At 41.4% G+C, this 57,671-nt stretch carries 48 protein-coding genes (2 of these 48 cut by a window edge); 27 read left to right on the forward strand and 21 right to left on the reverse strand.

The genetic code is table 11. The annotated features are described in order from the left end of the window. Both F0361_RS05600 and F0361_RS05605 read left to right on the forward strand, forming a co-directional pair. Positions 1 to 1,672 carry the 3' portion of a GMC oxidoreductase gene (locus F0361_RS05600; protein ID WP_154917562.1) on the forward strand. 32 nt of this gene lie to the left of the window's left edge, so 1,672 of the gene's 1,704 nt are visible here — the last part of the coding sequence; its start codon lies off the left edge, out of view; it ends in the stop codon at positions 1,670 to 1,672. 108 nt (positions 1,673 to 1,780) lie between these two features. After that, positions 1,781 to 2,239 (forward strand): ASCH domain-containing protein, encoded by a 459-nt coding sequence (locus tag F0361_RS05605; RefSeq protein WP_154917563.1) that lies wholly within the window; start codon positions 1,781 to 1,783, stop codon positions 2,237 to 2,239. Between the two features lie 50 nt (positions 2,240 to 2,289). Here F0361_RS05605 and F0361_RS05610 read toward each other — a convergent pair whose 3' ends face one another. From F0361_RS05610 to F0361_RS05625, 4 genes are read right to left on the reverse strand one after another with little or no spacing between them, the layout of a single operon-like run. After that, on the reverse strand, positions 2,290 to 3,429 hold the full coding sequence (locus F0361_RS05610) for a Gfo/Idh/MocA family protein (RefSeq protein WP_154917564.1): 1,140 nt from the start codon (positions 3,427 to 3,429) through the stop codon (positions 2,290 to 2,292). A gap of 48 nt (positions 3,430 to 3,477) precedes the next feature. Continuing rightward, on the reverse strand, positions 3,478 to 4,710 hold the full coding sequence (locus F0361_RS05615; RefSeq protein ID WP_154917565.1) for a nucleoside permease: 1,233 nt from the start codon (positions 4,708 to 4,710) through the stop codon (positions 3,478 to 3,480). Between the two features lie 6 nt (positions 4,711 to 4,716). Beyond that, the gene (locus F0361_RS05620; protein ID WP_154917566.1) at positions 4,717 to 5,160 is read right to left on the reverse strand and encodes a DinB family protein; all 444 of its coding nucleotides are present in this window, start codon (positions 5,158 to 5,160) and stop codon (positions 4,717 to 4,719) included. A 17-nt stretch (positions 5,161 to 5,177) separates the two neighbouring features. Next, positions 5,178 to 6,167: a sugar phosphate isomerase/epimerase family protein gene (locus tag F0361_RS05625; RefSeq protein ID WP_154917567.1), complete on the reverse strand. Its 990-nt coding sequence runs from the start codon at positions 6,165 to 6,167 to the stop codon at positions 5,178 to 5,180. A gap of 173 nt (positions 6,168 to 6,340) precedes the next feature. Here F0361_RS05625 and F0361_RS05630 point away from each other — a divergent pair, with 173 nt between their 5' ends. The 3 genes from F0361_RS05630 to F0361_RS05640 all read left to right on the forward strand — a co-directional run bounded on the left by F0361_RS05630 (position 6,341) and on the right by F0361_RS05640 (position 9,853). Further along, on the forward strand, positions 6,341 to 8,059 hold the full coding sequence (locus F0361_RS05630; protein ID WP_154917568.1) for a GMC oxidoreductase: 1,719 nt from the start codon (positions 6,341 to 6,343) through the stop codon (positions 8,057 to 8,059). After that, positions 8,059 to 8,706, forward strand: a complete 648-nt coding sequence (locus F0361_RS05635; RefSeq protein ID WP_154917569.1) for a gluconate 2-dehydrogenase subunit 3 family protein — start codon at positions 8,059 to 8,061, stop codon at positions 8,704 to 8,706. Before F0361_RS05630 ends, F0361_RS05635 begins: the two co-directional genes overlap by 1 nt. A gap of 229 nt (positions 8,707 to 8,935) precedes the next feature. Further along, the gene (locus F0361_RS05640) at positions 8,936 to 9,853 is read left to right on the forward strand and encodes a hydroxypyruvate isomerase family protein (protein WP_154917570.1); all 918 of its coding nucleotides are present in this window, start codon (positions 8,936 to 8,938) and stop codon (positions 9,851 to 9,853) included. Between the two features lie 483 nt (positions 9,854 to 10,336). On the opposite strand, the gene F0361_RS05645 is transcribed toward F0361_RS05640, so the two are convergent. Both F0361_RS05645 and F0361_RS18675 read right to left on the reverse strand, forming a co-directional pair. Further along, positions 10,337 to 10,813: a hypothetical protein gene (locus F0361_RS05645; RefSeq protein ID WP_154917571.1), complete on the reverse strand. Its 477-nt coding sequence runs from the start codon at positions 10,811 to 10,813 to the stop codon at positions 10,337 to 10,339. A 38-nt stretch (positions 10,814 to 10,851) separates the two neighbouring features. Then, positions 10,852 to 11,001: a hypothetical protein gene (locus tag F0361_RS18675; protein WP_161598207.1), complete on the reverse strand. Its 150-nt coding sequence runs from the start codon at positions 10,999 to 11,001 to the stop codon at positions 10,852 to 10,854. Between the two features lie 307 nt (positions 11,002 to 11,308). Between F0361_RS18675 and F0361_RS05650 the strand changes: the two genes are divergently transcribed. Together F0361_RS05650 and F0361_RS05655 are read left to right on the forward strand one after the other, a co-directional pair. Further along, complete coding sequence (locus F0361_RS05650) at positions 11,309 to 12,043, forward strand: LytR/AlgR family response regulator transcription factor (RefSeq protein ID WP_154917572.1); 735 nt, start codon at positions 11,309 to 11,311, stop codon at positions 12,041 to 12,043. Positions 12,044 to 12,136: 93 nt separating this feature from the next. Beyond that, entirely contained in the window at positions 12,137 to 14,038 is a 1,902-nt protein-coding gene (locus F0361_RS05655; protein ID WP_246160814.1) for a tetratricopeptide repeat protein, read from the forward strand. On the opposite strand, the gene F0361_RS05660 is transcribed toward F0361_RS05655, so the two are convergent. Further along, positions 14,031 to 14,600: a DUF3109 family protein gene (locus F0361_RS05660; RefSeq protein ID WP_154917573.1), complete on the reverse strand. Its 570-nt coding sequence runs from the start codon at positions 14,598 to 14,600 to the stop codon at positions 14,031 to 14,033. The two genes, F0361_RS05655 and F0361_RS05660, sit on opposite strands and share 8 nt — an antisense overlap. A 112-nt stretch (positions 14,601 to 14,712) precedes the next feature. Here F0361_RS05660 and F0361_RS05665 point away from each other — a divergent pair, with 112 nt between their 5' ends. Then, positions 14,713 to 15,297: a MarC family protein gene (locus F0361_RS05665; RefSeq protein ID WP_138256473.1), complete on the forward strand. Its 585-nt coding sequence runs from the start codon at positions 14,713 to 14,715 to the stop codon at positions 15,295 to 15,297. Between the two features lie 35 nt (positions 15,298 to 15,332). Next, positions 15,333 to 15,536 carry a hypothetical protein gene (locus F0361_RS05670; RefSeq protein WP_154917574.1) on the forward strand — a complete coding sequence of 68 codons (204 nt, stop codon included), beginning with the start codon at positions 15,333 to 15,335 and terminating at the stop codon, positions 15,534 to 15,536. On the opposite strand, the gene F0361_RS05675 is transcribed toward F0361_RS05670, so the two are convergent. The 4 genes from F0361_RS05675 to F0361_RS05690 form a co-directional block, all read right to left on the reverse strand. Then, positions 15,533 to 17,158, reverse strand: a complete 1,626-nt coding sequence (locus F0361_RS05675) for a S41 family peptidase (protein WP_154917575.1) — start codon at positions 17,156 to 17,158, stop codon at positions 15,533 to 15,535. The genes F0361_RS05670 and F0361_RS05675 overlap by 4 nt on opposite strands. 5 nt (positions 17,159 to 17,163) lie before the next feature. Beyond that, the gene (locus tag F0361_RS05680; RefSeq protein ID WP_154917576.1) at positions 17,164 to 17,595 is read right to left on the reverse strand and encodes a deoxycytidylate deaminase; all 432 of its coding nucleotides are present in this window, start codon (positions 17,593 to 17,595) and stop codon (positions 17,164 to 17,166) included. Positions 17,596 to 17,751: 156 nt separating this feature from the next. Further along, positions 17,752 to 18,336 carry a HupE/UreJ family protein gene (locus F0361_RS05685; RefSeq protein WP_154917577.1) on the reverse strand — a complete coding sequence of 195 codons (585 nt, stop codon included), beginning with the start codon at positions 18,334 to 18,336 and terminating at the stop codon, positions 17,752 to 17,754. A gap of 11 nt (positions 18,337 to 18,347) precedes the next feature. Continuing rightward, a complete protein-coding gene (locus tag F0361_RS05690; protein WP_154917578.1) occupies positions 18,348 to 19,088 on the reverse strand; it encodes a TerB family tellurite resistance protein in 741 nt (246 codons plus the stop codon). Between the two features lie 131 nt (positions 19,089 to 19,219). Between F0361_RS05690 and F0361_RS05695 the strand changes: the two genes are divergently transcribed. The 3 genes from F0361_RS05695 to F0361_RS05705 all read left to right on the forward strand — a co-directional run bounded on the left by F0361_RS05695 (position 19,220) and on the right by F0361_RS05705 (position 21,154). Then, positions 19,220 to 19,630 (forward strand): BrxA/BrxB family bacilliredoxin, encoded by a 411-nt coding sequence (locus F0361_RS05695; protein WP_138256479.1) that lies wholly within the window; start codon positions 19,220 to 19,222, stop codon positions 19,628 to 19,630. 76 nt (positions 19,631 to 19,706) lie between these two features. Then, complete coding sequence (locus tag F0361_RS05700) at positions 19,707 to 20,453, forward strand: lysophospholipid acyltransferase family protein (protein ID WP_154917579.1); 747 nt, start codon at positions 19,707 to 19,709, stop codon at positions 20,451 to 20,453. 23 nt (positions 20,454 to 20,476) lie between these two features. Continuing rightward, positions 20,477 to 21,154 (forward strand): HD domain-containing protein, encoded by a 678-nt coding sequence (locus tag F0361_RS05705; RefSeq protein ID WP_154917580.1) that lies wholly within the window; start codon positions 20,477 to 20,479, stop codon positions 21,152 to 21,154. 55 nt (positions 21,155 to 21,209) lie between these two features. Here the strand turns inward: F0361_RS05705 and F0361_RS05710 are convergent, their stop codons facing one another. Continuing rightward, entirely contained in the window at positions 21,210 to 22,655 is a 1,446-nt protein-coding gene (locus tag F0361_RS05710) for a glycosyltransferase (RefSeq protein WP_154917581.1), read from the reverse strand. A gap of 282 nt (positions 22,656 to 22,937) precedes the next feature. Here F0361_RS05710 and F0361_RS05715 point away from each other — a divergent pair, with 282 nt between their 5' ends. The 7 genes from F0361_RS05715 (at position 22,938) to F0361_RS05745 (ending at position 31,027) form a co-directional block, all read left to right on the forward strand. Next, positions 22,938 to 24,362, forward strand: coding sequence for a Gfo/Idh/MocA family protein (locus tag F0361_RS05715; protein WP_154917582.1), 1,425 nt, complete (start codon positions 22,938 to 22,940; stop codon positions 24,360 to 24,362). Positions 24,363 to 24,479: 117 nt separating this feature from the next. Further along, on the forward strand, positions 24,480 to 25,763 hold the full coding sequence (locus F0361_RS05720; protein ID WP_154917583.1) for a CitMHS family transporter: 1,284 nt from the start codon (positions 24,480 to 24,482) through the stop codon (positions 25,761 to 25,763). Between the two features lies 1 nt (position 25,764). Next, positions 25,765 to 27,102, forward strand: coding sequence for an acyclic terpene utilization AtuA family protein (locus F0361_RS05725; protein WP_154917584.1), 1,338 nt, complete (start codon positions 25,765 to 25,767; stop codon positions 27,100 to 27,102). Between the two features lie 2 nt (positions 27,103 to 27,104). Then, positions 27,105 to 27,404: an AtuA-related protein gene (locus tag F0361_RS05730; RefSeq protein WP_154917585.1), complete on the forward strand. Its 300-nt coding sequence runs from the start codon at positions 27,105 to 27,107 to the stop codon at positions 27,402 to 27,404. Positions 27,405 to 27,414: 10 nt separating this feature from the next. Further along, positions 27,415 to 28,443 carry an alpha/beta hydrolase gene (locus F0361_RS05735; protein ID WP_154917586.1) on the forward strand — a complete coding sequence of 343 codons (1,029 nt, stop codon included), beginning with the start codon at positions 27,415 to 27,417 and terminating at the stop codon, positions 28,441 to 28,443. A 43-nt stretch (positions 28,444 to 28,486) separates the two neighbouring features. Then, on the forward strand, positions 28,487 to 30,238 hold the full coding sequence (locus tag F0361_RS05740) for an amidohydrolase (RefSeq protein WP_154917587.1): 1,752 nt from the start codon (positions 28,487 to 28,489) through the stop codon (positions 30,236 to 30,238). A 123-nt stretch (positions 30,239 to 30,361) separates the two neighbouring features. Further along, positions 30,362 to 31,027, forward strand: a complete 666-nt coding sequence (locus tag F0361_RS05745) for a hypothetical protein (protein ID WP_154917588.1) — start codon at positions 30,362 to 30,364, stop codon at positions 31,025 to 31,027. A 92-nt stretch (positions 31,028 to 31,119) separates the two neighbouring features. Here F0361_RS05745 and F0361_RS05750 read toward each other — a convergent pair whose 3' ends face one another. From F0361_RS05750 to F0361_RS05765, 4 genes are read right to left on the reverse strand one after another with little or no spacing between them, the layout of a single operon-like run. Continuing rightward, complete coding sequence (locus F0361_RS05750; protein WP_154917589.1) at positions 31,120 to 32,190, reverse strand: PA0069 family radical SAM protein; 1,071 nt, start codon at positions 32,188 to 32,190, stop codon at positions 31,120 to 31,122. A 47-nt stretch (positions 32,191 to 32,237) separates the two neighbouring features. Then, positions 32,238 to 33,788 (reverse strand): hypothetical protein, encoded by a 1,551-nt coding sequence (locus tag F0361_RS05755; protein WP_154917590.1) that lies wholly within the window; start codon positions 33,786 to 33,788, stop codon positions 32,238 to 32,240. A 16-nt stretch (positions 33,789 to 33,804) separates the two neighbouring features. Then, positions 33,805 to 34,587, reverse strand: coding sequence for an enoyl-CoA hydratase/isomerase family protein (locus F0361_RS05760; RefSeq protein ID WP_154917591.1), 783 nt, complete (start codon positions 34,585 to 34,587; stop codon positions 33,805 to 33,807). Between the two features lie 12 nt (positions 34,588 to 34,599). Continuing rightward, entirely contained in the window at positions 34,600 to 36,030 is a 1,431-nt protein-coding gene (locus F0361_RS05765; RefSeq protein ID WP_154917592.1) for a sensor histidine kinase, read from the reverse strand. Positions 36,031 to 36,416: 386 nt separating this feature from the next. Between F0361_RS05765 and F0361_RS05770 the strand changes: the two genes are divergently transcribed. Continuing rightward, complete coding sequence (locus tag F0361_RS05770) at positions 36,417 to 36,902, forward strand: YybH family protein (protein WP_154917593.1); 486 nt, start codon at positions 36,417 to 36,419, stop codon at positions 36,900 to 36,902. Positions 36,903 to 37,004: 102 nt separating this feature from the next. Here the strand turns inward: F0361_RS05770 and F0361_RS05775 are convergent, their stop codons facing one another. From F0361_RS05775 to F0361_RS05795, 5 genes are all read right to left on the reverse strand, one after another. Then, positions 37,005 to 37,544, reverse strand: a complete 540-nt coding sequence (locus tag F0361_RS05775; RefSeq protein ID WP_154917594.1) for a CopD family protein — start codon at positions 37,542 to 37,544, stop codon at positions 37,005 to 37,007. A 194-nt stretch (positions 37,545 to 37,738) separates the two neighbouring features. After that, positions 37,739 to 40,864 carry a WD40/YVTN/BNR-like repeat-containing protein gene (locus F0361_RS05780; protein ID WP_154917595.1) on the reverse strand — a complete coding sequence of 1,042 codons (3,126 nt, stop codon included), beginning with the start codon at positions 40,862 to 40,864 and terminating at the stop codon, positions 37,739 to 37,741. Positions 40,865 to 40,967: 103 nt separating this feature from the next. Continuing rightward, a complete protein-coding gene (locus F0361_RS05785; protein WP_154917596.1) occupies positions 40,968 to 44,102 on the reverse strand; it encodes a WD40/YVTN/BNR-like repeat-containing protein in 3,135 nt (1,044 codons plus the stop codon). A gap of 163 nt (positions 44,103 to 44,265) precedes the next feature. Further along, complete coding sequence (locus F0361_RS05790) at positions 44,266 to 45,309, reverse strand: lactonase family protein (RefSeq protein WP_161598208.1); 1,044 nt, start codon at positions 45,307 to 45,309, stop codon at positions 44,266 to 44,268. A 259-nt stretch (positions 45,310 to 45,568) separates the two neighbouring features. Further along, positions 45,569 to 45,757, reverse strand: coding sequence for a hypothetical protein (locus F0361_RS05795; protein WP_154917598.1), 189 nt, complete (start codon positions 45,755 to 45,757; stop codon positions 45,569 to 45,571). Between the two features lie 177 nt (positions 45,758 to 45,934). On the opposite strand from F0361_RS05795, the gene F0361_RS05800 reads away from it, so the two are divergent. The 7 genes from F0361_RS05800 to F0361_RS05830 form a co-directional block, all read left to right on the forward strand. Then, the gene (locus tag F0361_RS05800) at positions 45,935 to 46,666 is read left to right on the forward strand and encodes a hypothetical protein (protein WP_154917599.1); all 732 of its coding nucleotides are present in this window, start codon (positions 45,935 to 45,937) and stop codon (positions 46,664 to 46,666) included. Between the two features lie 351 nt (positions 46,667 to 47,017). Then, entirely contained in the window at positions 47,018 to 48,517 is a 1,500-nt protein-coding gene (locus tag F0361_RS05805) for a sensor histidine kinase (protein ID WP_161598209.1), read from the forward strand. Next, complete coding sequence (locus F0361_RS05810; protein WP_154917601.1) at positions 48,514 to 49,137, forward strand: response regulator; 624 nt, start codon at positions 48,514 to 48,516, stop codon at positions 49,135 to 49,137. Before F0361_RS05805 ends, F0361_RS05810 begins: the two co-directional genes overlap by 4 nt. A 43-nt stretch (positions 49,138 to 49,180) precedes the next feature. Further along, a complete protein-coding gene (locus F0361_RS05815; RefSeq protein ID WP_154917602.1) occupies positions 49,181 to 49,975 on the forward strand; it encodes a hypothetical protein in 795 nt (264 codons plus the stop codon). A 59-nt stretch (positions 49,976 to 50,034) separates the two neighbouring features. After that, the gene (locus tag F0361_RS05820) at positions 50,035 to 51,426 is read left to right on the forward strand and encodes a M48 family metalloprotease (protein ID WP_154917603.1); all 1,392 of its coding nucleotides are present in this window, start codon (positions 50,035 to 50,037) and stop codon (positions 51,424 to 51,426) included. Positions 51,427 to 51,699: 273 nt separating this feature from the next. Further along, positions 51,700 to 53,100, forward strand: coding sequence for a DUF5723 family protein (locus F0361_RS05825; protein WP_154917604.1), 1,401 nt, complete (start codon positions 51,700 to 51,702; stop codon positions 53,098 to 53,100). A 100-nt stretch (positions 53,101 to 53,200) separates the two neighbouring features. Beyond that, positions 53,201 to 57,671: the 5' portion of a T9SS type A sorting domain-containing protein gene (locus F0361_RS05830; protein WP_161598210.1), read on the forward strand. Its footprint extends 935 nt past the window's final position; only the first 4,471 of its 5,406 coding nucleotides appear in the window; its start codon is at positions 53,201 to 53,203; its stop codon lies beyond the right edge, outside the window.

Here is a 57,671-nt window from a genome sequence, read left to right on the forward strand (position 1 = left end):
GGTTGGCACAGGAATTAGCGGCGGCTGGGCAGCAAAGGAACTTACCGAAAATGGCCTAAAGACCTTGGTCCTGGAAAGGGGACGCATGGTGGAACACATTAAGGACTATTCGACCATGAACGACGACCCTTGGGATTTTCCTTATAAAGGGGAGCTTTCCGCGGACGATCAAAAAAAGTACCACGTGCAAAGTAGGGTTAATTGGGCGCCAAAGGATGATAACAAGCATTTTTTTGTAAACGATTTGGAACATCCCTATGTAGAGACCAAACGGTTCGATTGGATACGGGGCTATCAGGTAGGTGGAAGATCTCTTACATGGGGTAGACAGAGCTATCGCTGGAGTGATATCGATTTTGAAGCCAATAAAAAAGAGAATATTGGCGTGGATTGGCCGGTGCGATACAACGACATTGCGCCTTGGTATGATAAAGTGGAAAAATATATTGGGGTAAGTGGTCAAAATTTAGGCCTCAAGCAATTGCCGGACGGCATCTACCAACCTGCCATGAAACTGAATTGTGTAGAGGAGGCCTTTCAAAAAGCAACGGCAGAAAAATTTGAGGATGGACGACTAGTTACCATAGGTAGGGCGGCTCATATTACGGATCCGGAGGCCAAATTTGAAGGACGTAATACCTGTCAAAACAGAGACCGCTGTTCTAGGGGATGCCCCTTTGGCGGATATTTTAGCAGTAACTCCTCCACATTACCTGCTGCGGAAAGGACAGGAAATATGACATTGAGACCTAACTCAATTGTATATGAGGTCGTATATGATGATACAACAAAGTTGGCCACCGGCGTGAAGGTTATAGATTCCGAAACCCATGAAAAACTGGAGTTTAAGGCAAAGGTCATCTTTTTATGTGCCTCGGCCATGGCCTCCGTAGGAATATTGCTTCAATCGAAATCCGAACGTTTTCCCAACGGATTGGGCAATGATTCCGATGCTTTGGGAAGAGGCATCATGGACCACCATTATAAATTAGGGGCGATCGCAAAAGTGGATGGTTATTTGGATAGGTATTATAAAGGAAGACAGCCTTCTGGATTTTATATTCCAAGGTTTGTAAACTTGGACGAAAGTACCGGGAAAAATGAATATCTAAGGGGTTTTGGTTATCAAGGTAGGGCCAGCAGGGGAGATTGGACGGAAGCCATCGCTGAACTCAACTATGGAAAAGAGCTCAAGGACCAAGTCCTAAAACCAGGTAAATGGACTATAGGGGCTACCGGCTTTGGGGAATTCCTACCCTATGACGATAATAGGGTAACACTAAGCCCCACTGAAAAGGATAAATGGGGCCTGCCACAATTGGCCTTTGACGTTGAGTTCAAGGAAAACGAATACAATATGAGGGAGGATATTAAAAAGCAAATTGTGGCCATGTTCAAGGCCGCCGGTTTTAAGGATGTACAAGCCTATGACGAAGAGACTGGTCCCGGTTTGGGCATACATGAAATGGGTGGTGCCCGAATGGGACATAGTCCAAAAAATTCTATTGTAAACAAGCATAACCAGGTGCACCTTGTTCCAAATGTATATGTAACGGACGGTGCCTTTATGTCGTCCTCCAGCTGTGTAAATCCCAGCTTGACCTATATGGCTTTTACGGCCCGTGCCGCAAACCATGCGGCGAAGGAATTTAAGTCGGGCACTTTTTCATAAGCGGAACAGTAATCGGGAAAGGAATAAAATGTATCGATTTAATTGCACTTTTAAATTTTATGCCAGTTCTTTAGCATTTGTATGCTAACCAACCATTCGCTTTAGATTATGGAAAATGCCTCAGCTAGGAACATGTGGGGAGATTACTTGGACAAGCACTTGGAAGATGCCTTCCACGAAGCCCCACAGGTAATTCATTTTTGCGATAACCAACAAGATGCCGATTTATGTGCGGATCTTGTTAAAAAAGGAATAAAAAAGGCCACTACGGACTCCCTTTTGGGACTTCAGTACAGAAACGAACCCTTGCCAAAAATTGGGGATTTTAAAGTAGTGACCAATTGGGATGGAGAGGCACAATGTATCATAAAGTTAACTTCCGTCAAGTTAAAACCTTATTTCAGTATCGATGCCGCCTATGCCCAGTTGGAGGGAGAAGGGGACAAAAGCCTGGACTATTGGAAAAAAGTTCATTGGGATTACTACACACGGGAACTTGAACCTTATGGACGTGTCCCAAGGGAAAGTATGATCTTGATATGTCAGGAATTCGAAAGAATATTTTAAAGCAAAAAGGACCGGTGAGTAGCCGGTCCTTTTTTAAATGGGTTTATTAATTAATCCTCTAAATTCACCCAAGTATTTCCATTTTTGTTGGATTCCACAGTAGACAGGATGAAATCCATACCACGTACCCCATCGATGATCGTTGGGAATTCACCATCGTTATATTTTTCACCACGGATGGCCCTAGCAGCACCCAGATAGATATTTGCCATGGAATCAAAAATTCCTTCCGGGTGTCCTGGAGGTAATTTAGTGCCATCCAAGGACAGCTCGGTATTATAGGCGTGACCTGGTTTGTAAACCTGTACAGGTTCCGTATCGCTCATCTTGTACAAGAAATTAGGATTTTCCTGTTCCCATACAAATGCGCCTTTTTCACCATAAATGCGAATGGCCAAGCCATTTTCCTCGCCGGTAGCCACCTGGCTTCCTCGAATCACCCCTTTTACATGGTCCCCCATTCTAATCAAGACGGTACCATCCACATCCATTTGGTTATCATCGTATAAATAGTTAAAATCGCACAAAACGGATTTTACCTTAAGCCCTGTAGTGTACTCCACCATATTAAAGGCATGTACCCCAATATCGCCCATGCAAGAGCTGATACCCGCTTTTTTAGGGTCCAAACGCCAAACAGAATTTCGTTTCTCCTTATCATGGATAATTGCATTGATCCATCCCTGATAGTACCTTGCATCGACCTTATGAATTCTTCCTAAGGCCCCTGCCTTGATCATTTCCCTCATTTGGCGTACCATGGGATATCCGGTATAGGTATGTGTTAACGCAAATACCGTTCCCGATTTTTGTTGGGCCTCCAGGAGTATCTTTGCCTCTTCCAAAGTAGTGGTCATTGGCTTTTCACAGATTACGTGAAAACCATTGTCCAATAATTTTTTTGCCATTGGAAAGTGCAGGAAGTTTGGGGTCAATACGGAGCAAACCTGGATACGCTCATCTTCAGGCAGTTTCATTTCCTCTTCCACCAAAGTGTCAAAATCCTTGTAAACTCTGTCCAAGGGAATGTCTATTTCCTTGGCGAACGCCACGTTGTCTTCATAATTCGGATTAAAAACCGCTCCTGTAATCTGATAATTGTCATTGATGTGGGAAGCTACCCTATGCAATACCCCAATAAGAGAATCTCCTCCTCCTCCTAAAATTCCTAATCTAATTTTCTTTGGCATGTTGTAATCGTATTTTAAGTTTTAAGGTTTTCAATTTATGTAAAAAATCTAAGATTGATAGTCGATTTTTTCCGATTTGAACAAAAGAGCGAACAAAATAGACACAACCAGGGCAAAACCGGCCGGGTAGAGCCAAATGCTATCCCAAATATGCATCCCATCACTCAACAAGTATTTATTGGATATTACCCCTGCAATCCAAAATCCTATCAGCATTCCAACCCCATAGGTGGCCAAGGTAATCAATCCTTGGGCGGAGCTTTTATATTTGGGTCCCGCTTTGCCATCCGTATATATTTGTCCAGAAACAAAGAAAAAATCATAACAGATTCCATGTAAGGCAATCCCAAAAAGCAACATGAACTCACGTTCGCCAACATCACCAAAGGCAAAAAGTAAATAGCGAACAAACCAAGCCAACATCGCCACTATAATCGTATTCTTAAATCCGAAGCGGGTAAAGAAAACAGGTAATAACAACAGAAATAGGATTTCCGAAAGTTGTCCCAAGGTCATTTTACCGGTGGGACTCTCCATTCCCACCTCGACCAAAAAGGGATTTGCATTTTGGTAATAGAATGCCAATGGAATACAAATTAGAATAGAGGATATGAAAAAGATCAAAAAATTCCTATCCTTAAAAAGGCCCAAAGCATCCAGACCCAAAATTTCCCTGAGTGATAGTTTATCACCGTTACCCTTCGCCTTTGGGGGTGTTTTGGGCAAAGTAAAACTAAAAACCCCGAGAAAAATCGAGGCTATGGAAGTCATTAAAAAGGTATTTTTTAGCATATCCTGCATAATACCGCCCGTGGAATCCCATTTAAAAAAGTAACTGATCAGTACACCTGCCATGATCCAGCCCATGGTACCAAAAACCCTTATCAATGAGAACTCCTTGGCCGGATTCGACATTTGGTTAAACGAAACGGAATTTACAAGGGCCAGCGTAGGCATATACAAAATCATATAGCCCAATACATAGGGGTAAAAAACCTCAAAAGAGGTAGTTTTATACATTAAGAACAGAAGGCCGGCACCTATTAAATGCAGAAGGCCCAATATTTTTTCGGCATTAAAAAATCTATCGGCGATCAAACCAATGACAAAAGGAGCTATGATCGCGCCCCATGACTGTGTAGAGAACGCCAATGCAATTTCGCTATCGGTCGCATTAACATTATTTCCAAGAAAAGTACCCAAGGTTACGAACCAGCCGCCCCAAATGAAGAATTCAAGGAACATCATTAGACAAAGCTGCATTCTTACTCCCAAGTTCATAGCAACCTATCTTTTATAGAACACATAGTCCAAGACCAAAGGCTCCAAGCCATTGTTCCTGAAATCAACTGCAATCTGTCCCCTATGATTGGTAGAATGGTTGATGATATGGAACAGGATATCCTTTAAGGTATTGGTAAACAATCTTACTTCCGAATTTTCATAGTCGATACGTTTTTCAAAACTGTCGGCATTGGTAACGATCTCAAAGGAATTCCTTTGGTTTTCGTAATGGATATCCCCCCAATCCTTATAATTGTGAACATCCCAGGAATTAAACTCAGGCTTACTACCAAGGATTCTAGCATTCCATCCGTGATGGGCGTTCAAAATATGACTAAAAAGCTTTTGAGTGTTTTCAGGAACCCGCTGCATCGCAATGCACTGTTCTATTATCCTTTTATTACAATAATAGTTGTAATCAAAAAGCTCATTAAAAAATGCCTTCATTTTTGAGAAACATAGAATTAAACAACTTTTTGAGCTGCCTTTATAAGTAAGTCCCTGGTAGCGATAATGCCTTCCTCCTCACTGAGTACGTTCCCCTCATATTCTACCCCAACAAAACCTGTATAGCCATTATCCTTTACCATTTGTAGCATTTTGACATAATCTATGTTTTCCTCATTGCCATCGGCATCAAAAACATTTGATTTTGCGCTTACCGCTTTGGCGTATGGCATCAGTTCCTTTACACCCTTGTATTTATCGTAGGACACTTCGCACTCCCAACTATCCGGTTTTCTGGTCATACAGAAGTTCCCAAAATCGGGCAAGGTACCCACGTTCTTCATGTTCACTTTTTCCATTACCTGTGCGTGAAGCTCTCCATTGGAAGAAAGTCCCCCGTGATTTTCCACCAAAATATTTATATTCTTGTCCTTTGCGTATGTGGCCAATTTGGTCAATCCGTCTACGGAATTCTCTATCCATTCCTCTGGGACATTACTTCCATTGAGATTAACTCGAATGGCGTGGCATCCCATAGCGGCGGCGGCATCCACCCATTTTTTATGTTTCTCCACCGTTTCATTACGTTCGGCCTCGTCATTCACGGCTAAATTGCCCTGACCATCTATCATGATGAGCACGTTTTTCATTCCGTGCTTCTTGGCTTCTGCATTGCTCTTTTCAACGAAGGCGGCCATGGCCTCCTCCGAATAATCGGCATCGGAAAGTTCAGGATTGTACAATTGACTTACATATTCCAAGCCTTTGAAGCCCCAGTTTTTGGCCTTTTCGGCAAAGGTATAGGGGTCTACCCCATTTTCCCTGATCATTCTATGAATGGACCATTGTGCCAAGGAAAGCTCAAAAAATGGTGCTGCCGGTGTTGCCTCCTCCACTTCCGCAGTCTTCCCTTCTTCTTTCTTTGCCTCTTTGCAAGCATATGCCCCAAAGAAAGTGACTCCTACCCCAGCTACCGTGGTCTTGCTAATAAAATTTCTTCTTTTCATGAATCCGTGGATATTTTTTGGTTATGTAATTGATTTTCTTTTAGTTTCGATAGAGCGAGAATTATAATTCCATATATCCTATAACGATGTAGTAAGATATTCTCAATAAGATTAAGTTTTAAATGTATAGAATTAATTTAATATTTAATAAATTTAGGGAATAAACAATTTCTATGAGTAAATTTTATTATAACGAAGAACAGGAATCGTATGATGCGATTGTTGTTGGTACTGGTATCAGCGGTGGTTGGGCCGCAAAGGAGCTTTGTGAAAATGGATTGAAAACCTTGGTTCTTGAGAGGGGTAGAATGGTGAAGCACATTGAGGACTATGAGACCGCAAACATGGATCCCTGGGATTTTCCAAATGGAGGCGTAGCTACCAAAGAGATTATTGCACAGCAACCAAAGCAGCACAGGACGGGCTACACCACTAGCCAGGCAAGCCACATGTGGTTTGTAAATGATCTTGAGCACCCCTACAATGAGACCAAACGATTTGATTGGATGCGCGGTTATCACCTTGGGGGACGCTCCCTTCAATGGGGTAGACAGAGTTATCGCTGGAGCGATATCGACTTTACCGCCAATCAAAGGGAAGGTATTGCGGTAGACTGGCCCGTTCGATATAAGGATATTGCACCTTGGTACTCAAAAGTGGAGAATTTTATAGGAGTAAGTGGGGAAGCCCTTAATCTTCCGCAATTACCGGACAGTGATTTCCTTCCTATGATGGAATTGAACTGTGTGGAACAGCATGTAAGGGAAAAGGTAGCCGAAAATTTTGATGGACGCGTCATAACTTCTGGAAGGGTTGCACACATTACGGGAACTAAAAATTTCGACGGCAGGTCAAAATGCCAATTTAGGAATAGATGTATACGGGGTTGTCCTTTTGGTGCCTATTTCAGTAGCTTATCATCTACCCTGCCAGCTGCCGAAGCCACAGGAAATATGACTTTAAGACCTGATTCCATCGTTCATGAGATTATGTACGACCCGGATACCAAAAGAGCTACGGGTGTAAAAGTAATCGATAGGGTAACCAAAGAGTCCTATGAATTTAAGGCGAAGGTTATTTTCCTTTGTGCTTCAGCGATAGCCTCTACCTCTATTTTAATGCAATCCAAATCGGATAGATTCCCCAATGGTATGGGCAATGACTCAGACCAGCTGGGTAGAAATATCATGGATCACCATCTTGGTGTGGGTGCATCGGGAAAATTCGACGGTTTTGATGATAAATATTATAAAGGCAGAAAACCCAATGGTGTATATATTCCAAGATTCAGAAACTTGGGAGGTGATTCCGATCGTACCGACTACAAGCGCGGTTTTGGATACCAAGGTGGTGCCAGCCGTGGAAACTGGGAAGAAGTGATCGCGGAAATGTCACACGGTAAAAGCTTAAAAGAAGCCATTACCAAACCAGGCGGATGGACTTTTGGCATTGGTGGTTTTGGTGAAATCTTACCCTATGAGGAAAACAGATTCACCTTGGACTACGATAAAAAAGACCAATGGGGACTCCCAACGGTAACTTTCGATGCCGAGTTTAAGGAAAATGAATACAACATGCGTAAGGACATGCAGGAATCTGCCGTAGAAATGTTGGAGAAAGCAGGTCTTAGGGATGTTGTAGGACATGACAATAAGGAATCCCATGCCATAGGGCTCGGTATTCATGAAATGGGTACCGCAAGAATGGGTAGAGACCCAAAAACATCGGTACTTAATGGAAACAATGCCATACATGCCGTACCCAATGTCTATGTAACGGATGGGTCCTTTATGACCTCCGCAAGTTGTGTCAACCCTTCCTTGACCTATATGGCATTTACGGCAAGGGCCGCCAATCATGCCGCCGAAGAACTTAAAAAAGGAAATATATAATGGATAGAAGAAAAGCACTCAAAAATATGGGCCTTGCCATGGGTTATACCGTGGCAACACCCACGCTGTTAAGTATCATGCAAAGTTGTAAAGGGGAACCGGTGGCCACATGGACACCTGAATTTTTTACCCCTGCCGAAGGAGGGACACTTACCAAATTGGTAGATGTCATCCTTCCAAAGACGGATACCCCATCAGCTTCAGAACTTCAAGTGGATGTTTTCATCGACAAGTTTGCTATGGACGTCATGGAAAAAGACCAACAGGATTTCCTTAGAATGTCTATGGGTAAATTTACCGACAAAGCCCTACAGGATTCAGGTAAATCAACAGTGGAAGACCTCACGGCCGAAGACTTGGAACCGGTGTTGGCGAGTTCATTGAAATACAGCAAGGAAGACGAGGCCAAAATGTTCGAGTCCATTACCTCCTATACGGAGGCCGTGGCTGAAGGAAAAGAGGCTACCATAGATGATGAAACCTCAAGATTCGCATTTGCCAATAACTTGCGCGGTCTCGCAATTTGGGGCTATAAAACTTCCGAATATGTTGGTGAGGAAGTAATGGCCTACCTTCCCGTACCCGGGGAGTATATTTCTTGCGGGGAAGTCCAAGAATTGACAGGAGGAAAAGCCTGGTCCCTATAAGATGAAACCCTCATCGAGGGATTTGTTATGATAAGTGAAATACCTCTGCAAGAGTAAATATCTAATAATCAGTCTTTTGAACTAATTTTGAACGTCTGGAATAAGCCAAAAAAATCTTTATAACTAGATTATCATTGGCGAAATCAAAGGTTCATGAACCCATATAAAGACAATAGGAAATGATGTGGATAATTGCATCCGACCTTTTTAAATCAATCAGTACCAACAAATGAAAAGAAGGGATTTTATTAAAAATACGGCCCTTTCCAGTGGAGTTATTACACTGGGAGGGGTCGTTACGTATGCATCCGAAAAGAATAAGAAGACTTCTGCCACTACTTTCAACCTTAAATATGCCCCTCATTTTGGTATGTTCAAACAACATGCCGGCGAAAACCTCATCGATCAATTAAACTTTATGGCCGATCAAGGGTTTACGGCTTTTGAGGATAATGGTCTAATGAGTCGGGATGTAGCCATGCAAACGAGCATTGGAGAAACCCTCGCCAAAAGGGGAATGACCATGGGTGTATTTGTAGTGGATAAAGGCGGTAATATGGCAAATACCTTGGCAGCGGGTAAACAGCAGCATTTGGATATTTTCTTGGATGGTTGCAAACGTGCCGTTGAGGTCGCCAAAAGGGTAAATGCCAAATGGATGACCGTGGTTCCTGGTGCATTTGAAAGAAAACTGCCCATTGGGGTGCAGGATGCGAACGTTATTGAGGCTTTGAAGCGTGCCGCGGAGATTTTTGAACCCCATGGTCTTGTAATGGTATTGGAGCCACTGTCAGATTCCCCAGACCTATATTTACAGAACTCGGATCAAACCTATATGATATGTAAAGCCGTAGATAGCCCCTCTTGCAAAATTCTCTTCGATATTTATCATATGCAAAAAACAGAAGGGAACTTAATTCATAATATGGGCCTTACCTGGGACGAAATAGCCTACATACAAATTGGGGATAATCCAGGTAGAAATGAGCCTACTACGGGTGAAATCAACTATAAAAATGTCTTTAAATTCATATATGAAAAAGGTTTTGACGGGGTATTGGGAATGGAGCACGGAAATTCAATGTCCGGCAAGGAAGGGGAGACAGCGGTAATCGAAGCCTACAAAAGTGTTGATCGATTTCTATGAATTTGTACGCTAGTGGCTTCCTTTTTGACTTCCTGCTTGACCTTTAAAAATCAAGTTAAAATTTCTTTTTTTCGATGAACAACCATAATAAAATGTAAGATTTATATTACATTTTCGTTATAGTTGGTATGCATTCCTATTTGTATTTACTTGTCGTATACTGCGCCTTATTATGTATTTCCAAAATAAGTTGTTCCTATCTTAAAAAAAGGTACAAGCTTTGATTCCAATACTTATGTTTTGGCCTTACTTTTTTACAAAAAGGAAAACCGGGGAATTCATTCCCCGGTCATCTTTAATACAGAATAAAATCTAAAAATACGACCCTCAATGCTTCATAATATGAAAATGCCCACCAAGTGCTAATCTAGGTAGTTCCCCCGAAACCTAATATTAGACCTGTAATGCAACACTTCTGCGTTGCGATTACGATTGGCGCTCAAAACATTGACCGGAATAGAATATTCCTAGGGTCGTATATTGCTAATAATTTCGAAACGTATCCGAAATCCTAATTTCTTTCCCATAATCGTTGACCAAGGTTACATCCATATAACCCTGAATCCGATTATCTTCCAAACTTAAAATCCGTACTATACCGCTATTCGCAAAAAATGGCTTTTCTCCATAATCATTATGAGTAAAGAATCCAAAAATACCCTCGAAACCATTCAGGAAACCATCCACTTTGCCAACTTGATATTCACCGTTATACAATTTAGTGTCGCTATTGGGGATTCTCATAACAAGTTCCATCCTACCGTTATCCCTAGTGTCCGTAAATACAAGATTCAAACTATTAATAACAGTTCCGGCCTCTGATTTTTCACTTTGAAAACCAAAATCTAGTTGGTTAGGAATCAAATCGTGATTTATAACTTCAGTAAAGCCATAGTCAATTTCATCTCCTGCATTGGAAATCAGAACAAAGGGCATTATTCCCAAAGAAACATATTTCACTATTTTAATGATAAAACGATACATCCTTTTCCCAATATCTAATTACGGGCATCAACTATCGTTTTAGCCGCATTTTGTCCTATGGCCAATTTTTCGTTCAAAACCTCTCCAGAATTTTTGTGTTCCAGTATAGATGCTACAATTACGACCACCAATAATATCCCGAACATAAGCAAGCATCTTTTCATAATCAGTTAATTTACAAGTTGCACAATTATCCACTACGAATTTATGACAAGAATAGCCTTGCCGTGGGCAACATGTATAAACTGCATTCTTTTTTGTATAATCGGAAGGCAGGATTTTAGGGGTTCCAAAAAAAATTACTCTTTGTATTTATTTTCTTACAGTTTAACTTGATTTTTAACCCGTAAACGACTGATTTTACAATTTTTACCAGTTATACTGAAAAATTATCCATTGATACAAATTACCAATAAGTGTATACTCTAAGTACTAATTTTGATTAACTTCCCCATAGCGTAAAGTGTAAATATGTTAGAAGCTGTAATCGTCGACGATGAAATAAAGGCGCTCCAAAGTCTTACCTGGGAACTCACGAACTTTAGTGAGGAAATTCATGTAATGGCATCATTTACAAATCCTTTTGAGGCACTGGATTATTTAGAAAAAAATACACCAGACTGTCTTTTCCTAGATATTGAAATGCCAACAATGGATGGTTTTCAATTCATCCAAAAGCTAACGAACAAGAACTTTCCGGTCGTCATCACTACCGCTTACAACCAATATGCCATTAAGGCACTCAAAAACGAGGCTATCGACTATTTACTAAAGCCTATTGATTCGGATGATTTGGAAGACACCATTACCAAAATCAAAAAGTTCAACTCGAAGAATTTAACCGCCGAAAAGTTGGAAAGTATCCTGATCAATTTCAATGCGAGGTCCACGAACAAAAGAATTACCCTAAACACGGATGGCAAGTTACTTTTTTTGGAAAGCGATGAAATATTGTATGCCGAATCCGACGGAAATTACAGCACGATTTTCTTAACCGACGGTCAGAAAATCGTACTTACCAAAAAACTAAAGGAGGTAAACCAATTGCTACCCGAAGAATGCTTTTTCAGAATTCACAACTCCTACATCATCAACCTAAATAAGATTAAGGAATTTCTTAAGACCGATGGTTATGTGGTCTTAAAATCCAATCATAAGATACCTGTTTCCAGACAAAAGAAATCAGATTTTCTTGACTTGTTATAAGTTTACATGATTTTAAACCTTTTTAAAAATCATTGCGATTCCGCATACCTGAAACCTTCTTTGTTTTTAAGAAGGTTTATCCTTTTTTATGGTATGTTACTGTCCTTCCATGTGGTCCGATCGCAGGATGTTCCGGATTCCTTTAGGAAAAAGGTAACCCAAATGATAGCGGCAACGCCAAGGACCTATGCAGAAATAGACAGTTTTTTAAGGGATTCCAGGAAAGATACGCTATCCATGCGATTCGTTGCCCAAGCGTCCAAAAACAACAATTATCCAGAAGCGGAACTATACGCCCTGAATCAAATAGGAAGGGTTTACAGGGACATCTCCAATTATCCAAAGGCACTCACCCTTTTTCAAGAAGCGCTTAAACTTTCGATTCAAGCGGACAATCTCGAATTTAGGGTTTACAGCCTCAATATGATAAGTGTCGTGTATAGGCGTACGGAGGCCATCAAATCTGCACTGGATTACAGCCAAGAAGCCCTTGAACTCGCAGAAACCGTAAAACCGGAGGATAGATCTGTAGGGCTAAAACGAAGTATCAACGTTTCCCTGAACTCCATTGGGAACATCTATCAGCTTTTGGAACAATACGAACTGGCCATTCAAAAGTTCAAGGAATCAATGCAATTGGAGAAGGAGCTGGGAAACAAACTTGGGTTGGCCATAAATCATCAAAATGTTGGGGAGTGCTATGAAGCACAAGGAAAATTGGAACCCGCTTTGGAAAACTTTCAAAAATCACTTTCCTACAATGAAGAAATAAACTCGGAAAAAGGGAAAATCATTTGTAACTATAGCATTGCCCATGTGTATGTTCATATGGATAGAATGGACGAGGCACTTGCACTGCTCCAGTCATCCTTAACGAGGGCAAAGGCCTTGGGAGACCAGGAAATAATAGCTACGATCCTTAATAATTTGGGTTGGGCCAATTTGAATACAGGAGATTACAACCAGGCGGAATCCTATCTACTCGAGGGACTTAAAACTGCCAAGGCGTACAATTTTCCATCGGAAATAGCGGAGGCCAATAAATTTTTATCCGAATTATGGATGAAAATGGACGACTTCAAAAAGGCCATGAATTATTATAAGGAGTCCAAAAAATACGAGGAACAGGTTACCAATAACTTGAACGTTAGGTATGTGAACGACATGATCGTACGATATGAGGCGGAAAAGCAAAATGACCAGCTAAAATCCTTGGAGGAAGAAGTAAAAAACCAAGCCATTACCTTACGGAAAAACAGGACCATGTTGCTCATCACCTTTATTGGTTTGGCGCTTGCTGCCGGAATTCTTTATATCCTGTATAGACAATACCAATTGAGTAGTGAAAAGAAACTACTCACTCTGGAACAGACGATGTTACGTAGTCAAATGAATCCGCATTTTCTATTCAACTCGTTGAATTCCATTAAGTTGTATATCATAAACAACGAAAAGAAAAATGCCGTCCATTACTTGAACAAATTCTCCAAATTGGTACGGAAAATTTTGGAAGCCTCCTCCCAGCGGGAAATATCCCTGGCCGAAGAGCTGGAGACCGTGGAACTCTATATGAACATTGAAAATATCCGTTTCTCGAACGAGATAATTTTTAAAGTTAACATTGCGGATGATATTGACGTACACAATGTAAAAATTCCATCCTTGATTCTTCAGCCATTTCTGGAAAACGCCTTGTGGCACGGATTATCCTCTAAGGAAGGTGAAAAAAACATTCAGTTGGACGTAATGAAGGGCAGGGAAGGATTTATTAGGATTGCCATTACCGATGATGGGGTGGGTCGCGATGCCGCCGAAAAAATCAAGGAGCGTAAAGTGCTAAAAAGAAAATCGGTAGGTATTGATATAACCAAAGAGCGATTGGCCAACTTTTCCAAGGACTACCAAAACTCATTCCAAGTGGAAATTATCGACATCTATGATACCGAGAACAATCCTTCGGGCACCAAGATATTACTGCACATCCCAACTATTTGAGGTGTTCCGTAGCTACTTCTTCCAACTCATCGTACCATTGCTTCCCAAACTTGCGGATCAATGCTTCTTTTACGAACTTGTAAATGGGAACTTTCAATTCGGCGCCCAGCGTACAGGCAGGATCACAGATCTGCCATTTATGGTAGTTCACCGCAGTTAGGGCCGTGTATTCCCTGATCCGCACCGGATACAAATGACATGAAATGGGCTTTTTCCACTTGATCTTACCTTGGTTGTAGGCCTCTTCAATACCGCATTTTGCTATATTTCTTTCATCAAAGGTGACGTAGGCACATTCACTTCCGTTTATTAGCGGTGTCTCCCATTCCCCGTCATCGCCCTTGACGAAAGCTCCTTCACTTTCAATAACCGCAATTCCTTCCGGTCTCAAAAAAGGCTTCACCTTATCATAGATGTCCACTAGAATCTCCGTTTCCTTATCTTCCAATGGTGCACCGGCATCACCGTCCACACAACAAGCACCCTTGCAAGCATTTAGGTTGCAAACGAAGTCGTTTTCAATGATTTCTTCGGAGACGATGGTTTTTCCTAATTGAAACATGAGAAAATTTTGGGCTGAAAGATACGGCATTTACATCGTCATTTAAACATTATCAATTTCATAACATCCAAAGACTTATTTATAAACGTAGATTTGCAAAAAATTTTGAAGAATGACCTTTCATTTTGACTTTAGGGAAATCGCCACGGCCAGTATGGTATTGTTTGCCGTTATCGACATATTGGGAAGTATCCCCATCATTATTGGACTCCGCAAAAAAGTGGGGCACATCCAATCAGAAAAGGCATCGATCGTTGCCGCCTGTATTATGGTCGCCTTTCTTTTCCTTGGTGAGGAAATCCTCAATCTAATTGGAATAGATGTAAATTCCTTTGCCGTAGCTGGTGCCTTTATTATTTTCTTTTTGGCGATCGAAATGATTTTGGGCATCTCCATTTATAAGGACGATCAACCTGAAAGTGCCTCCATTGTACCTATTGCCTTTCCCCTAATTGCAGGTGCAGGTACCCTGACCTCACTACTTTCCCTAAGGGCGGAATACTACGTTGAGAATATCATCGTATCGATTATTGTCAATGTCATTTTTGTCTATTTGGTCCTTAAATCCTCTGTCAAACTCGAAAGAGTCTTGGGCAAGGGAGGTCTCAATGTTATTCGAAAGGTATTTGGAGTTATTCTGATGGCCATTGCCGTTAAGCTCTTTGCCGCCAACATAAACGAGCTTTTCAATCAATAGAAATTAGTGTATTTTTAATGTCCTAAGTGATTAAAATGAACAAGACTTTATCGATTATACTGGTGATATGTGCGGTTGCGCTGATTGCATACAACGTAACGTTGATTGATTTTGAGAATCCTTTTGAAGGCAATAGTGTCGTGGCCATTATTGGCGTTATGGCATCCTTGTGTGCCATTGTCCTGATACTCATCTTCTATACAAGCAAAAAAATCCAGAAGAAAATTAACGAGGATTAATTTTGGGATTCTATAGCTTCGGCCTCCCCTTGTTGTATGGTAGGGTTGTCCAGTTCCAACACCTTTAACAACATGGGATCTTCCACGCTTTTTATTTTGGCATGCATATTGGCATTGAACAGTTGCTCCGCCAAGGAGGCCTTTAGATACAGTTTAATGTTATCCTCAAAATCATAAAAATTCATTTTGAGATTTCGTTCCAAAGAATAATCCACAAACTTTTCAAAAAGGATATCGTCCACCCTAAAATACCTGAAAAATTCTTCAGCCGTATAGTCCGCATATAGTTCCCGGTTTTCATCAAGATGTTCGAATACAAAAAAGGATAAAAACCCTAAACTATCCATACTTTCTACGGCTTCTTCCTCATTGGTGCCAATGGGAACAAATTCATCGGGAATAATTCCCCCTCCTCCATAAACCACCTTTCCTTTGGGTGTGGTAAATTTTAGGGAGTCGGCCACCTTGATACTGTCCACGGAAACCATCTCCCCGCTATGGTATCTTTCTGTAAATCGTTCGTAATAGTCCTTACTTCCGTTGGCATAGCTTTTCTGGATGCTCCTACCGGTGGGCGTATAATATCGGGATACGGTCAAGCGAACCGCGGAACCATCCCCCAAGGCCATTTCCCGCTGTACCAAGCCCTTCCCAAAGGATCTTCTCCCTACAATGATGCCTATGTCGTTATCCTGTAGCGCCCCTGCAACAATTTCACTGGCCGAAGCGGAACGTTCGTTGATTAGGACGTAGACCGGTTTATCCTCAAAACTGCCCCTGCGGGTTGCATAGGTCTTGTCTATTTTTCCCTTTTTGTTCTTAGTGAACAATATTAGTTTGTTGTCCTCCAAAAATTCATCCGCCATCTGTTCGGCAATGTTCAGGTATCCTCCAGGATTGTCCCTCAAATCCAGGACCAATTTATGGGCCCCTTCTTTTTGTAACTGTTTCAAGGCCGATTTAAATTCGTCGTATGTAGATTCCGCAAAACGGGTCACTTTGATATACCCAATATCGTCCGTAAGCATATAAAAGGATTCCACACTTTTAATCGGTACTACACCCCTGGTTACCGTAACATCGAACATTCTATCCTCTGACTTTCGATATACTTTCAATTTGACGGGCGTACCTTCCTTGCCCTTTAGTTTTTGAACGATAAGATCACTGGGCATGTTCTTTCCATAGAGCGTGTCGTTGTCCGCCATAAGGATACGGTCTCCAGGCTTTATTCCCTTGGCAAAACTGGGGCCGTCCTTTACTGCGCGTATTACCGATATGGTGTCCCTGTAAGGATAAAAATTGATGCCAATACCTACAAAATCCCCTTTCATATTCTCTGAAACACGGGTCATCTCCTTTTCAGGGATATACACGGAATGGGGGTCCAACTTCTCCAAGATGCTGTTTACGGTTACGTCAACAATGCTGTCCGTATTGACATCGTCCACATATTCGTAGTCGATATAATCGATCAGCCTATTTAACTTGTCCTTTTTGGAATTGGTGGTGAATAATTTCTCGGGCGTATCGTTGAAGTTAAGTTTACCACCTACAAAAATACCAATGGCCAAGGCCAAGGCGATTATGGTGGGCAATAGATATGTATACTTATTCTTCATTAATGTCAATCCTCTATTTGGGGCATAAATTCAAGTTCCACTCCCGCCCTTTTCAAAAAACTTAGGCCAGAATCGTCCTTGTACGCTATTTGATATACTACACGTTTTATGCCAGATTGATGTATCAATTTACTGCATTCCCTACAGGGCGATAACGTTATGTATAAGGTAGCGCCCTGACAGCTCTGTGTTGACGAAGCTACCTTTAAAATGGCATTCGCCTCCGCGTGGAGCACATACCACTTCGTGTAGCCTTCTTCGTCCTCGCAGTAATTCTCAAAGCCGGTTGGAGTGCCGTTATATCCATCGGAAATGATCATTCTATCCTTTACGATAATGGCCCCCACCTGTTTTCGCTTGCAGTATGAGAGTTTGCCCCACTCCTTGGCCATTCTTAGGTAGGCCTTATCGTATTTTTCCTGTTTCGATTTGTTCATGTAACCGGAAGCAAAAATGCTTGGATTGTCTAAGATACCCGCTTTAAATACCTTTACAAAGGTATAGTGACAATTTTAACTTTTCCTCAATATTTGTTATTTGGACTTGACCAAAAGACTCAAATTTCCGTTCGGACCCAGATAGCTTCGACCTCCTTACCAAGGAAACGTTGAATACAACAAGGGTATTGTGATTAACAACACAATTGCACTCGCCACTACTACAAAAATGGATGGCCTCACCTTAAACAAGGACTGACAAACGTATGCCAGGCATAGGACCAATAGTACGATGATTACCTGTGAAATTTCAATTCCGGTAGCAAAACCCAACAATGGGGTCCATTTTTCCTCTTCCCCCGAAATCAACATTTTAAAATAATTGGAAAATCCAAAACCATGGATGAGACCAAAGAACGCCGTCGCCAAAACATGTAACAAAATGCTATTGTGTTCCTGTATTCGCCGTTGATATACAATGTTGAACAACGCGGTCAGAAAAATGGTAACCGGAATCAAGAACTCGATAAGGGACACTTTCACTACCACCACTTCAAAAACGGAAAGCATCAGGGACAGGCAGTGCGTGACCGTAAAAACAGTAGCCAATACCAATACCTTTTTCCAACTTTTGAAGGTAAACGGTATTGCCAAGGCCGATAAAAACAAAATATGGTCATAGGCACTAAGGTCCAATACATGATTTAGACCCATTTCAATATAAAACCAAAAATTTCCCATAGCTTCTATTGTTAATTGATTCCCCTTTCCTTCTGAATGGTCTCGTAGGCAAGCTGAACCTGTTTGAACTTTTCCTCGGCGCCTTTTTTTATAGCTTCGTCCTGTGTATTTACCCTGTCCGGATGGTATTTTTTGGCCATATTCCGGTAGGCTTTTTTGACCTCCTCATTGGAAGCAGATTTTTCAATTTCCAGTATTTTGTAGGCATTGTCTGCAGATTTGATGAACATCGCCATGATGCTTTCAAAGTCTTGCTGGGAAACCCGTAGATAACCGGCAATTTCCCTGATTTTGTTGATTTCGGGTGTGCTTACGTTTCCATCGGCCTGGGCAATACCGAACAAAAAATGAAGCAACTGCAGCCGGACTTCATAACGCGTCCTTTGTGCCAAAAAACTGCTTATTCGCTGTGCGGAAATCTCCCTTTTCTTATTGATATCATTGAAGGTCCTAAAAATGGCATTCGCCTTCTCCTTTCCGTAGGTACCCACAAAGTACTGCCGTACGTAGTCCATTTCCTGTTGGCTTACCTGACCATCGGCCTTTATGACAATGGAGCACAACGAAAGTAAGTTCAGTTCAAAATCTGCCGGTGAAACGTTGGGTCTCGTAAAATCACTAAATACGCTCTGTGCCCTACCAGTACCCGAGCCAAAGAGACTGTCCAGGGCGCTACCCACAAAAAAGCCCAAAATGGCCCCAACAAATCCCCTTAAAAAAAAGCCTATGAAGGCCCCGATCCATTTAATCATTCCAATCTTTTGATAATTTCCAAAGATATGATTTTAGGCAGAATACGGATGACTAAGGAAACGTTAAGGTGACCAAGGAAATATATCAAATTGGTTATATTTGTATTTCGGATTTTAAAAAAAATAATACTATGTATCCTGCGGAATTAGTAAAACCTATGAGAGACGACTTGGCTTCGGCCGGGTTTGAAGAATTATATACGGCCGAAGCTGTCGAAAATGCCATTAAGCAACAAGGAACTACCTTGGTAGTCGTAAATTCTGTGTGTGGCTGTGCCGCTGCCAATGCCAGGCCCGCTGCAAAAATGAGCTTACAGAACGCCAAAACGCCGGACCATACGGTTACCGTTTTTGCCGGTGTGGACACGGAAGCTGTCAATGCTGCCAGAAACTTGATGGTCCCATTTCCTCCATCTTCACCATCCATGGCCTTGTTCAAAGACGGAGAACTGGTCCATATGATAGAACGTCATCATATTGAAGGAAGACCTGCGGAAATGATCGCGGAAAACTTGGTACAGGCCTATAACGAATTCTGTTAGAACAAATCCTTCTAACGAGCTCTTATTTTAATACGGAATCACCGCTCTTACCAGAGCGGTTTTTTATTTTTGTAGCATGCAAAAAATGCTATCCTACATTGTCACCCCCTTTTTCTTTATAGCCTTTGGGTTGATATTGGTTATTTTTCATCCCATACTTTGGTTGGGGTTAAAACTTTTTGGGTACCCTGGCATTAAAAAAACGGTCAGTCTGCTCAACTGGTTTCTAATGCGTTCCACAAATATTCTTGGAACCACCTACAGATTCACGAATCCCTATACCATACCCACGGATAGACCCTTGATCATCGTCACCAACCACCAGAGTATGTACGACATCCCCCCCATTATCTGGTATATGCGAAAGCACCACCCCAAGTTTGTGAGCAAGAAGGAACTTGGCAAAGGTATTCCCAGTGTTTCGTTCAATTTAAGGCACGGCGGTTCCGTTTTGATCGATCGGAAAGATGCCAAGGCTTCGCTAATGGAAATAGGCAAACTAGGCGCGTATATTGAAAAACACAATCGGGCAGCCGTTATTTTTCCGGAAGGTACCAGAAGTAGGGACGGCCATCCAAAACCTTTTAAACCCATGGGGCTAAAAATGCTGATGAAAAAGGCGCCATCTGCATTGATCGTTCCCATAAGCATCAACAATTCATGGAAATTGGTCCGATTTGGTAAATTCCCCATGGGCTTGGGCGCAAAAGTGTCATTTGACGTTCACGAACCTTTTGAAAACGACGGGGACTATGACGGTTTGCTCGCCAAGGCGGAAGCTGCGGTAGTTTCCGGTATAAAACACTTCAGGACAAGTCCATGAGGTTTTCAATAAAACCCTTTTAAATGAGCAATACGGAAATCGTTGAGGAGACCATAACCTTTGTCAAGGAAACGTTACAAAATGCGGAAGGCGGACATGACTGGTTCCATATTAAACGGGTGTTCCAAAATGCGATGTTCATTGCGAAGGACGAGGATGTGGACATTCTTGTGGTAAGCCTTGGGGCCCTTTTGCATGATATAGCCGATGCAAAATTTCACGGTGGCGATGAAAACATGGGTCCGCAAATGGCTTCCGATTTTCTACGATCGCTAAAGGTCAAAAAAAAGGTCGTTGGTCATGTCGTAAAAATCATAAAACATATTTCCTTTAAAAACAGCTTAGGTACTTCCAAAAAGAAAGCATTCGTTTCAAAGGAACTACAGGTAGTACAGGATGCCGACCGTTTGGATGCCATTGGGGCCATTGGTATAGCAAGGGCTTTCAATTACGGCGGATTTAAAAATAGGGAGCTCTACAATCCTGACATTCCACCCAATCTAAAGCTGACCAAAGAAGCATACAAAAAATCCAAGGCGCCCACTATCAATCATTTTTATGAAAAATTGCTTCTTCTGAAGGATAAAATGAATACTGAAACCGGGAAAAAACTGGCAGCTGAGAGGCACCAATTCATGTTAGACTACCTTGAGCAGTTTTATAAAGAATGGAATCCATTATCGGCGAAGTCCAATCCATAAAAAAGGAGCCCGTTAAGACCGGCTCCTTTCCAAATATCCTCAAATTCTCTATTACTTATTTCTTTTCTGCCAAACCGCGGGTCAACCATCCTCTTCTGTTGGCTGTGGCTATGGCATATGGGGTAATCCAAAACAACCCAAAGGTGTACATAACACTATACGAATAGGCCCAAAAGGATTCCATGAAATTATATCGCTTTGCATAAAATATGACCGGGAATGTGGACAAAACCAAAATGCTTGTTAGTGTGGATGCTACAAACAACAGCGGATGTGTTACCACAAAGTACAACATGAACAACAAGAAAGGATAACTCATTACAATCTTGGTCGCCTGGCTAAAAAACAATAGTCTAGTGCCCGCTTTGGAACCTTCCCTAAAGTTTGTAAAAACATACTTGGACATTTCTATATTCTCCCTAACATTGCTCCTACCCCAACGGATGAACATCTTGTAAAGCCCCTTATATTTTTCGGGAACATTGGTATAGGCATAGGCGTTTCTTTGAAATAGCACATGGTATCCCTGCTTCAAAATCATATTGGTCATGGCCCTGTCCTCGCCAATGTCCGAAGGTTGTCCCATAAAGGTCTGGTTTATCCAGGCATCCAAACAGGCGAATACGGCGGTCCTTCTATACGCGGCCAATGCTCCCGGGGTACACAACACAGAATTTAAGCTACTTTCCGCAGATCTTACAAATTCAAAACTCAACACAAAACTTACGTCCAGCATTTTAGGAATCAAGGCCTTTTCGTTGTTCAGTACCCTAATGTTGCCCGCTACCGCCCCACATTTCTCATTCGTCACGAACGGACTTACTAAATTCCTAAGCGTGTCCTTTTTAACGATGGAATCACTATCCACGGTTACGAAAACCTCTCCAGTTCCCTCGTTGAATCCGCGGTAAAGGGCGTGTCTTTTACCCATATTCTTAGGTTGTTGGTAGATAACGACCCTATCCCCTAGAACTCTTTTGGCTTCCTGCATCCAATACCAAGTATCGTCCTTACTGCCATCATCAATGGATAGCAATTGTAATTTTTCAACAGGGTAATCACTGTTCGCCAGGCTCATCAAAGTGGCGTATACCTGTTTTCCCTCATTATATGCAGGAACGATTACGGTACATGTGGGCAATTCCTCATTGGAGACGGATTCGATTGCCTTATAACGGAAATATCGGTACAGTGTATAGACAAAAAATCCGGCTTTAAAAGCAAAGAGTCCGGTAGCGATGACCATAAAAATCATACCAAAAGTGGTACTCAATCGGTCTTGATTAAACTGGTCGTAATCGGACTGCAACACATACATTACATAGATGGAAGCTATCATAAGGACAAAGGTGCTGCCCATTACAAAGACCCCCCATGCATTGGCATTTTGGATAAAGGATTGGAGTCTGGTTTTCAATAAGAATCCGTTCTTGATACTCGGTCTGGTATCGGACTGTTTGGTAGCGTTCAATTCAGGTGTAAAAGTATTTTCAGATTTCATTTGTGTTCTTGATTTGTTCTAGTTGTTATACGGCTACAAACCCCTTATGGATTATCCATTATGATATATTTATGCAAAATGGGATTCTTTAACTTTTAGCTAAGAATCTGTGATGGTTTTCGCCTTATTTAAACGACATCCACAACATTGAAATCCTACTTGGTTGCATTGTGAATACCTAAAAATTAAAGACTAAATTTTATTGGTTTAATAAAATCCGATTGGTTTATATAAAAAGTCAATTTTTTGTACCTTCCTAGCTCAGTCAAATTTTATTTTATCATGCAAAGAAGAAAGTTTATAAAAAATACGGTTGCTGCCTCGACCGCATTTAGTATTGTTCCCAGTTTTGTAATGGGAAAAACCCATGTGCCTCCAAGTGATACCCTTTATTTGGGTGCATTTGGTGTTGGTGGACGTGGGGCCGGTGTAATCCAGGGGCTCAATGAAACTCAAAAAGTGAAATTTGTTTCCTTTTGCGATGTCGATGATAGAAGGGCAGCGGAAACCTATGCCAATTTCCCCGATGTTAAAAGGTACAAGGATTTTAGAACGGTCTATGACAAGCATCTGAACGATATGGATGCCATTATGGTAGCCACTCCGGACCATATGCATGCATCTATTGCCCTGCCTTTTATGAGGGCAAAAAAGCATGCCTATGTTGAAAAACCGTTGACCCACAATATCAATGAGGCGCGTTTAATGACCCAAGTGGCCAAGGAAAACGGAATCGTTACACAAATGGGAAACCAAGGCGCTTCCAGTGATGGCAGTCGCGAAGCCAAGGAATGGATAGATTCCGGAATTATTGGAAAAGTGTATAAGGTAGATTGTTGGACAAACCGACCCGTTTGGCCACAGGGTGTTCCCGTTCCCCAAGGAAAAGACCGTATTCCCAAGGGTCTGGATTGGGACCTTTGGTTGGGGACCGCCGAGATGAGGGATTATAATGATGCTTATCTACCCTTTAAATGGAGAGGTTTTTGGGATTTTGGAACAGGTGCCTTGGGCGATATGGGCTGTCACATTATGGAAACCCCATTTAGTGTTTTGGGACTTGGTTATCCAACCGAAGCCGAGGCAAGTTGCACCACGAATTGGGTGGGTGATTTTGTGGAGGCAGATTACAGCGAATCCTGTCCGGCTTCGTCCATTGTACGATTAAAATTCAACACGCCAGAACATGGCGATATCGCCTTGAACTGGTATGATGGTGGATTACTCCCTGATTTACCGGATGAATTGAAGGATGGAGAAACGATTGGAGATAACGGTGGTGGAAGCATTTTCTACGGTACCCGAGGAATTTTGGTCTGTGATACCTATTCTAGAAACGCACGATTATTGCCCTCAACGACCATGGAATTGTTGACACCTCCAAAACCCTATTTAAAACGTATTCCTGGGGATACGGGCGGCCACCAAAGAAATTTTGTGGAAGGATGTTTGGAAGGAGTGGAAACCTCTTCTGACTTTGAACGCTCCGGACCTTTGACAGAAGCAGTTCTCATGGGTAATTTGGCCATTAAGGCCTTCCAATATAAGAAACTGAAGGAAGGCAAAAAATTGGGAGACTGGGACCCTTTTGAATATCCAGGTCGACGAAAAATCCTTTGGGATGGCGACAACATGCGGGTAACCAATTGGGAAAAAGCGAACGAATGGGTAAAAGGAAGTTACCGAAAAGGATGGGAATTAAGCTAAGCGGCCAATAATCAAAAATGTATAAAAGGGCTAGGGTTTAATTCCTGGCCTTTTACTTTTTAAACGGTCCAAATCCCTATATTTAAAAACGTAAACCAACTTAATACTTAATTTTACATGCTTGCCTGGCTGGGTCTTTTAACCATAGTTGCTCTTTTGTTCCTTGTCATGAGCAAGAAAATGGCCGCTGTTGTAGCCTTGATTATAGTTCCTATCGTAACCGCTCTTTTGGGTGGTTTTACTACGGAAATAGCAACTTTTATAACCGATGGTTTAAAATCCATCGCTCCCACTGGGGTCATGTTCATTTTTGCCATTCTATTCTTTGGTATATTGACCGATGCGGGAACCTTTAAACCCCTGATAAGGGCCCTACTGAAATTTGCCGGGAACAATCCGTCCCGGGTTGCCGTGGCTACGGCATTATTGGCCATGGCCGTTCATTTGGATGGCTCGGGCGCCGTAACGTTTTTGGTGACAATTCCGGCACTTTTACCGTTGTACGATACGTTGCAAATGAAGAGAACCACCTTGGCCACCATAGCCGCGTTGGCCGCGGGCACAATGAATATCCTACCTTGGGGTGGACCAACCATACGGGCAGCCACAGCTTTGGAGGTAAACGTTACCGAATTATTTAACCCATTATTGATTCCCGTTATTGGAGGCCTTTTGACCGTTTTGGTTATCGCCTATATTCTTGGCAAAAGGGAACGTGTGAATAAAGGTGCTGATATTGATGTCATAGCACGGGAACAAGAAACAGATACCAAACTGGAACGTCCAAGGCTATATTATTTCAATATTGCCCTTGTATTGGTCGCAGTGGGAGTTTTGATCAGTGGAATCGCCCCGCCGCATATTATTTTTATGATAGCGTTTTCTATATCCTTACTAGTAAATTACCCGAATCCAAAGGAGCAGGGCGAGCGAATCAACGCACATGCAAAGGCAGCTCTTTTAATGGCCAGTATATTATTTGCCGCAGGATGTTTTACGGGAATCTTAAAAGGTTCAGGGATGATAAATGCCATGGCAGAAAGTGCAGTAACTTACATTCCAGATACCATAGGTAGTCACTTGGCCGTCATAACCGGTGTATTATCCATGCCTGCCAGTCTGTTGTTTGATCCGGATTCCTATTATTTTGGAATACTGCCCTTATTGTCCACCACGGCATCCCACTTTGGTGTGGAGGCTATTGAGGTAGGAAGGGCCTCGATTATCGGTCAAATGACAACAGGGTTTCCGGTAAGTCCGTTAACGGGCTCCACGTATCTATTAATTGGACTCACGGGAATCGAATTGGGGGATCATCAGAAAAAAACCATACCATTGGCATTTTTGGTGACCATGGTTATCTTAGTTTTATCCCTAATGATTGGAGCAATAAGCTGGTAGCATGAAAAAGATTAGAATAGGAAGCGGAGCTGGGTATGCTGGAGATCGATTAGAACCTGCCCTTGAATTAATGGAGCATGGCAATCTAAATTATATCTGTTTTGAAGGCCTTGCCGAAAGGACCATCGCCTTGGCCCAAAAAGCTAAAAAGGCCGATCCGGAAAAAGGCTATAATGACCTTCTTCTTTATCGGATGGAAAAAGTTCTTCCATTGGCACATAAAAACAAGATCAAGGTCATTACCAATATGGGGGCGGCCAATCCAAAAAAAGCCATGGAAGAGGTTGCAAAATTGGCTACTACATTGGGGCTTAAAAACCTGAAAGTAGCTGCAGTTATTGGGGATGACATATCGCATAAAATACAGGATTACATCCGAGAAACTGTTATTGAAACCGGGCAGCCATTATCTGAAATTAATAAGGACCTATTCTCCGCAAATGCCTATTTGGGCTCCGATGGCATTGTTGAAGCTTTAAGCAACGATGCGGACATTATCATTACCGGAAGGGTTGCGGACCCTTCCCTTTTCCTGGCACCCTTGCTTTATGAGTTTGAATGGGAAAAAACCGATTGGAAAAAAATGGGCATCGGAACCATGATCGGCCACCTATTGGAATGTGCCGGACAAGCAACCGGGGGCTATTTTGCCGATCCCGGTATTAAAGAAGTTCCAGATCTTTGGAATTTAGGATTTCCCCTAGTTGAAGTAAATGATGCCGGGGAAGGCTTTATCACTAAATTGGAGAATACCGGGGGTATGGTCACCACCGCTACATGTACGGAACAATTGCTGTATGAAATACATGATCCGGAAAATTATCTAACCCCAGATTGCACCGCTGATTTTTCGAAAGTTACGTTCCATGAATTACAAAAGGACATTATTGAATTTTCCGGGGCCTCGGGAAAATCGGCTACGGCAACGTATAAAGTAAGCGTTGGCTATTTGAATGGTTTTATTGGCGAAGGCCAAATAAGTTACGGCGGCCCCAACTGTATTGCAAGGGCGCTATTGGCCAAGGAAATCGTAGAAAAAAGGTTAGAAAACCTGCCTTTCCCAATCTCGAAATTACGATGTGATCTTATCGGTATAAATTCCCTATTTGATGAAGGGGAAATGCCCAAGGAAATCAATGAAGTTCGATTAAGGGTAGCGGGGAAAACAAACACCAAAGAACAGGCCCAGTTCATTGCCAATGAGGTGGAGACCTTATATACCAATGGTCCTTATGGTGGTGGCGGTGCAACCAAAAAAGTAGAGGAGATTATTTCCATTGCCTCCATATTGGTTCCCAAAGATGATTTTGAAATTAACGTACTCTATAAAACTAACTAGCCATGAAATTATGGGAAGTTGCTCATGTGAGAACCGGGGACAAGGGAAACATCAGTAATGTTTCCGTTACCGTCTATGACCCTGAACATTTTAATATGGTTTCGGAAAAATTAACTCCGGAATTTATTAAGAAATGGTTTGGGAAACAGGTACTGGGTGAGGTCAAAAGATATGATCTACCTCAACTTGGCGCGCTCAATTTTGTAATGTATGATGCTCTTGGAGGTGGGGTGACGTCTTCCACCGCCTTGGACAAACACGGAAAAACGCTTGGGGCTTATTTATTGGACATACCTTTTTAAAACAAAGATTATGAAAAAAATATTGGTCATTCTATTTCTATCGCTAACAAGTTTGCTATCCGCTCAAGAGGTATTCCAAGGAAAAGTGGTCTTAGACTCTATTTATTCGAAGAACCTGGAGAATGATTTAGGCGAGAACCCAACCAGAAAGGTGTCCGTTTATTTGCCACCAAATTATGACGGTTCAGAAACCAGATATCCCGTAATCTATTTTTTACACGGTTTTTTGAACGACAATAGTCTAATGGATTACATGAAAGACCTTTTGGATTATGCCATCGCGGCCGAAAAGATTGACCCCTTTATTCTTGTAATACCCGATCAGCGGACCACCTATGACGGAAGCTTTTACTCGAACACGGGAGTTTTTGGAAACTGGGAAGATTTTACCGCCTATGATTTGGTCTCTTATATGGATAAGAACTATCGAACCTTGGCCAAACCCGGTAGCCGAGGAATTACCGGACATAGTATGGGGGGATACGGTGCTTTAAAAATCGCCATGAAACACCCGGATATTTTTCAAACCGTTTATGCGCTGAGTCCTGGAGCACTGACCATTGTAAGGGAATATGGACCGAACAGCAATACTTATGTTGAATTTTCCAAAATGAAAACCATAGAAGATCTTTCAAAATCCTATTTTGGAAAAGTCATTATGGCGTTCGGAAGGTCATGGTCCCCAAACCCCAATAAACCGCCATTTTATTTTGATTTACCTTTTGAATATGTAAATGACGAAATTGCTGCCAATCCCGAAGTGCTACAAAAATGGTATTCCGAAATGCCCGTTCATATGATCGATGAATATATGGAAAATCTCAATGCGCTTAGGGCCATAAAATTCGATTGGGGAAGAAATGCCGGGGAACGTTTTACCATACAATGTAAAATGTTCAGTCAGCGCTTGGAAAACGTAGGTGTAAAACATTTTGCCGAAGAATATATTGGCAACCATACGAACAATATCTATACAGAAGATGGCCGAATTCCGCAACAAATGTTACCTTTCTTTGATTATTATCTTGATTTTGAATAATACATGTAGGTTGATAACCAACCGATTAACTAATTTGACTATCATGAGAAAACTATTGTTGCTTGCCTTTCAAAAACGGATTGTCCTTATCAGCTATGCCATCATTGCCCTGGTCGTACTTTCTTGTACAACCGAAAAGAAACAAACCGGCACCCTATTGATCCACGGTGGCCCCATTTACACCATGGATTCCCTGAATCCCGTGGTGGAAGCCGTGGTCACCCTTGATAACAAAATCCTGTTTTCCGGTAGTTTGGAAAATGCCGAAAAACTAAAAGGCCCAGAAACCCAAGTAATCGATTTGGAGGGTAAGACCATGACACCCGGACTGATCGAAGGGCACGGACATTTTATGGGTCTCGGCTACAATGAACTTAATCTCGACCTTATCAACACCAAAAGCTTTCAGGAAATTATCGATGCCGTTGCAGATGCGGTCCAAAAAGCACAACCCGGTGAGTGGATTACGGGACGGGGCTGGCACCAGAGCAAATGGGACCAACTGCCGGAAAATAGCGTTTTAGGTTTTCCCACCCATGAAGCACTTAGTGCCATATCGCCAGATAATCCTGTCTACCTAAGACATGCCAGCGGACACGCCGGTTTTGCAAATGCAAAAGCAATGGAATTGGCCGGACTTCAATTGATGGGTACCGAAAACATGGATGCCCTTTCCGTGGAAGGTGGTGAGGTCATCGTGGATGATTTGGGCCTCCCAACCGGGGTGTTTAACGAACGTGCCATGACCCTTATCACCAAACACATCCCTGAGAACACGCCAGAGAAGGACATTCAGGCCTTCGAATTGGCCGTGGCCGCCTGCCACCGAAACGGTATTACGGGTTTCCATGATGCCGGCATTGGGAGGGAAACCATTGCCCTTTATGACAAAATGAAGGCCCAAGGTAAAATGGGGATACGTATGTACGCCATGTTAACGGGATGGGACAAAGAGCTCCTCAACGAATGGTACAAAAAAGGTCCCAACGTAGATCCTGAGCACCTTTTTACCATACGGTCCATAAAACTGAATTGCGACGGGGCCCTTGGGTCTAGAGGGGCCTGGTTGTTGGAACCCTATTCCGATAGGCCTGATCATTTTGGCCATGAGACCTTGCCCATGGAATTTGTCAAGGAAACATCCTTGAAAGGGCTGGAACATGGCTTTCAGGTCTGTTCCCACGCCATTGGAGATCGCGCCAATCGGGAAATTTTGGACCGCTATGAAGCGGCTTTTAAGGAAAAACCGCAGATGGTCAATGACAATAGGTTTCGTATAGAACATGCCCAGCATTTACACCCGGACGATATTCCAAGGTTCGCGGAGCTTGGAGTCATTCCCGCAATGCAGGCCGTGCATTTATCCTCCGATCGTCCTTGGGCGATAGACCGTTTGGGAGAAAAACGAATCAAGGAAGGTGCCTACATGTGGCAGGCCCTTTTAAAGAGCGGGATTCCCATTGTGAACGGTACGGATGTTCCCGTGGAACCCTTGAACCCTATTGCCAGTTTTTACGCAAGTGTCACACGGAAAACCCTGGAAGGGAATCCAGAGGGGGGTTATGAACCCGCTCAAAAGATGACCCGGGAACAGGCCTTACGTTCCTATACGCTTGATGCCGCTTATGGCGCCTTTGAAGAAGGTATTAAGGGTTCCATAACGGAAGGAAAACTGGCCGACTTCACCATTTTTGACCAAGATCTAATGACGGTACCCGAAGATACATTATTGGACACCCAAGTGGTAATGACCATTTTTAATGGGCAGGTGGTTTACACAAAAGATGTCAGATAACTGAACCATCGTTACAGGTTTTCACTATATTTCCATAAAATTCGCCACTAGCGCATCAACTCGCCCACTGATAACGCAGGTGGCGTACATAGCACGGCGTTCTGATTAAGCCAAAGCGGTAATATGAGTCAATCTGAACGTATTTTATTCTTAATTAAATTCGGACAAAAGAAATATTTGGAATCTCTTCGTAATAAAGGCGAGCTTTATTTCAAAGCAGCCAAAGCATTCAATCAAATTAAAAAGCTTAACGAGGCACAAGGAGACAGTAATGAAGGAGCTATATGGATTGAAAATCTAAAAAATATTCAAACAACCCTTAATCATCCAAAGCTCGGGGAATTTAAATTTAGAAGCGTTCCTGGCACCTTGACTAAGCTAACCCAGTTTAATCATAACTATTTGACATGTAGTTTTTATGCTGTCACGAATAAGGATTTTGAACGCTCAGACATTTTTGAGGTAGACGAAAGAATGTCAAATTTTGGAGGACACGCCCTAGTAATATCAAACCCCAAAATGTTTATAGATAGTGTATTTGAGTATGCTGAAAAAGACAATATTCAATTATTCGCTAAAACAGTTACTTATGAAGATTTAAATAGAGAAGGCAGAATTGAATTGAATCCTTTTGTAAAAAAAGACATTCACAAGTATCAAAAGGAATACAGGATGGTAATAAAGAATTCACTTGACGATTCAAAAATTCTATATTCTCATATTCTAGGTGAAAATGGAAAAATCATACCGACAAAAACACATGAGAAACTACAATTCAAAATTGAATGAAAAGGTCAGCTAACAACAAAGAACTGAGTTAAAAACAAGTTCTTTTCGTTCAATATAGACATAGCATTCTCATTACTTATTTTCCTAAATAGTTAAAAAAGACTCAACTGACCAGTCTTGTATTGTTCATGCAATTCCGTGTTCAAAGCGGGAAACTTTTTGTCCTTAAAATAGACGCGTTTTGCGAGCCTGACCATATCGTGGATTTGGGTGGCTATCTTCCCTTCGCCCTTACTTCGGATACCAAAGCGGCTATCGTTTAAGGTACCTCCATGGCATTCCTTGATTTGGTTGAGTACCTTGTCCGCCCTATCAGGTAGGGTCTTGCGGATCCAATCGGTGAAGATACCGCCAATGGCACCGTTCAATCTCACAACCGTAAAAGCAAAGGATACCGCCCCATTTTCCGAAACGGCTTTGGCCAAATCCATGACCTCATGGCTATTGATTCCCGGAATGATGGGGGCCAACATCGCATTGACCGGAATGCCGTTATCGGACAGAACTTTTATTACCTTCAGCCTTTTGGGGATAGAAGCGGTTCTCGGTTCCAAAATCCGCCGGGTCTCCTCCTTTAAGGAAGTTATAGAAACATTCACCCCGATGAGTCCGTAGTTGTTCAATTCCTTTAAGAGGTCCAAATCCCTTAATATCAAGGCATTTTTCGTGATGATTCCTACAGGGTGCCTGTATTTCAAAAAAACCTCCAAACAGGCCCTTGTTAATTTGAATTCCTGTTCCGCAGGCTGGTAGCAATCGGTATTACCCGAAAGTACAATGGTGCAGGCCTTCCAGGACTTGCTTTTCAACTTCTTTTCTAGCAATCTTGGAGCATCTCTCTTAACCAATATTTTTCGCTCAAAATCCAAGCCGGCGCTGTAACCCCAGTATTCGTGGCTATTTCTTGCATAGCAATAGACACAACCATGTTCACAGCCCTGATAGGGGTTCATGGAATATAGCATCCCCACATCGGGACTTGTCACTTCGTTGACGATCGTCTTTGGAAAAATAGGAATGTACTGGGTTTTGTTTGTATCGGCCGGCTCACCTTCCAATCGGCAGAACTCCAGAAAATCGTCCCGAGTCTCGTAACTATATTGAAGGAATTTGTTGGGCGTATTTTCCTGTGCCCCTCTTCCTTTTATAGGGGAATTGTTCATTTTAATGGATTTATTCCAAAAATATGGAATATATCCATTAAACGAGATTACTTAACAGCTACTTGGACCAATTGTTTTTTGGAGCCGCGCTTTGCATAGAATAGGAGCTCGTCATGCAATTTGTCAATATAGGGTTTGGAAACCATTAAGGGCAAGCGGGCATCGGTATCGTCGATGACCTTTTCATAGTTCATGCGGCCATTTTCATCCAACTTGATCAAAAACACGTTCCTGTTCCTGCTCAAACCTTGTTTGAACATGATGCGTTCGTCACTCAACTGCTGTGGGTTTTCGGCCGAGGTACTAATGAAAAAGTAGGTAGTATCGTCCTTGGTGAGGGAACTGTACGAGGCGTAGGCCCCATCGCCTTGGGTAACTTCGGTCTTGTTGATATTTCTGGCCCAGATCAAGTCGCCCTCACCGCTCAGTTTGGCACTTACAATGTCGTTGTGGTGATATCTGGTGACCAACACCCTACCACCACTACTATTGGCCTGCGTACTGGTACTGGTGAAATACTCTTCGGCATTAAATAAAATATTTCCTTTGGAGGTAATGTTCATTCCCTTGAATACCAAGTTTTTCAACGTCTTATCGTCTTCCCTACCGAACTTATCCTTCATGAACTGTTCAGAAAACGGATTGAACTTTTGACTTTCGATTTCCAAGGTCCTCGGATTCATTTTAAAGTAGGAGATGCCGTTATATCGGTTATCCTTTCTATCGGCATAGAAACCTAGACACAATAATTCCTTGCCCTTAAAAATAGGTTTCAGGGCCTCTGGAAACTTGCCCGGCGTGTAAAACGACTGCGTTGTACCCCCAGTACTGGAAACGCGTACCATTTCATATTGGAACTTGCGCTCCGTGGCATTGAAACGTTTTTTCTTGAAATAGGCCTTTCCTACCAAGTATACATTGCTAAAGTCTTCCGAGAAGGTGATCGTCTCAAAGGCATAATTTTTTTCTTCGACTTCTGCCGAAAAATCATGTTCCATCAATTTGTTCAGTCCGGCATCAAAAACATGGATATAGTGCTGGTTGTTCTTACCCTTTTTAAAATGGGTAGTGATGGCAAAGGCCGATTTTTCATCGTTAAACAACACCGATGTAGTGAACCCCGATGAGAAATTCCTATTGTAGTAATTCCTGTCCAGCGGCTCCGCCACGGGATCCGATGGGATGGTCAAAATAGTCTCCTTGGTGAACTGATAATCCGTATACGGACTTCTATGAACTTGATATTCATAGGCCATTCTGTCGTAATTGTATTCCAGAAAAAGTAAGTATGCCTGACCGTTCTTGATATATGCATCCACAAAATTGGCATTTTTCAGCTTATAGTTGAATTCGGAAAGCAGTTCCAAATCCTCATTGTAATGTTCAATGAAATACCCCTTTGGTTTTAGCACGATTCCCGTGTAGTAGGCCCTAACGATGACCGTTCCGCCCTGGCCATCGTCCGCAATGGCCAATAGATTGGAATACTTGTACTTGTCATTATATTTTTCGCCAATGTTATACGCAACATCGGCCTTTTGGGCAACGGAAAGGTTTAGTGTCGCCAAAAAAAGTACTAGGAAAATTTTTCTAAACATGGTCAGTTCGCTTTACCTACGAACCCGGAAAATCAGCTTTTCTTTTTTCTAAAAATGCCGAGGTGCCCTCTGCAAAATCATCCGTTCCAAAACATGCCCCAAAAGCCTCAATTTCCTGCTCGTAGCCGTTAACAGTATTCATAAAACCCGCATTTACCGCTTTTATTGCATGGGATATGGCGACGGAGGAATTATTACAGATTTTTTCGGCAATCTTATGACACAGTGGTAAAAGCTCCTCCTGTGTTACGACATGGTTTATCAAGCCGTAATTTTTTGCCTGTTCGGCAGAAATCATTCCTGCGGTCATGATCATTTCCATGGCCCTTCCCTTCCCTACCAATTGGGGAAGGCGCTGGGTACCCCCATAACCGGGAATCACGCCAAGGGACACCTCCGGAAGGCCCATTTTGGCGTTATCGCTCGCCACCCGAAGGTGACAGGCCATGGCCAGTTCCAGCCCGCCTCCCAAGGCAAAACCGTTTACCGCGGCGATGACCGGTTTGGAAAGGTTCTCCACAAAGTCGAACAACAGTTCCTGCCCTTTGGCAGCCAATTTTTTTCCTTTTTTTACCGAAAAATCGGCGAACTCTGAAATATCGGCCCCTGCCACAAAGGCCTTCTCCCCGCTACCGGTTATGATAAGCACCTTTACATCAGCATCCTCCTCGAGCTCCGATATGGCCTCATGCAGTTCTTGAATGGTCTCCCGGTTCAAGGCGTTTAGCTTTTTTGGCCGATTGATGGTGATGGTCGCAACCGATTCTTCAATGGTTACCAGTATCGTTTCGTAAGACATATTCCTTGCTTTTTATTTTATGGTCCTCATACTTGCTACTCTTGGGAATTTAACACAAAAAACCGTGCCTTTCCCGGGTTGGGACGTGAAATTTATGGTTCCTTTATAGGTTTCCACGATGTTCTTTACCATTCCAAGACCCAGCCCCATTCCACTGGTCTTGGTGGTGAACTTGGGTTCGAAAATCTTGTCCTCTACTTCCTTTCCGATACCGATTCCATTATCGGCTACTGAAATTTTTACCATTTCCCCGTCTTCGGCAACCGAAACCAAAATCCTAGGGGAGTCATGCTCCTCCGGTATGGCCTGTATTGCATTCTTTACCAAATTGGTTACCACGCGTATCAACTGGGTGCGATCCAATTTGGCTATGATTTCCTCTTCTTCCGCAATAAAGTGGATGTAATCCTCATTGAAGATATCCAGGGCCAGTTTCACGATTTTTACCACGTTGAGGGTTTCGTTCTGCTGCGCCGGCATTTCCGCAAAACTTGAAAAGGCCGAAGCAATGCTGCTCATGGTATCGATCTGCTGAATAAGCGTCTTGGAATATTCCGCCACCTTTTCGGCAATATCAGGATCGTTGGGGTCGAACTTTCGCTGAAAACTTTGAACACTCAGACGCATGGGTGTCAACGGATTTTTAATTTCATGCGCAACCTGTTTGGCCATTTCGCGCCAAGCCTGTTCCCGCTCGCTTTTTGCCAATTTTGCCGCACTCAGGCTTAATTCATCGATCATGGCATTGTAGGAGGAAATCAATTTCTCTATTTCCTCACCTGGCTTTTCCAAATGGATCTTCTCGTTCCTGCGGGTAAGGTCCGTACGCTCCATCATATCACTGATGGTTTCCAGGGACCTGGTGATATATTTGGAAATGAAGTAGGCCAGTCCTATGGCCAAGAGGAACATCAGAAAATAGACCCCTCCCAAACGGGTCAAAAACTCGTTCAACTCCTTGTCATTGAATGAATTATCCTCAAAATAAGGCAAATTCAATATCCCGATAGGCTTGAATTGTCGGTCTGCGATATACGTATAGGAAGCCTGATACTGGTCGCCGGCCGCCTTGTTGCGCTCCACGTATCTTTTATCAACGCTGGCATCGAGCTGATTTAGGATTTCCGGATCTAAACAAAGGGAAATGGGGTCGTTCTCAAATTTTGGGCGTGAGCTTTTGATCAATTCACCCTCCAAACTATAAATGTTGAAGTTCATGTTCTGCACCACGGCGATCTCATAAATTTCCTCCTTGAAAATGAGACCAAGATTCTCTGTAGTGACCGGATAGGTGGTCTTTTGAATGGTCAAGTCGATGCTCTGCCTAATCTGCTCTTCCTTCCGCTCCATCCTGTTTTCATGGTAATCCCTGTTGATTTCCCTAAACTGATAGATGGTAACGGCCAATATAAGCACGGAAGCGATCAGTACCAATAATATCATTGATACGAAGATGCGCGACCGTAAAGAAAATCTACTTAACAAAAGCTGGGCATTTCGTTCAAAGTTAGCAAATATCGCACCAAAGCGGGTTCAAAATCAAGTTCAAGCGCAAATCTCAAGTTAAAGCCAAACGGAAAAAATAAATTCAAATAACAATTACAACCAATTCAATAGGTACAGAAAACCTAAGATAGTTCGTACATCGTATTGATTGAAGATTGTAAGCTAAAATTCGAATTATTCCATATAAAATTCCATCCAAGTGTTATTGTTTATATTTTTAAAGAGACATTTGATAAGCTCCAATTATCAGAATACATTCGAGTTTTTCAGAAAAGAGTTTTAAGATTGTAAATGAATTAATAATCAAATGAAATCGTAATAATATGTCATCAAAAATGGTAATCATAACTCAAAAAACATTGAGAAAAAAACTTACTCATATTTTGAGCTTACTTGTCTTTACCTCAATTTTTGCTCAAAACGAACATAGCAAAGCAATTGTTGAGATTGAAAATTTGAGCAAAGAAAGGGCTAAAGCTTTTAATCAATCGGATGCTAAGACAATTGCTTCTTATTTTACTCTAGATGCTATACTCATGGCACCTAATAAAAATGTACAGATTGGACAAGAATCGATAGAGGCATATTATCAAGGTCTTTTTGATAATTTTAACCTTGAATTGGATAGTTACTACGAGGAAGTGGAGGTTTCAGGAAACATGGCCTATGGCCGAGGTGAAGCTATTGTCAAAGCGACACCGAAGAAAGGTGGGGAAACTATAACAACTTCCTCCAAATATTTAAATATTTTAAGACGACAGTCAGATGGTTCATGGTTGACCACACATGACATTTGGAACGAAAATTAATTTCGAAAGCGGTATATTTCAATTTTGAAAAGGTATATCCAGTAACAGGAATAATAAGCACCCTTCAAAGTAATTATAGGTCGTCTTTTAACATAGGAAATGTCATTTTTGACGTATTCGCTTATAGAGCTTGATTCCCAGCATCAAAAGGATTCCCAAAACAATGATTCCGACTACGCCAAAAATCCAGTTAAAAGTACCTTTCAATATAACCAGAAAGACCACTGCAAATAGGATAAGTGTAGCCCCTTCATTCCATATACGCATGTAATTTGAGGAGTATTTGATATCATCCTGCTGGAATCTTTTAAATATGAGGTGATTTTTTAAGTGATACACAATCAGCAACAGTACAAACCCCAATTTAATATGCATCCAAGGTTGTTGCAACCACTGGGGCATTAAGATCAATAACCAAATGGCAAACAAAGTAGCCAAGACCGCCGATGGCCACGTGATGATATACCACAGCCGCTTTTCCATCAACTTAAACTGGGTGCTCAATATTTCTCGCTCTACCACTGGTTTTTGTTGCGCTTCGATATGATAAATGAACAATCTTGGGATATAAAAAAGCCCCGCGAACCACGTAATCACGAAAATCAGGTGCAAGGCTTTTATATAATTATAATATTCGGTCATATTCTATTAAACTCAAATACAAAATCAAATTCAAATACAAGAGTCAAGTTCAAGTTCAAACACTTATTATTTCCACAAGGATTTCACTAACTCACCATCCCACTAACTCACTATATCACTATCCAACTAACTCACTAATAAAACGGTTACAAAACAAAACCTGAAACGTTCAAAAAGAAAGAACAATTAATTAACTACTTCGGATTTAATGCCCCAATACCCGCTTCCCAAAGTGCTTTGTTATACGCGGGAATATCTGTATTTAGCAAGGCTTCTCCTCTGGCCTTTAAAGGTATCCATTGCTTATCCAATTCCTGTTTTCTATCCATATTGGATTTGTTTACCCGTGGAATACTACCGCTGGTCTGATTCAAGAGAAATAGATATTCCGCCGTAAATTTGTTGGGGAAATTCTCCACATCGTCATAGGCCTGCGACTTTCTTTGGACCATATCGGCATCCCACGCCTTCATTTTTTCCAACAGTGCTTCACCTTTTGATTTTAAGGTTTCATCCTCGATTTCCTTCAACACTTCCTTTAGGTCTTTCTGAACCTCAAAAAGGGTATTGACCATTTTATGCATCTCGGTAATCTTCTGTTCCATTTCGCTCATTAACCCATCGTACTCCTCAAATTGTCCCGGTTTCATTTCAATGGTTGGAATCGGTTTGATCTCACCTTGCGTGGTTACCGTCTGCCCATCCATAGTAAGTGTTATGGTATACATTCCAGGAATTGCCTGGTGTCCCCTAAAGTTGGCCTCTATATACACGCCTGGAATTCCTGGAACGATCGAATGGCCCATATCCCATACAAACCGATTCAAGCCTTCATTTTTTGGCAATACAGGGGCCGGAGGGGCTCCCCCACCGTTATGTGGTATATAGTCTTTATCCTTTTCCGAACTAAAACTGCGAATCAATTTCCCTTTGGAATCCTTGATTTCCATGGTAAGCTTGGTGGAATCATTCAATTTTGGCAATTCGTAATACAGCACCATACCGTTCGCCGGATTGACCCCGTCAAAGGCATCCGTGGCAGTAACCTCCTTGGCATTGCTGCTCATGGGACTTCCCCAAGATCCTGCGTAGGCCGCATTTGGTTTCAAAAATTTCAGGCCCTTTTTGGTTGGTTCATACTGGCTAATGGTATTGATATTGTCCAAAATCCAGAAAGATCGTCCCGAGGTCGCCACGATTAAATCCCCTCTATGCACCTTTAAATCCAACACAGGGGTTACCGGTAAATTCAGCTGAAAGGGCTCCCATGTTTTGCCTCCGTTCCAAGAAATGTACATACCGAGTTCCGTACCCGCATACAATAAATCTTTCCTATTTTCATCTTCCCGAACCACCCTTGTAAAGGCCCCGTAAGGGATACCAGCACTAATATTGGTCCAGGTTTTTCCATAGTCGGTTGTTTTGTAAAGGGCCGGTGTGTAGTCGTTGAACTTGTATCGGGTGGTGGCGATGTACGCCGTAGCGGGGTCATGGGGCGATACCTCAATGGCATTGATCAAGCATTCGCTCAGTCCTTTTGGGGTTACATTGTCCCAAGTTTCCCCACCATTTTTGGTAATATGTACCAATCCATCGTCACTTCCCGTCCAGAACACTCCCTTTTCATGCGGCGATTCTATCATATAGGCCAGGGTTCCGTAGTTTTCCGCACCTACCGCCTCATTGGTGTAAGGTCCGCCACCGTTACCTTGCTTGGCATCGATATCGCGTGTTAGATCAGGAGAGATTTCTTCCCAGGTAAGCCCCATATCGCGTGTGCGTAAAACCAATTGCGCGCCATGATAATACGTACCAGGTTCGTGGATGGAACCAATGATCGGGGCGTTCCAGTTGTACAAATATTTCATGTTCCTGGCTTCCCTGCCCAAATACTGTATGGGGGCTGCCATAATGTTGGTAGAACTCTTGGTTTCCGTATCAAGCACTTCGATAGTACCCAAATAACTGCCGCCCAGCACATATCTTGGATTATCTGGGTCAAAGGCCAAAAAGGCACTTTCACCACCGGCGGAATAGGTCCAGTCCTCCTCCGTTATACCGCCCCTTCCCAAGGACAAACTGGCGATTCGCACCGAAGTATTGTCCTGCTGCCCACCGTAAATATTGTATGGGAACAGGTTATCGACACTTATTCTATAAAACTGCGCTGTTGGCATATTGTCCTGCGCTGACCAAGTTTTACCATAATCAAAGGTAATGGTAGCCCCTCCGTCATCGGCCAGCACCATGTTTTTGGAATTATCAGGGTTTATCCACAAATCGTGCGTATCCCCATGCGGTACATCAATGGTTTCCCAAGTCTTCCCGCCGTCTTCGGAACGGAACATGGCCGCACTCAACACATACACGGTATCCTCATCATTGGGGTCCGCAAATACTTCAATGTAGTACCAGGCACGCTGTACCAGTCTATTATCACCACTCACCATGGACCAGGATTCCCCTGCATCATTGGAGACGAAAAGTCCGCCCTTGTCCGCATTGGAATCGCTTTCGATCAAGGCGTACACTTTATTTGAATTAGCAGGGCTAACAGCTATGGCCATTTTTCCTTTTTCCTCTGGAAGGCCTTCGTGGATTTTTTTCCAGGTCTCTCCGGCATCGGTGGATTTGTAGAGTCCGCTGCCTTCCCCGCCACTGATTACTATATTGGGTTTGCGTTGGTGCTCCCACATGGCCGCGTACATGATTTCAGGGTAATTGGCATCCATAGAAAGTTCTGCCGCCCCGGTCAGATTATTCACAAAAAGGGTGTTTTTCCAAGTTTTCCCACCATCGATGGATTTGTAGATTCCTCTTTCTGGATTCCCTTCAAAAAGTGCTCCCTGGGCGGCTACATAGACAATATCCGGATTGGTTGGATGAATGATGATACGCGAGATATGCTGCGTCTTTTCCAATCCTACATGTTGCCATGTTTTACCGGCATCGGTGGATTTATACACACCATCACCATAAGACGTCATCACTCCCCTTGGGGCATGCTCGCCCATACCGCAGTATAGAATGTTGGGGTTCGATTTTGAAACCGCTACGGCGCCTACGGAACCGGTTTTGAAATAACCATCAGAGATGTTTTCCCATTTCTGACCGGCGGTCTCGGTCTTCCAAAGTCCGCCACCAGTGGTGCCCATATAATACGTCATCGGGTCACCGATAACCCCGCTTGCCGTAACCGAACGCCCACCTCTAAAGGGTCCTATATTACGGTATTTCATCGGTTTGAAATACTCGTTGGCCAATTGGGCAAAGGTTCCCGTTGCTCCAAGGGTGAATAAAATCACAAGTAATCTTTTCATTTAATTTCTAGTTTTTTGATGCCTTTTTAACTTCTCGACCCCCCTTTGAGTACACTCTGGATAGGCCGCTAGAAGTGACAGATCAATAGAATAACACCTTATATTACTCAACAAACAAATAGTTCAAGTTCAAATCGTTAAAGGATGTATTGAACGTTTTTAGCTCATTCGACATCACAGCGTCAAACTTGTCCAATTCCTTGTTGATAGCGGCCGTAAGCTCGTTCTTAACGGCAATGTCCTGTTCCGTGGGAGGAAAGTCATCAATCGCCACCAAACTATTCAAATGTCCCAATTTGTTGGTCAACTTAATGGGGAAGTTCAAAGGATCTTGCCGACTCCTATTCTTGGTCTGGTATAAGGCCTTCTCCACCTCGCCCAAACTTTCCTTCATCTTTTTGGCCTTTTCGATAAGTTCCTTAGTGGATTCGTTATCTGCATACTGCTTAGTGAATGCATCCAATTGGGCCGTTACGTTCCTGATCTTTTCAATGGACTTGTGGGCCTTATCTATGGTCGTGTTGATATCGGTAATAAAGTCATACTGTTTTTGCATATCGGCTACCGATGCCTCCGCCCGCGGATCTGGGACAATTTTGAACTCCTGCATACTGGAATTCCCATTGACATTCAAATGTACCTTGTAGTTACCGGGAACCGCTTTTGGCCCATCCAAATTGGCCCACCAAAGTATCATACCGTCCAACAATTTGGCACCCTTACCCCGAGTGTCCCAAACAAAGGTATTCCCACCTTTCTTTACTTCTAGTTTTTGGTCCTTTTCTTTTGTATAGTTGTTATAAGTGGCCAAGGTATCCCCTGCCATGGAGGTATAAGTTAGATGAACACTATCCTTTTCACTGAGATTCTTCAAGTAAAAATGGGTCACCACACCGTTAGGGTGGTTTTGTCCGGATGTTTTGGAAGGACTGCTTGTTGCCCTCCCTTTCGTACGATAGGAATCCTTGGGTTTATACAGAATATGTTCCGATGATTTCTTGCTTTCATCCAATTGATGTAGTACCGTTAAATCATCAATGATCCATAGACTGCGTCCCTGGGTGGCCACAATCAAATTATTGTCCTTGATGGTCAAATCCGTAATGGGTACGATGGGCAGGTTCATCTGGAAAGATTTCCAGTTCGCCCCATCATCGAAGGAAATATACATACCTGTTTCCGTTCCCGCATACAGCAAGCCTTTTCTTTTGGGGTCTTCCCGCACTACACGTGTAAAGTGTTCCTCATTTATGCCATTGGTAATCTTGGTCCATGTTTGGCCATAGTCCGTTGTTTTGTATAGGTAGGGCTGGAAATCGCCCAATTTATATCGGGTAGCGGCCACATAACATGTACCCTCATCAAAAGCTGAAGGTTCAATGCTATTGATCATGTTCCACTCCGGCATATTGGAAGGAGTAACATTTTCCCAAGTCTCGCCCCCATTTTTGGACACATGGATCAATCCGTCATCACTACCTACCCACAACAAGCCTTCCTTTAATGGGCTTTCATTGGCAGTGAAAATGGTACAATAGTACTCTACACTGGTATTGTCTTGTGTAATTGGCCCACCACTGGAACCTAATTTTGTTGGATCGTTCCTGGTAAGATCCCCACTCAACACTTCCCAACTCTGGCCTTCATTCGTGGTCATGTGTACATGGTTGGAAAAAGTGTATAATTTGTTGGGGTCATGCCTACTGAACAAAATGGGGAAATTCCATTGAAAACGATATTTCATCGCCTCCGCCCCTGCACCCATGGGGTTGTCCGGCCATACATTGATGCCCCTAACGGTGCCTTTTTCATGGTTCACGCGGGTAAGGAAGCCATCGTAGCTACCACCGTAAACAATATCATCATTCTCCGGGTCTACGGCAATCCAGGCGGATTCCCCACCGGCGGTTTCCTCCCAATCGTCCTCAGTAATAGCGGAACCATCACTTCTATGATTTACACGAAGTGTGGAATTATCCTGTTGCGCTACATAAATTCGGTATGGAAAATGGTTGTCCGTAGTCACCCGATAGTATTGAGCTGTAGGCTGGTTGTAATAGGTACTCCAGGTCTCCCCTCCGTCATAGGAAATTTGGGCACCCCCATCATCCCCAATAATCATCCGCTGGTCATTTTCTGGAGAAATCCAAAGATCATGATGGTCTCCATGCGGGGCATTGAAGGATTTGAATGTTTTTCCCCCATCCATGGATTTGTGATAGCTTACGTTCAGAACATACACTACATCTTCATCCTGGGTATCCGCATAGACACGGGTATAGTACCAGGCACGTTGTCTCAGGTTTCGGTCGCTATTGACCAAGGACCATTTTTTACCACCGTCTTCGGAACGGTACAAACCGCCCTTTTCCTTATTTTCGACAATGGCCCAAACCCTTTCAGAATTCTTGGGCGAAACCGCTACCCCAATGATTCCCAAAGTATCCTTTGGAAAACCTTCGTTCTTGGATATCTCGTTCCAAGTTTCACCACTATCCGTACTTTTCCATAGGGCCGATCCTTCCCCTCCACTACTTAGACTGTATGGGGTTCTTTGGGCACGCCACGTAGAAGCGTACAAAATTCTTGGGTTGTTTGGGTCGAAGGTCAAATCCACCGCACCGGCCTGTTCGTTTACGAAAAGTACTTGTCTCCAAGTGTCGCCACCATCGGTACTTTTGTAGATGCCCCTTTCTTTTGTCGGTTTGTAGATATCCCCCAATACTGCGGCGTATAGCGTATTGTAATCCGTGGGATGTACCCTGATCCTAGGCACGTGCCTACTCTTTTCCAAACCGGCCTTTTCCCAGGTTTTACCGCCGTCTACGGTTCTCCAAATGCCATAACCTGAAGAAACGTTTCCCCTTAGGGTCTTTTCGCCACCGCCCACGTAGATTACATTCGGGTCGCTTTTTGCCACCTCCACAGCACCGATACTTCCGCCAAAATATCCATCGGAAATATTTTCCCAGGTTCGACCGCCATCCAAGGTCTTCCAGACCCCTCCACCCGTGGCTCCAAAATAGTAAAGGTTGGGTTCTCCCGGCACGCCGGTAACGGCAGCCGATCTACCACCGCGATAAGGCCCTATACCCCGATATTCAAGGCTGGAGTACAATTCCTCTGGATAGGAAACAGTTGCGCTATTGGATTTACTTCTACGTTGTGCCTCTGTTGTACTGGGCAGTAGCAATAGGAAAAGGGCCACGAGGGCCATAAAAGAGTACTTGGATTTCATTTTCAGTTCTTTGAATTAGTCAACCCTAAATTTAAAGAAAAGCTTTTAATACACCCATTTAAAAAAGACAATAATGATTTTGGGGCTTATGGTTTTTTTCCAAGCTTATAAAATTCAATAACATAAGAATGGATATTTTTTAGGAACGTGGCCTATGTAAATATTAATCCAGAAACTCCAAACAAACGGGATTGGGCAGTTCAATTTCTTCCAAGAATTCTAAAGTACCTAGCTCCTGGTCTCTTCTGAATACCACAATATTGCTGCTTTTTTGATTGGCTACCAACAGATACTTCCCAGTTGGGTCCATTGTAAAATTACGGGGCCAATCTCCCCGGACGGACTCCCTGTCCACCAGACTCAAGGAACCTGTTGCTTTGTCCACCCTAAAAATGACGATGGTCTGTTCGCCACGGTTGGATCCATATAGAAAATTACCATCAGGGGACAAATGGATATCAGCACAGTAACTTTCCCCTAAGAAATCGTTCGCAAGGGTAGTATGGGTTTCCTTTTCAATATATTTTGAACCCGTTCTTTCAAAAACAGTGATGGTAGAATTCAATTCATTTATGGTGTATAAGAACTTCCCATCCTGACCAAAGGTGAAGTGTCTTGGCCCTGCACCACTTGGTAAATCAATGGAAGGCTGTTCGTTTGGTTTGAACTTTCCGGCATCCATAGAAAATCGCTTCATGGCATCCAGCCCTAAATCGGCTATAAATAACCCTTCCTTTGTAAAGGCGGCAGAGTGTGCATGGGACGTCTTCACTGTATCCAAGCTTTGGAGGTCAATAACCTGGGGGTCATTCATAAGGCCACCAAATTCGTCCAAGCTAAAAATGGTGACATTGCCTCCTGTATAGCTCGAAGCGGCCAAATACTGGCCATCATCTGAAACAGCGATATGGCAAGGATGGGCTCCTACCGTAGCCATGGCCCCTTTTTGAATAAGCTTGCCATCCAAAAGTTCATAGGCCATTACCCCACCGGAGGTATCCTCGAAGGTATCGGTCTCAAGTACCGAATAGAGTATAGAATTATCCGGAGAAAATTTGATGAAGGAAGGGTTTTCAATATTGGCGGCCAATTGCTTGTTGGTTAAGGCCCCTGTATTCGCATTGAACTTCAGTTGATAAATACCATTGCTATCCCCGTCCGTATAGGTTCCTACATATAGATCATAGGTAATGTGATTAGAATTCATATTGCATCCCATTATACAGAATATGCCTAAGCACATCATTGCAGTTGTCCATCTATTCATCTGTTTATTTCTATTGTTTTTCATAGGTCAGATGTAATTATTTACATCATTTAAGTTTGTCTAATTTGGGTGTTCATGAATCTTCGATTTCGCCAATAACTATCTCGATAGAACCAAGACTTGTTATGGCTCATTTCATAGGAAAATTTAATGTACCTAAATGTAGACACTTTTAATGAAACTTGGCAAAACGATACATCTAAAGGTCGGTTTTGGTATCGCTTCCCTGATCTTTGTACTCGCGATATTCCTTGGTCGACTTTCTTAAATCGATGATGGCTAATACCACAAGAATCAACAAAACGAAGGTAACCAGAACCAAAACAAAGTACATCATGGGGGATATTTCCTTATAGGACCCAGAGTGTTGGTTAAGGTCACTAACCATACCTTTTTTCTGGATAAACCGGATGCTTATTCATTAAAATATTGATTATAAAGGCACTATTGATAAACCAATATCCGATTAAATTCCTATCTTTTAGAAATATCCCCACTATCCGGTATAGCCTACTTTGTTGGTTATTATAATCTTTGAAGACCAAACCAAAAAACTATACAAAAAATGAAAACATTTCAAAAATTCCCTCTTCTAATTACTTTCCTTCTTTTAAGTCTTAGTTTTCATCCTCTTTTGGGACAGAAATTTAAGGGAAGTAATGAAGTTATAGTCAAAAAAGTAACTGGACTACAGGAATATAGTTCAACCATGGATTTGAATGATACCCGAAAACAACTTTTAATGGCGGGGCAGAATTATCAAACCAATTATGGAATATATGCCTCCATCAAAATTGAAAATTCCTCTTTAGGACCCCAGTATAGAACCTTAAAGAATATTGAATTTGAGATTGTCAATTATAAACCTACTTACTTTATAGGAATAGATTCCGTTGTGGTCGATTCAAATTATGGTAAAAACACAATCACATTTAAAGTGTACACAAGAGCCTTGTCCGATCAACAGACCTTCTCACTTAATAAAGAAGACTTAAAAAATATCCATTTTGAAAAAGGCAGTTATCTACATGCCGAACGTTATTTAAATCCTATGTTTCCAGAACTTGACAAGAATGGTAATGCTATCCTTATGGACGATGGGCGAATTGCTTGTAAACCCGATAATGGCAAAGCTTTCGATTTTGAGTTCTTTTATAAGGATGGGACACATATTGTTCGTAAGGCAAATTATGACAAGGTATTGGATACTGAACTTAAACAAACGAACGAAAATGAGATTGCGTTTGGACTTCCTGGTAAAAGATGTTGGCATAGTTATAACAAGGTTATCTTTTAGTCTATGCCAAAAACTATTTGCCTTTTCATAATTGTTCTTATTTCTACAATCAGTTCTGCGGAAACACCTTTGGAAAGGTTCTATGATTTACTAAAGTCTCAAGATTTTACAGCAGCAAAAAATTCAATAACCCTTATTGGTAATGAAGAGTCCAAAAGATTGCTTGGTGAATTGATTGAATTATTGCAGTTGGAATCAAATAATACAATAATGGTTCTAGATGAAAAAGATTCTGATGAACATGCATTTACTAAATTACTTTACCAAGGGTACCAATATGCTTACAACCCTAATAGACAATCCTTAGAAGCTTACAAAAAATTTTCAAATGCCCTTAAGGTAGCTCAAAAAATGAAAAACATTTACCTAGAAAAAGCTGCCCTAATCGCCATTTTAAATCTTTTTAGTACTGAAATCTTTATAGGAAGTAAGCAATACGAATCTTTTTTAGAAAGATTTACAGAGATAAAGTCCAGTGATGTTGATGAAGCTTTGTTGATATTATATCACTTGGTTTTTTTCACAAAGGCCGATGACAGTTTAAATGATGTTGATGCCCGATACTACAATTATATGGAAAAATTGGATTCCTTATTTCTACGTATTCCAAGGAACAATAACCTATTTTCAAGATATTATTACGAAAAAGGAATGTATTATAAAATCGAGCAGGAATTCGATAAGGCAGAGGATTTTTTTTTAAAATCGGATAGTCTTATTGCCAACAATGCTGATTTAATAAATATGAGAGCATCTATAGCATGGCAAATTGCCTTTATAAATTTTCAAAATAATAATTTCAATAAAGCAAAAAAATACCTCAAAGCCTCAGGGAGGCTTGCCGAAAAACTAAAGGACACTTTTTATATTGACAGATTGAACGCTCTTATCTTCCACAAAGAAGGGCAATACGACAGTGCATACCACTATCTTAACAAATCATTGGAAATTGAATATAGGCTTGGCTACAAAAACAATACCTTAGAATCTTCCATTTTAACAGTCCAAAATCAAACCGACAAACTCAAGCTAGACAAGCTCGAATTGGATGCCCAAAACAAAAAAATAAAAATTTGGACCTTGGGGCTTGGACTGGCCCTTCTTTTTGGGTCGGTCATTGGTGTGCTTACCTATAAAAATACCAAGCGCAAACAATTGCTCGCTGAGCAGGGAAAAATATTGGAGGAACAGAAAGTAGCAACACTTCTAAAGGACCAAGAACTTGCTACTATTGATGCCATGATAGAAGGGCAGGAAAAAGAGCGGCAACGCATCGCCCATGACCTTCATGATGATTTAGGTGGATTGATGGCAAACGTAAAACTTCATTTCAACTCCTTGCAAGAAAAATCAATAAGTAACAAGCAAGAACTTTATGATAAGACCAATGAACTATTGGAAGAGGCCTATCAAAAAATACGGGCCATCGCCCATGAAAAAAATTCCGGGGTCATTGCGAAACAAGGACTATTAAGAGCTGTTAATCAAATGGCTGATAAAATTTCGCAATCAAATAGAATAGCGGTATCGGTACAGGATTTTGGTTTGGACAATCGGCTTGAAAACAGCTTGGAACTCAACCTGTTCAGAATTATACAAGAATTAACGACCAATATTATTAAACATTCCAAGGCCACAATGGCAAACATACACCTCACCAACCACGGTGATGTACTAAACATTTTGGTCGAAGATAACGGAATAGGTTTTGACCCTAAAACCTTAAAGAAAGGAAAAGATGGAATGGGCCTCAAAAGTATCGACAAACGAATATCCCAATTGGAGGGCACTTTTCACATAGAATCTGAACCTGGTAAAGGTTCGACCATAATTATAGATATACCCATATGATACGGTTAGCAATCGCCGAAGACCATCAGTCCTTGATTGATGGTTTGGAGCTTCTACTCAAATACGAGGAAAACATTCAAATTGTAGGCACAGCCAATAACGGGCAGGAGTTATTGGAAGTGGTACGGAAAAGAAATCCAAATGTAATAATAACGGATATCAGAATGCCCATTATGGACGGGATTGAAGCAACAAAAATAATTAAAGAAGAACACCCCCATATTACCGTTTTGGCCTTTACCATGTTCGACCAAGAGGGGGCCGTAAAAAAAATGTTACATGCGGGTGCCACTGGGTATATCCTTAAAAACGCTTCTCTAAACCAAGTCTTGGAGGCAATATTGACCGTTGCCAATGGCGGTACTTATTATGATGGCAATATTGATCTCTCATTTGCAGAAAATCAAAAAAAAGCCTCCAGCAAAGGTCTGTTGACCAAGCGACAAAAAGAAATATTATCCTTGATTGCACAAGGAAAAACCTCAAGGGAAATTGCGGATGAACTTTTTATTGGTATACACACAGTTGACACCCATAGAAAAAACATGATGCGCATATTAGAAATCCAGGGAAAAGGAGAGTTATTGAGGTACGCCTTGGAAAAAAAGTATGAATTTTAATCTTTTCCCCTATTTTTAAAGATAATTGAAATACTCAAAGAAAATGATTATCAGGTCATTGTACATTCTAACCATTTTTATGATTGCCCATGTTTCCGGATATTCCCAAGTTGAAACGCACTATGCCCTGAAAAACCAAGAGGTTGTAAAGACCGATTTCAAAGAGATTAAACGAGAGCTCTTATTTAAAGCGGAATCAACGGATACTAAGGAAACCTTTGGGCTGGCCCTGGGTGCATTGGCCGTCAAACTGATACCCTTGTTGGTTGATGGGGCTTCCAAATTATTCTATAATCCTGATAATTTCAATAAAGAATATTTTGCCAGTTATTCCTTTTTTGAGAATTCCGGAAGTTTTAAAAAACTAGATTCTGAGCAAAATATGGTCTTCCAACAATCTGGTCTCAACGAATTTGGGGGACAGGAAGTAATCAATCGATTTGTCTTTGACCTAGGTACCGTAAAAAATGTAGAAGGTTATTATTATCTAGGCCTAAAATCCTACGAACTCAATCATTCCTTGTGTAAACTAAGTGGACCAGGCAACCGAATAAACTATATTCTGGACATTGGTTTTTATTATTTTGACGAGGATGATAAGGCCCAGGAATTCCACATTAATCCCATTCTTTTGGACGAACAGTTCATCGATGGAGAAAAAAGGGAAATTCCAGAAATAAACTATCAGGTAATACCAAAAATGAAAGTACTGCAGACCGTTCAGGTAAGGGTACGGGAAATCAATGCAAAGACCCAAAATTGGGACCGCTATCTAGAACTTTACCAAAGTAACCAGAACAATATCTCCAAATTTTTGATAAAAGCCGTGGCAAACTGATGCATAGGTAAATAATTTAATTTGTATTATACTTTATATCGGACTTAAAACCACCAAAAATGAAGTTTACAATTTTTACATTCCTAGTTTTTTTAGCCATGACTACGGTTTATGCCCAAGGTTTTCAACAGGATATTGTATATGAAGAAGTGGATGAAAGTTGTTTTGGTAACCAAAGCTATCAAGCGGACCCAGAAGCCGAAGCTATCGTTGACGAGATTATGGCCCAAATGGGGTTGAACAGAACCTTTAAAATCAGGCAATGCCCAAATATTCAAAACGCATTGGCCAGTATACAAGAAGATAATAGTGGTAAAAAAGAACCCTATATCCTGTATGACCCCATTTGGCTTTCCAAAATGAAGAACAGTTCCCGTACGGATTGGGCTTCCATAGGGGTTTTGGCCCATGAGGTGGGTCATCTTTTAAACTATCATTCTTTGAACAATGTGGGGAGCAATCACAGGTATGAGATCAGTGCAGACCGGTTTGCCGGGTCTACCATGGCACGTATGGGAAGTACGCTTGAGGAAGCGCAAAGCATGTTCAAAAACTATCCTGAAAAAGCCTCTAGCACCCATCCCGGAAGGGCGGAACGTTTGGAAGCCATAAAAGAAGGATGGAACAGGATCAATAATCCAACCCAAAGAACGGTTCTGTTAAATGAAAATACCCCGGATCGGGATATTCTTCCAGAACATATTATTAACAGGTATTATAAGTCAGTTGGAGGTCAAAAGGAACTAGGCCAAATAAGGGAACTAAGATTTAGCGAAAAAATTACCGAAAAAATTGGTCAAAGCTTAAATGCCGTATCCAATGAATTTGAACATGAATATGTGCTGAACCCAAATATCATCTTGGTAAACAAACCCTTGGAGGGACGGGATTACAGTGAGAATTACAAAGTGGAAAACGACTCGTTATTATGGAAATTTTCAGATAAGGAAAAATGGAACCAAGGTGCTCCCCGCATAGGTACAGAAAAACAAGATGACTATGAGTTTAAAAAGGACATTGAGCCAAGCTTGAGCAATTTTTTTGAAGACTTTGTTTTACTGTCCAATCCAGAGGTAGCGACCTACGCCGGAAGGGAAAGAATCGACGGCATCGAATGTTTTGAACTCAAACTGCCCGAGGAACGCCTGGAATTTGGTGACCTACAAAAAAAGGGGAAACGTGTGACCGTAGAAAAAAGCTATTATTATCAAACGGCCACGGGATTGCTGTATGCCATCGTAGAAAAAGAATTGATTGAATCTTTTAAAAAAGGAAATCTCAAGGAGAAGGAAAACATCGAACGGAAAATAGTGTATGGACATTATAAAGAGTTTAACGGGCTACAATTTCCTACCGAGATTAAAGCAAGTCTGGTTCCCTTAAAAAGTGACATTCCCCAAACCGAAGAAGGTATATATCAGGATCGAAAAATAACGGATATTCAGTTCTAACAATACTTGAAAAAGCGATATTTTGTAGGTCTTTTCTTTAAGTCTACCCAATACTTTCCTTCTTTACAATCAATTGATTATCAATCTCCTCATTCCAAATTATACCCAATAATGGGTATTTCTTCATTTGGCCTTACCTGTTATATTTGATTTTATCGATAAACCTATCTTTTTATCGACAAAAAGCTATTTAACGGAGACAAAACCCATGAAAATTTTCTATCTTGAAAATCCCCCCTTTTGTCCATAAGGACCTTTAAACCACCAACCAAAATGCAGAGAGACCACTTTATTTTATCATTTATACTTTTTTTACCATTTCTGGCACTTGCCCAATTTGGCCACGGCACCGTTTTTGACAACTATGGTGGTATCTACAACGTTGTACAAAATCCGGCCAACAGTGTAGAATCCAAATACCGATATCATATCAACGGTATGTCCTATCACTTTTTCAACCCTACGGACATTAGCAGAACCGATTTTCAGGACATCAACCAACAACCAAATGGGTTTAATGCCCTAAAATTTTCCGAAAACGAGGGGAATGCGAGCAATGAGAACAATTCTGCCGTAGATCAGGATATTATGCTGCCCTCAGTGCTTTGGGGTTTTTCTCCCAGACATGCCGCTGCATTTTTATGGCGTTCCCGTTCCTATACGGATTACCAAGGCTACAATGGAGGGCTTTGGGCACGGCTAACCAATCCTGATTATAACGGCTCCATATCCATAAATACATCCAACTTCAACAATACCACCCACCAATGGGACGAATTTGGTATCAACTATGCTTTTGCCGCCATTAGGGGTAACTATCACTTTTTAAAAATTGGTGGTACCATTAAATATTTGGCAGGTAGACGGGGTACCGAAGTTCGAGGTAGCATTACAACAAATGAAAACGGAAATATTACCGGAGTTGAACAATTAACTTATTTAAATACAAGTAATGAGTTTCCTCCCTCCAATAGCAATATGGATATCGAAAGCTTTTACACCTATGGCTTTGGAATTGACTTTAATGGTCAAGGAATTGGTGGTGACGTGGGCTTGGTTTACGAGTGGCGCCCTAGGGAAACCAACAGGGTTGGAGCTAGAAACAGTAGTGCAACTGTGAATACTTATAAATTACGATTGAGCGCGGCTCTTTTGGATATTGGAGGTATTGAGTACGGAAAAGAAGAAAAGGACATACGAAAGAGGTTGTTTAAATTTGAAGGTAACTCAATTGAACCGGACAATACAGAAGAACTGTTCCAAACCTTAGATGCTGCGAATACCCATACTCCACAGGGTGAAAGGATTCAACAGGGCAGTGTAACTTTTGCGCTTCCTCGTTCCTTACATATCAATGCGGACTACCTTGTCCTTAATGACAATAAATACTACGTAAACTTCAACTATGTCCAGGCACTGACCTCCAAGGAGGACGAATTTACAAACACTAGATTTGGTATGGCCACGTTGGCCCCCCGGTATGAAACCTCGGATTTTAGCGCAAGCATCCCCCTCGCGTATGTAATGGAAACCGGGAGTGTCCATATTGGCTTGGCTGTTCGCTATAAATACATCACAGCAGGTTGCGCTGCCCTGGCCAACGTAGCTACCGGCAAACCTTTAAATCACGTTTATTTTGGAATCAGCCTGCCTGTTTTGGAAGAGGTGTTTTAAAAATATGAGATGAGCTAAATACAATTCTTATTAATCAGCGAGATTTTCCTTAGCGAATTACCTCTAACCGGTTTAAAAGTATAAAAAAGAACAGATGAAAATGAAAAGATTATTACTCCCCTTTTTTCTTTTAACAACTTTGATTTCTATTGCACAGATTCGATTGGTAGAAGATATCCTACCAGGAGTCGAGCAATCTAATCCGTTCCAATTTTTAGAACATGATGGTTTTTTATTTTTCATAGGACAATCTACAGGTGGGCCTGCCATATTTATGATGGATACTAATGAAACCATTTCGATTGCATGGCAAGAAGGATTTAACGCTTATGACATGGTCGTTTATAATAACGACCTATACTTCAATGCCAATAATCAATTACACAGATTAAATAGACCTTATGGTACTGGAGCTGGGAGTACCGTAGTGGATTCTTCCATTTCAATGTGGGGTTCTGCATTTGTGTATAATGGCGAGCTTTATTTTGGTGGTGAAATTAATCAAGCGGACCCGTTAAATCCCAACCATGAACTTATGGCTTTTAATGGAACTACGGTAAGATTGGTAGAAGACCAATCTACTATCAGTTTAGATCCAAGTCAATACGTGGAGCACTTGGGCGAACTTTACTTTGTGGGCAAAGAATCGGCTACAGTAGGAGGATTGCTTACTACTGTGGACGCCATTTATAGAAGTGATGGTACTTCAGTAGAAATGGTAACTTTCTTTGAGAACACTTCAGTTTCCTATCTTACTTCATTAGGAGATAATTTATACTTTTTATACCGAAATGGGGATTTCAACCAACCTTATAACTTATGGTATAATAATACAAACGGAACTGGGGGGTTTGGTGTGGAACTAAATTTCGCATTCGGATTAACTGTTTTTGAAAATAAGCTCCTTTTCTTTGACCAGGACAACACTCAATTGGTATCAAGGGATATTTTGGGTAATGAAGAAATAATTCCAATTGCAGCTGGTTTAGAATACCCATTAGGTGGATTTCCATTACAAAATCAAAATTATCTAGCTTTCTCTGGATTCACCAATGCTTTTGGTAGTGAACTATATATTTATGAAGCAGGTGGTGAAATTAATTTTACGGAGGATTACAATTCTGGTTCAAATAGTTTTACTCCCGTTTATGGTTCTTTCTTTAATGGCAATTTATATGTGACAGGCTCAGATGGTAGCGGAATTGGAAGGGAACTCCATGTCTATAATCCGAATGGATGTAATGAAACCGTTAACATTCCAGATGCCAATTTTGAAGCCTATTTAGAAAACGTTCTAAACGTAGGGGATGGAATAGTTGGAAATGGTTTGGTATGTAAGGAAAAAGTGGAAGTATTGACCGCTTTGAACCTCTCTGGCTCCATTCCTATTGTAAACTTTCCTCCAGGTTTAGGCATTACAAATCTTGCAGGGATCGAAAATTTTTCCGCTTTGGAGGTTTTAAGGGTAGAAGGTAATAACATAGCTTCCATCGATCTTTCACAAAATACAAGCTTAAGGGAGCTTAGGGCATGGCGATGTAATATTCAAACATTAAATGTTAGTGGCCTTACAAATTTACAGACCGTTGGACTCAACTTTAACTCGATTACCACTGTCGACTTTGCGACATGTCCAGCCATTCAAGAACTGGATATTACGAACAACGACCTTACTGCAATTCAATTGGGAACTAAGGCAAACCTTCTAAAATTTACAATTTCAAACAATCCCAATTTAGCAAGTCTTGACATCTCTGGAGCGGATACCAACCTTTCTACTTTTGATGCTACGGGTAACACCACCCTCACATGTATCCAAGTGAGCAATGTAGCCAATGCGGAAAACCAAGCAAATTGGTTAAAAGATGCCAACACGTCCTATTCCACAAATTGTAATCCCCAACCATTTACGGTAACAGCGAGCATCCCCGGTACTTCAGGTAACCCTCCTGCAATCGAAATTACCGAAGGTAATAGTTTTACCTTAAATTTTAATGCAGATGCAACCGCTCAAAACGGAACTGTATATAATCCAATTATCTTGGTGACCAAGAATGGCGTTGATGCAACCGCTGATTTTTCGATTACTGGACTAAACCAAGCTATAACTGTTGCTAATGGTGTAAATCCTGACGGCAGTATTTCGTTTACCCCTTTGAATGATGGTAATGATAATGGTAATGAGGTGTATACTATAACAATAGAATCAGAAAACACCGGGCAATATACTATAGCCCAACCAACCACCATTAACATTACTGTTATTGACCAACAAATTAATGAGACAGCATTAGTAAATGTATCAGTTTTTAAGAATGTTGATTTTGCAGTAAACCCGATAAATGGTCCTGTTTATCAGATAAAGGAAAATAGGAATAATGAAATTTTTGTTGAAGTAGACTTACAAAATTTTAACTCAACCGAATTATCAAGCTATCAAATAATGGTTGTTACTAGAGATGGAAGCGCGACTGCATCAACAAATGATTATAATTCAGTAAATGAAACCTACACAATTTTTAATGATGATAGTTTTGTTGATTCTTCCATCGGAAATGTAAGAGTCAATTTAGATCAAATTCTTAATGAACCATTAGAAAACTTCTTTATTGACATAATTCCCATTTCAGCAAATCTAGCGTTGGTTGATGAAGATTTAAATACACTAAATGTTGGTGAAACTTTAACCTTAGAGGTTGAAATAGAAAACAATAATCTTTATAATGGAGAATCAATATTACTTTCCGCAGTTGCTGCTGGGGATGTATTCAATGAAGATGGAAAATTAAAGATAAATGAAGGAGGGACAATTGAAATAAATATTGATACTAATTTACCTAATGAGGCCAATGGTTTTAATTTAGAGATACCATATTTTGTTTCATCTGAGGGAACCGTACAATCAGAAAATCCTTTGATTCTTACAGTTGACAATTCTATAAATCCAGACGGTAGTATAACAATTGATATACCAATTGAGGCATCCAACAACCTGAATAGAACAATTAATATTCAAATTGAGCCTGATTCCAACAACGCTACATTTGAATGGGAAAATGGTCTTGAAGATGATGACGGTAGTGGGCTTAACTATGGTCAAAGGATATTTGAGATTGAAATTATGGACGTTCCGCAGCAAGGAGTTTATGCCAAATTAAGCAATAGAGGAGGTAGTGAAGGTTGGAATGTAAATGAGAAGGTAACCTTAAGTTTAGAAAACGGAGATGGTAATCCATATATTACGGATAGGGATTTGATTTTTCCCGTTTCTTTTTCCGTGGCTAATATTAACATTGAACAAAGGGCTGAAGAAGATGACTATACTCCTTTAAATAATTTTATAACGGTTTTCGAGGGTAACTCTACTGGCACTTTGGAGATATCGTATGAGAACAATATAGATGAAGATACTGATCATGAATTTTATAACTTAATTGTCCAAAGTCCATTAGAAGAACCAAATATTAATCTTCCAAATCCTTATTTATTGAAAATTATAGATAAAGACGGCGAGTTTGAAGTATTTCTAACATTAATAGATGAAAATTTAATTTCTAAAGATGATACAGGAAGTGGTTGTTGTCCATATTTCATTGTTGAGGAAGGATCGACTATTGTTTATGAATTTAATGCAGAAAAAGGAGTACCTGAAGGTACCAAATATAATGTAGAATTAGAATTTTCTGATGAAGTTTCAAACCCCTTAATATCTTTCGATGTAGCTACTGAAAATGTAGATTATTTGCTAACAACTGAAAATATTAATCAACGAGTCTTTGAATTCGAAGCCAATGATGATTTTCTAAACCCTTTGGGTTTACCAGATAATAGACTTTTGATAAGAATACCTAATGGAGATGAACTTGGTGAGAATTTAGAGGGGTTTAGTATTTTCTTTGATAAGGCCGAAAATTCAAATAATTCTAATTTTAAATTAAATTCTTTCTCCACCGATTTTTTAATTGACGAACCTGTTTTTGCATCTATTCAAATTAATCCTAATGAAAATTTGGCAAAGGAGTCTCCCTTGACTCCTGCCTCCTTTATTGTTAGTATTAATGAAGAATCAATTTCAGATATTAAAATATCATATGAGTTGGATGAACAATCTAGTGCAGATGAAGATGAGGATTTTGAAATACTTTTAGGTGAAGTTACTATTCCTGCTGGCCAATTAGTAGCTGAAATAACTGTCATACCCAAAGACGATGATAGGTTTGAAGGAATTAACGAAACGGTCATCATAAATCTGCTTGATGGTTCAGGATATACTTTATCCAATTCAAGCAGGGCACAAATCGAAATTGAAAGTGAAGACGAAGCAGAATATACAGCAACAATAATTCAGGGAGCCGATAATGCATCTAGAGAATCCCAAACAGATGATTTTGCTGAAGTAATCCTTGAGTTAAATGAGTCGCCTGTGGATGATACTATTGAAGTGTTTTTCAAAATTTCTGATCAAACTGATCAAAATGAAGTTATTGAAGGGGAAGGGCAGGACTATTTAATATATCAGGCAGATAAAAAAACTGTGATTCCTCCCAATAATCGAAAAGTGGTATTCGAAG

Source organism: Maribacter flavus, from assembly GCF_008386635.1.
In the GTDB taxonomy this organism is placed as follows: domain Bacteria; phylum Bacteroidota; class Bacteroidia; order Flavobacteriales; family Flavobacteriaceae; genus Maribacter; species Maribacter flavus.

Excerpts from the sequence above, each read along its gene's own strand:
- F0361_RS05605 (WP_154917563.1), top strand. The coding sequence starts at position 1,781 with ATGGAAAATGCCTCAGCTAGGAACATGTGGGGAGATTACTTGGACAAG.
- F0361_RS05610 (WP_154917564.1), bottom strand. The coding sequence starts at position 3,429 with ATGCCAAAGAAAATTAGATTAGGAATTTTAGGAGGAGGAGGAGATTCT.
- F0361_RS05615 (WP_154917565.1), bottom strand. The coding sequence starts at position 4,710 with ATGAACTTGGGAGTAAGAATGCAGCTTTGTCTAATGATGTTCCTTGAA.
- F0361_RS05620 (WP_154917566.1), bottom strand. The coding sequence starts at position 5,160 with ATGAAGGCATTTTTTAATGAGCTTTTTGATTACAACTATTATTGTAAT.
- F0361_RS05625 (WP_154917567.1), bottom strand. The coding sequence starts at position 6,167 with ATGAAAAGAAGAAATTTTATTAGCAAGACCACGGTAGCTGGGGTAGGA.
- F0361_RS05630 (WP_154917568.1), top strand. The coding sequence starts at position 6,341 with ATGAGTAAATTTTATTATAACGAAGAACAGGAATCGTATGATGCGATT.
- F0361_RS05635 (WP_154917569.1), top strand. The coding sequence starts at position 8,059 with ATGGATAGAAGAAAAGCACTCAAAAATATGGGCCTTGCCATGGGTTAT.
- F0361_RS05640 (WP_154917570.1), top strand. The coding sequence starts at position 8,936 with ATGAAAAGAAGGGATTTTATTAAAAATACGGCCCTTTCCAGTGGAGTT.
- F0361_RS18675 (WP_161598207.1), bottom strand. The coding sequence starts at position 11,001 with ATGAAAAGATGCTTGCTTATGTTCGGGATATTATTGGTGGTCGTAATT.
- F0361_RS05650 (WP_154917572.1), top strand. The coding sequence starts at position 11,309 with ATGTTAGAAGCTGTAATCGTCGACGATGAAATAAAGGCGCTCCAAAGT.
- F0361_RS05655 (WP_246160814.1), top strand. The coding sequence starts at position 12,137 with ATGTTACTGTCCTTCCATGTGGTCCGATCGCAGGATGTTCCGGATTCC.
- F0361_RS05660 (WP_154917573.1), bottom strand. The coding sequence starts at position 14,600 with ATGTTTCAATTAGGAAAAACCATCGTCTCCGAAGAAATCATTGAAAAC.
- F0361_RS05665 (WP_138256473.1), top strand. The coding sequence starts at position 14,713 with ATGACCTTTCATTTTGACTTTAGGGAAATCGCCACGGCCAGTATGGTA.
- F0361_RS05670 (WP_154917574.1), top strand. The coding sequence starts at position 15,333 with ATGAACAAGACTTTATCGATTATACTGGTGATATGTGCGGTTGCGCTG.
- F0361_RS05675 (WP_154917575.1), bottom strand. The coding sequence starts at position 17,158 with ATGAAGAATAAGTATACATATCTATTGCCCACCATAATCGCCTTGGCC.
- F0361_RS05680 (WP_154917576.1), bottom strand. The coding sequence starts at position 17,595 with ATGAACAAATCGAAACAGGAAAAATACGATAAGGCCTACCTAAGAATG.
- F0361_RS05685 (WP_154917577.1), bottom strand. The coding sequence starts at position 18,336 with ATGGGAAATTTTTGGTTTTATATTGAAATGGGTCTAAATCATGTATTG.
- F0361_RS05690 (WP_154917578.1), bottom strand. The coding sequence starts at position 19,088 with ATGATTAAATGGATCGGGGCCTTCATAGGCTTTTTTTTAAGGGGATTT.
- F0361_RS05695 (WP_138256479.1), top strand. The coding sequence starts at position 19,220 with ATGTATCCTGCGGAATTAGTAAAACCTATGAGAGACGACTTGGCTTCG.
- F0361_RS05700 (WP_154917579.1), top strand. The coding sequence starts at position 19,707 with ATGCAAAAAATGCTATCCTACATTGTCACCCCCTTTTTCTTTATAGCC.
- F0361_RS05705 (WP_154917580.1), top strand. The coding sequence starts at position 20,477 with ATGAGCAATACGGAAATCGTTGAGGAGACCATAACCTTTGTCAAGGAA.
- F0361_RS05710 (WP_154917581.1), bottom strand. The coding sequence starts at position 22,655 with ATGAAATCTGAAAATACTTTTACACCTGAATTGAACGCTACCAAACAG.
- F0361_RS05715 (WP_154917582.1), top strand. The coding sequence starts at position 22,938 with ATGCAAAGAAGAAAGTTTATAAAAAATACGGTTGCTGCCTCGACCGCA.
- F0361_RS05720 (WP_154917583.1), top strand. The coding sequence starts at position 24,480 with ATGCTTGCCTGGCTGGGTCTTTTAACCATAGTTGCTCTTTTGTTCCTT.
- F0361_RS05725 (WP_154917584.1), top strand. The coding sequence starts at position 25,765 with ATGAAAAAGATTAGAATAGGAAGCGGAGCTGGGTATGCTGGAGATCGA.
- F0361_RS05730 (WP_154917585.1), top strand. The coding sequence starts at position 27,105 with ATGAAATTATGGGAAGTTGCTCATGTGAGAACCGGGGACAAGGGAAAC.
- F0361_RS05735 (WP_154917586.1), top strand. The coding sequence starts at position 27,415 with ATGAAAAAAATATTGGTCATTCTATTTCTATCGCTAACAAGTTTGCTA.
- F0361_RS05740 (WP_154917587.1), top strand. The coding sequence starts at position 28,487 with ATGAGAAAACTATTGTTGCTTGCCTTTCAAAAACGGATTGTCCTTATC.
- F0361_RS05745 (WP_154917588.1), top strand. The coding sequence starts at position 30,362 with ATGAGTCAATCTGAACGTATTTTATTCTTAATTAAATTCGGACAAAAG.
- F0361_RS05750 (WP_154917589.1), bottom strand. The coding sequence starts at position 32,190 with ATGAACAATTCCCCTATAAAAGGAAGAGGGGCACAGGAAAATACGCCC.
- F0361_RS05755 (WP_154917590.1), bottom strand. The coding sequence starts at position 33,788 with ATGTTTAGAAAAATTTTCCTAGTACTTTTTTTGGCGACACTAAACCTT.
- F0361_RS05760 (WP_154917591.1), bottom strand. The coding sequence starts at position 34,587 with ATGTCTTACGAAACGATACTGGTAACCATTGAAGAATCGGTTGCGACC.
- F0361_RS05765 (WP_154917592.1), bottom strand. The coding sequence starts at position 36,030 with ATGATATTATTGGTACTGATCGCTTCCGTGCTTATATTGGCCGTTACC.
- F0361_RS05770 (WP_154917593.1), top strand. The coding sequence starts at position 36,417 with ATGTCATCAAAAATGGTAATCATAACTCAAAAAACATTGAGAAAAAAA.
- F0361_RS05775 (WP_154917594.1), bottom strand. The coding sequence starts at position 37,544 with ATGACCGAATATTATAATTATATAAAAGCCTTGCACCTGATTTTCGTG.
- F0361_RS05780 (WP_154917595.1), bottom strand. The coding sequence starts at position 40,864 with ATGAAAAGATTACTTGTGATTTTATTCACCCTTGGAGCAACGGGAACC.
- F0361_RS05785 (WP_154917596.1), bottom strand. The coding sequence starts at position 44,102 with ATGAAATCCAAGTACTCTTTTATGGCCCTCGTGGCCCTTTTCCTATTG.
- F0361_RS05790 (WP_161598208.1), bottom strand. The coding sequence starts at position 45,309 with ATGAATTCTAATCACATTACCTATGATCTATATGTAGGAACCTATACG.
- F0361_RS05795 (WP_154917598.1), bottom strand. The coding sequence starts at position 45,757 with ATGGTTAGTGACCTTAACCAACACTCTGGGTCCTATAAGGAAATATCC.
- F0361_RS05800 (WP_154917599.1), top strand. The coding sequence starts at position 45,935 with ATGAAAACATTTCAAAAATTCCCTCTTCTAATTACTTTCCTTCTTTTA.
- F0361_RS05805 (WP_161598209.1), top strand. The coding sequence starts at position 47,018 with ATGAAAAACATTTACCTAGAAAAAGCTGCCCTAATCGCCATTTTAAAT.
- F0361_RS05810 (WP_154917601.1), top strand. The coding sequence starts at position 48,514 with ATGATACGGTTAGCAATCGCCGAAGACCATCAGTCCTTGATTGATGGT.
- F0361_RS05815 (WP_154917602.1), top strand. The coding sequence starts at position 49,181 with ATGATTATCAGGTCATTGTACATTCTAACCATTTTTATGATTGCCCAT.
- F0361_RS05820 (WP_154917603.1), top strand. The coding sequence starts at position 50,035 with ATGAAGTTTACAATTTTTACATTCCTAGTTTTTTTAGCCATGACTACG.
- F0361_RS05825 (WP_154917604.1), top strand. The coding sequence starts at position 51,700 with ATGCAGAGAGACCACTTTATTTTATCATTTATACTTTTTTTACCATTT.